Source organism: Novosphingobium sp. BAM6 (assembly GCF_057784955.1).
In genome coordinates, this window is record NZ_JBYNTR010000013.1 from 1 (window position 1) to 43,107 (window position 43,107).

The 43,107-nt window shown below is 60.2% G+C and carries 54 protein-coding genes; 32 read left to right on the forward strand and 22 right to left on the reverse strand.

Going from position 1 to position 43,107, the window contains the following annotated elements; translation table 11 throughout:
* From AC3EC3_RS18045 to AC3EC3_RS18075, 7 genes are all read right to left on the reverse strand, one after another.
* The coding region (locus AC3EC3_RS18045) for an ArdC family protein (RefSeq protein WP_488490984.1) at nt 1-1,384 on the reverse strand (1,384 nt) is incomplete at its 3' end.
* 15 nt (nt 1,385-1,399) lie between these two features.
* Nucleotides 1,400-1,651: a conjugal transfer protein gene (locus AC3EC3_RS18050; protein WP_488490985.1), complete on the reverse strand. Its 252-nt coding sequence runs from the start codon at nt 1,649-1,651 to the stop codon at nt 1,400-1,402.
* Nucleotides 1,648-3,828 carry a DNA topoisomerase 3 gene (locus tag AC3EC3_RS18055; RefSeq protein ID WP_488490986.1) on the reverse strand — a complete coding sequence of 727 codons (2,181 nt, stop codon included), beginning with the start codon at nt 3,826-3,828 and terminating at the stop codon, nt 1,648-1,650. Before AC3EC3_RS18055 ends, AC3EC3_RS18050 begins: the two co-directional genes overlap by 4 nt.
* A gap of 10 nt (nt 3,829-3,838) precedes the next feature.
* The gene (gene traF / locus AC3EC3_RS18060) at nt 3,839-4,372 is read right to left on the reverse strand and encodes a conjugative transfer signal peptidase TraF (protein WP_488490987.1); all 534 of its coding nucleotides are present in this window, start codon (nt 4,370-4,372) and stop codon (nt 3,839-3,841) included.
* Nucleotides 4,369-6,297 carry a type IV secretory system conjugative DNA transfer family protein gene (locus AC3EC3_RS18065; RefSeq protein ID WP_488490988.1) on the reverse strand — a complete coding sequence of 643 codons (1,929 nt, stop codon included), beginning with the start codon at nt 6,295-6,297 and terminating at the stop codon, nt 4,369-4,371. Before AC3EC3_RS18065 ends, traF begins: the two co-directional genes overlap by 4 nt.
* 28 nt (nt 6,298-6,325) lie before the next feature.
* Nucleotides 6,326-8,593 (reverse strand): TraI/MobA(P) family conjugative relaxase, encoded by a 2,268-nt coding sequence (gene traI / locus AC3EC3_RS18070; protein ID WP_488490989.1) that lies wholly within the window; start codon nt 8,591-8,593, stop codon nt 6,326-6,328.
* 14 nt (nt 8,594-8,607) lie between these two features.
* Nucleotides 8,608-8,994, reverse strand: a complete 387-nt coding sequence (locus tag AC3EC3_RS18075) for a plasmid mobilization protein (protein ID WP_488490990.1) — start codon at nt 8,992-8,994, stop codon at nt 8,608-8,610.
* 323 nt (nt 8,995-9,317) lie between these two features.
* Here AC3EC3_RS18075 and AC3EC3_RS18080 point away from each other — a divergent pair, with 323 nt between their 5' ends.
* Genes AC3EC3_RS18080 through AC3EC3_RS18090 form a run of 3 tightly spaced genes read left to right on the forward strand, consistent with a single transcriptional unit; the run spans nt 9,318 to nt 10,875 of the window.
* Nucleotides 9,318-9,716: a TraK family protein gene (locus tag AC3EC3_RS18080; protein ID WP_488490991.1), complete on the forward strand. Its 399-nt coding sequence runs from the start codon at nt 9,318-9,320 to the stop codon at nt 9,714-9,716.
* Nucleotides 9,713-10,435 carry a nucleotide-binding protein gene (locus tag AC3EC3_RS18085; RefSeq protein ID WP_488490992.1) on the forward strand — a complete coding sequence of 241 codons (723 nt, stop codon included), beginning with the start codon at nt 9,713-9,715 and terminating at the stop codon, nt 10,433-10,435. The genes AC3EC3_RS18080 and AC3EC3_RS18085 overlap by 4 nt, the downstream gene beginning before the upstream one ends.
* A complete protein-coding gene (locus AC3EC3_RS18090) occupies nt 10,435-10,875 on the forward strand; it encodes a conjugal transfer protein TraM (RefSeq protein WP_488490993.1) in 441 nt (146 codons plus the stop codon). The genes AC3EC3_RS18085 and AC3EC3_RS18090 overlap by 1 nt, the downstream gene beginning before the upstream one ends.
* Before the next feature lie 6 nt (nt 10,876-10,881).
* On the opposite strand, the gene AC3EC3_RS18095 is transcribed toward AC3EC3_RS18090, so the two are convergent.
* From AC3EC3_RS18095 to AC3EC3_RS18145, 11 genes are all read right to left on the reverse strand, one after another.
* Nucleotides 10,882-11,313, reverse strand: coding sequence for a hypothetical protein (locus AC3EC3_RS18095; RefSeq protein ID WP_488490994.1), 432 nt, complete (start codon nt 11,311-11,313; stop codon nt 10,882-10,884).
* A 21-nt stretch (nt 11,314-11,334) separates the two neighbouring features.
* Nucleotides 11,335-11,958: an IncP plasmid survival protein KfrC family protein gene (locus tag AC3EC3_RS18100; RefSeq protein WP_488490995.1), complete on the reverse strand. Its 624-nt coding sequence runs from the start codon at nt 11,956-11,958 to the stop codon at nt 11,335-11,337.
* Nucleotides 11,959-12,053: 95 nt separating this feature from the next.
* The gene (locus tag AC3EC3_RS18105; protein WP_488490996.1) at nt 12,054-13,079 is read right to left on the reverse strand and encodes a ParB/RepB/Spo0J family partition protein; all 1,026 of its coding nucleotides are present in this window, start codon (nt 13,077-13,079) and stop codon (nt 12,054-12,056) included.
* The gene (locus AC3EC3_RS18110) at nt 13,079-13,828 is read right to left on the reverse strand and encodes a ParA family protein (RefSeq protein WP_488490997.1); all 750 of its coding nucleotides are present in this window, start codon (nt 13,826-13,828) and stop codon (nt 13,079-13,081) included. Before AC3EC3_RS18110 ends, AC3EC3_RS18105 begins: the two co-directional genes overlap by 1 nt.
* On the reverse strand, nt 13,825-14,109 hold the full coding sequence (locus AC3EC3_RS18115; RefSeq protein ID WP_488490998.1) for a TrfB-related DNA-binding protein: 285 nt from the start codon (nt 14,107-14,109) through the stop codon (nt 13,825-13,827). Before AC3EC3_RS18115 ends, AC3EC3_RS18110 begins: the two co-directional genes overlap by 4 nt.
* A 4-nt stretch (nt 14,110-14,113) precedes the next feature.
* Nucleotides 14,114-14,467: a KleE stable inheritance protein gene (gene kleE / locus AC3EC3_RS18120; RefSeq protein ID WP_488490999.1), complete on the reverse strand. Its 354-nt coding sequence runs from the start codon at nt 14,465-14,467 to the stop codon at nt 14,114-14,116.
* Between the two features lie 593 nt (nt 14,468-15,060).
* The gene (locus AC3EC3_RS18125; protein ID WP_488491000.1) at nt 15,061-15,558 is read right to left on the reverse strand and encodes a DUF6884 domain-containing protein; all 498 of its coding nucleotides are present in this window, start codon (nt 15,556-15,558) and stop codon (nt 15,061-15,063) included.
* A gap of 55 nt (nt 15,559-15,613) precedes the next feature.
* A complete protein-coding gene (locus AC3EC3_RS18130) occupies nt 15,614-15,805 on the reverse strand; it encodes a hypothetical protein (protein ID WP_488491001.1) in 192 nt (63 codons plus the stop codon).
* A 50-nt stretch (nt 15,806-15,855) separates the two neighbouring features.
* Nucleotides 15,856-16,272, reverse strand: a complete 417-nt coding sequence (locus AC3EC3_RS18135; RefSeq protein ID WP_488491002.1) for an antirestriction protein — start codon at nt 16,270-16,272, stop codon at nt 15,856-15,858.
* A gap of 396 nt (nt 16,273-16,668) precedes the next feature.
* Nucleotides 16,669-17,442, reverse strand: coding sequence for a hypothetical protein (locus AC3EC3_RS18140; protein WP_488491003.1), 774 nt, complete (start codon nt 17,440-17,442; stop codon nt 16,669-16,671).
* Between the two features lie 186 nt (nt 17,443-17,628).
* A complete protein-coding gene (locus tag AC3EC3_RS18145) occupies nt 17,629-17,877 on the reverse strand; it encodes a hypothetical protein (RefSeq protein ID WP_488491004.1) in 249 nt (82 codons plus the stop codon).
* A 557-nt stretch (nt 17,878-18,434) separates the two neighbouring features.
* Here AC3EC3_RS18145 and AC3EC3_RS18150 point away from each other — a divergent pair.
* The 14 genes from AC3EC3_RS18150 (at nt 18,435) to AC3EC3_RS18215 (ending at nt 31,244) form a co-directional block, all read left to right on the forward strand.
* Nucleotides 18,435-18,815 carry a helix-turn-helix domain-containing protein gene (locus AC3EC3_RS18150; protein ID WP_488491005.1) on the forward strand — a complete coding sequence of 127 codons (381 nt, stop codon included), beginning with the start codon at nt 18,435-18,437 and terminating at the stop codon, nt 18,813-18,815.
* A 127-nt stretch (nt 18,816-18,942) separates the two neighbouring features.
* On the forward strand, nt 18,943-19,902 hold the full coding sequence (gene trbB / locus AC3EC3_RS18155; RefSeq protein WP_488491006.1) for a P-type conjugative transfer ATPase TrbB: 960 nt from the start codon (nt 18,943-18,945) through the stop codon (nt 19,900-19,902).
* An 11-nt stretch (nt 19,903-19,913) separates the two neighbouring features.
* Complete coding sequence (locus AC3EC3_RS18160; protein WP_488491007.1) at nt 19,914-20,300, forward strand: TrbC/VirB2 family protein; 387 nt, start codon at nt 19,914-19,916, stop codon at nt 20,298-20,300.
* A gap of 1 nt (nt 20,301) precedes the next feature.
* Nucleotides 20,302-20,634, forward strand: a complete 333-nt coding sequence (locus AC3EC3_RS18165) for a conjugal transfer protein TrbD (RefSeq protein ID WP_488491008.1) — start codon at nt 20,302-20,304, stop codon at nt 20,632-20,634.
* Complete coding sequence (locus AC3EC3_RS18170; RefSeq protein WP_488491009.1) at nt 20,631-23,165, forward strand: VirB4 family type IV secretion/conjugal transfer ATPase; 2,535 nt, start codon at nt 20,631-20,633, stop codon at nt 23,163-23,165. Before AC3EC3_RS18165 ends, AC3EC3_RS18170 begins: the two co-directional genes overlap by 4 nt.
* A gap of 5 nt (nt 23,166-23,170) precedes the next feature.
* On the forward strand, nt 23,171-23,881 hold the full coding sequence (locus AC3EC3_RS18175; RefSeq protein WP_488491034.1) for a VirB8/TrbF family protein: 711 nt from the start codon (nt 23,171-23,173) through the stop codon (nt 23,879-23,881).
* Nucleotides 23,882-23,897: 16 nt separating this feature from the next.
* The gene (trbG, locus tag AC3EC3_RS18180; protein ID WP_488491010.1) at nt 23,898-24,818 is read left to right on the forward strand and encodes a P-type conjugative transfer protein TrbG; all 921 of its coding nucleotides are present in this window, start codon (nt 23,898-23,900) and stop codon (nt 24,816-24,818) included.
* A 25-nt stretch (nt 24,819-24,843) separates the two neighbouring features.
* Nucleotides 24,844-25,707 carry an SPOR domain-containing protein gene (locus AC3EC3_RS18185; RefSeq protein ID WP_488491035.1) on the forward strand — a complete coding sequence of 288 codons (864 nt, stop codon included), beginning with the start codon at nt 24,844-24,846 and terminating at the stop codon, nt 25,705-25,707.
* Between the two features lie 106 nt (nt 25,708-25,813).
* Entirely contained in the window at nt 25,814-27,139 is a 1,326-nt protein-coding gene (locus AC3EC3_RS18190) for a TrbI/VirB10 family protein (RefSeq protein WP_488491011.1), read from the forward strand.
* A gap of 19 nt (nt 27,140-27,158) precedes the next feature.
* On the forward strand, nt 27,159-27,941 hold the full coding sequence (gene trbJ, locus AC3EC3_RS18195) for a P-type conjugative transfer protein TrbJ (RefSeq protein WP_488491012.1): 783 nt from the start codon (nt 27,159-27,161) through the stop codon (nt 27,939-27,941).
* A gap of 24 nt (nt 27,942-27,965) precedes the next feature.
* Nucleotides 27,966-28,178, forward strand: a complete 213-nt coding sequence (locus AC3EC3_RS18200; protein WP_488491013.1) for a hypothetical protein — start codon at nt 27,966-27,968, stop codon at nt 28,176-28,178.
* 129 nt (nt 28,179-28,307) lie between these two features.
* Nucleotides 28,308-30,104, forward strand: coding sequence for a P-type conjugative transfer protein TrbL (gene trbL, locus AC3EC3_RS18205; protein ID WP_488491036.1), 1,797 nt, complete (start codon nt 28,308-28,310; stop codon nt 30,102-30,104).
* Nucleotides 30,101-30,769, forward strand: coding sequence for a transglycosylase SLT domain-containing protein (locus AC3EC3_RS18210; protein WP_488491014.1), 669 nt, complete (start codon nt 30,101-30,103; stop codon nt 30,767-30,769). The genes trbL and AC3EC3_RS18210 overlap by 4 nt, the downstream gene beginning before the upstream one ends.
* A gap of 19 nt (nt 30,770-30,788) precedes the next feature.
* Nucleotides 30,789-31,244 (forward strand): SGNH/GDSL hydrolase family protein, encoded by a 456-nt coding sequence (locus AC3EC3_RS18215; RefSeq protein WP_488491015.1) that lies wholly within the window; start codon nt 30,789-30,791, stop codon nt 31,242-31,244.
* On the opposite strand, the gene AC3EC3_RS18220 is transcribed toward AC3EC3_RS18215, so the two are convergent.
* On the reverse strand, nt 31,241-31,441 hold the full coding sequence (locus AC3EC3_RS18220) for a hypothetical protein (protein WP_488491016.1): 201 nt from the start codon (nt 31,439-31,441) through the stop codon (nt 31,241-31,243). The genes AC3EC3_RS18215 and AC3EC3_RS18220 overlap by 4 nt on opposite strands.
* Nucleotides 31,442-31,795: 354 nt before the next feature.
* Between AC3EC3_RS18220 and AC3EC3_RS18225 the strand changes: the two genes are divergently transcribed.
* Complete coding sequence (locus AC3EC3_RS18225; RefSeq protein ID WP_488491017.1) at nt 31,796-32,314, forward strand: hypothetical protein; 519 nt, start codon at nt 31,796-31,798, stop codon at nt 32,312-32,314.
* A gap of 84 nt (nt 32,315-32,398) precedes the next feature.
* Here the strand turns inward: AC3EC3_RS18225 and AC3EC3_RS18230 are convergent, their stop codons facing one another.
* A complete protein-coding gene (locus AC3EC3_RS18230; protein ID WP_488491018.1) occupies nt 32,399-33,016 on the reverse strand; it encodes a hypothetical protein in 618 nt (205 codons plus the stop codon).
* 43 nt (nt 33,017-33,059) lie between these two features.
* On the opposite strand from AC3EC3_RS18230, the gene AC3EC3_RS18235 reads away from it, so the two are divergent.
* The 14 genes from AC3EC3_RS18235 (at nt 33,060) to AC3EC3_RS18300 (ending at nt 41,244) form a co-directional block, all read left to right on the forward strand.
* Complete coding sequence (locus AC3EC3_RS18235) at nt 33,060-33,257, forward strand: hypothetical protein (RefSeq protein ID WP_488491019.1); 198 nt, start codon at nt 33,060-33,062, stop codon at nt 33,255-33,257.
* A 141-nt stretch (nt 33,258-33,398) separates the two neighbouring features.
* Nucleotides 33,399-33,968 (forward strand): recombinase family protein, encoded by a 570-nt coding sequence (locus tag AC3EC3_RS18240; RefSeq protein ID WP_488491020.1) that lies wholly within the window; start codon nt 33,399-33,401, stop codon nt 33,966-33,968.
* 8 nt (nt 33,969-33,976) lie between these two features.
* Nucleotides 33,977-34,420: a hypothetical protein gene (locus tag AC3EC3_RS18245; RefSeq protein WP_488491037.1), complete on the forward strand. Its 444-nt coding sequence runs from the start codon at nt 33,977-33,979 to the stop codon at nt 34,418-34,420.
* Nucleotides 34,421-34,474: 54 nt separating this feature from the next.
* A complete protein-coding gene (locus AC3EC3_RS18250) occupies nt 34,475-35,800 on the forward strand; it encodes a KfrB domain-containing protein (RefSeq protein WP_488491021.1) in 1,326 nt (441 codons plus the stop codon).
* Entirely contained in the window at nt 35,797-36,174 is a 378-nt protein-coding gene (locus tag AC3EC3_RS18255) for a hypothetical protein (RefSeq protein WP_488491022.1), read from the forward strand. Before AC3EC3_RS18250 ends, AC3EC3_RS18255 begins: the two co-directional genes overlap by 4 nt.
* A gap of 69 nt (nt 36,175-36,243) precedes the next feature.
* Nucleotides 36,244-36,582 (forward strand): DUF7673 family protein, encoded by a 339-nt coding sequence (locus tag AC3EC3_RS18260; protein WP_488491023.1) that lies wholly within the window; start codon nt 36,244-36,246, stop codon nt 36,580-36,582.
* 135 nt (nt 36,583-36,717) lie between these two features.
* Complete coding sequence (locus AC3EC3_RS18265) at nt 36,718-36,870, forward strand: hypothetical protein (protein ID WP_488491024.1); 153 nt, start codon at nt 36,718-36,720, stop codon at nt 36,868-36,870.
* A gap of 103 nt (nt 36,871-36,973) precedes the next feature.
* Complete coding sequence (locus AC3EC3_RS18270; RefSeq protein WP_488491025.1) at nt 36,974-37,669, forward strand: DNA adenine methylase; 696 nt, start codon at nt 36,974-36,976, stop codon at nt 37,667-37,669.
* Nucleotides 37,666-38,511: a GIY-YIG nuclease family protein gene (locus AC3EC3_RS18275; protein WP_488491026.1), complete on the forward strand. Its 846-nt coding sequence runs from the start codon at nt 37,666-37,668 to the stop codon at nt 38,509-38,511. The genes AC3EC3_RS18270 and AC3EC3_RS18275 overlap by 4 nt, the downstream gene beginning before the upstream one ends.
* Before the next feature lie 2 nt (nt 38,512-38,513).
* Nucleotides 38,514-38,726 carry a hypothetical protein gene (locus tag AC3EC3_RS18280; protein ID WP_488491027.1) on the forward strand — a complete coding sequence of 71 codons (213 nt, stop codon included), beginning with the start codon at nt 38,514-38,516 and terminating at the stop codon, nt 38,724-38,726.
* An 89-nt stretch (nt 38,727-38,815) separates the two neighbouring features.
* Nucleotides 38,816-39,274 (forward strand): LexA family protein, encoded by a 459-nt coding sequence (locus tag AC3EC3_RS18285; protein WP_488491028.1) that lies wholly within the window; start codon nt 38,816-38,818, stop codon nt 39,272-39,274.
* A 6-nt stretch (nt 39,275-39,280) separates the two neighbouring features.
* Nucleotides 39,281-40,540 carry a Y-family DNA polymerase gene (locus AC3EC3_RS18290; protein ID WP_488491029.1) on the forward strand — a complete coding sequence of 420 codons (1,260 nt, stop codon included), beginning with the start codon at nt 39,281-39,283 and terminating at the stop codon, nt 40,538-40,540.
* A gap of 12 nt (nt 40,541-40,552) precedes the next feature.
* Nucleotides 40,553-40,846, forward strand: a complete 294-nt coding sequence (locus tag AC3EC3_RS18295; RefSeq protein ID WP_488491030.1) for a hypothetical protein — start codon at nt 40,553-40,555, stop codon at nt 40,844-40,846.
* A gap of 107 nt (nt 40,847-40,953) precedes the next feature.
* Nucleotides 40,954-41,244 carry a hypothetical protein gene (locus AC3EC3_RS18300; protein ID WP_488491031.1) on the forward strand — a complete coding sequence of 97 codons (291 nt, stop codon included), beginning with the start codon at nt 40,954-40,956 and terminating at the stop codon, nt 41,242-41,244.
* A gap of 15 nt (nt 41,245-41,259) precedes the next feature.
* Here AC3EC3_RS18300 and AC3EC3_RS18305 read toward each other — a convergent pair whose 3' ends face one another.
* The gene (locus tag AC3EC3_RS18305) at nt 41,260-41,403 is read right to left on the reverse strand and encodes a hypothetical protein (RefSeq protein ID WP_488491032.1); all 144 of its coding nucleotides are present in this window, start codon (nt 41,401-41,403) and stop codon (nt 41,260-41,262) included.
* A 96-nt stretch (nt 41,404-41,499) separates the two neighbouring features.
* Nucleotides 41,500-43,107 (reverse strand): DUF5710 domain-containing protein (locus AC3EC3_RS18310; protein ID WP_488491033.1); only part of this gene is annotated, 1,608 nt, incomplete at its 5' end.

Here is a 43,107-nt window from a genome sequence, read left to right on the forward strand (position 1 = left end):
AGACGTTGATAGGCGTCGGCACCTCGGCGATCTGGCCGCTGGTGACAGACGCCGGCTCAATCGCCGGGGCCGGGGACTGGATCAGGCGCTCGCCCGCCTCGGCGAACGCACCGGCCAACCCCTTCCGCTCAAGATAGGCATTGCTCATGGTTTCGTCGTCAACCGCGATCCCAAACACCGTGGAAAGGCGCTCTATCGCCGTTTCCAGCATCGCCCCATAATCGCGGCTCTGGTCGCCAACTATATCGCCGATCCGGCCCATGCCGGCTTTCGCAAGGGCCTCGTCCAAGCTGGCGAACGGCGCGCCAATGGTCGGATCGTAGCTGTGATTATAGCTGTGATAGTGGCTGAAATCATGGTCGGGGGCGTGCAGCACCGCCGCGATCGGCATCGCCATCGCAGCGCGCCGGTTCGCCTCGTCCTGATCGGCCGGGGCGTCGATCGACGCGGGCTCTACCGTCTGAACGGATTGCTCCTGAACCCGCTTCTGCTCGAATGCGAGCATATAGGTGTTAATTTTCTCCGCGTCGGCACAGGCGCGGACGATCTCCATTGGATCGTCTTCAAGCACTTTGATCCATGACCCAACATAGGCGACGTGCTGCTCGGGATCGTGCCCGATCTGTAGCTCGTCCCCTAAAATCATGCTGGCGATCTCGGCCCGAAGCTCCTCCTTGGCATACCCCTCAGACCCGAATGGGTGGGACAAATCGCGGTCAAGCCGGGTCGGGTGGCCGCTCCAATGGCCTGCCTCGTGAAGTGCCGTGGCGTAAAATCGGTCTGCGCTCTCGAACTGCGAGCGCTCCGGCACAACGATGGTGTCCAGCGCCGGGGAATAAAACGCGCGGTTGCCGGGGCGCTCCTGAATGTCGGCCCGCGAAGCGCGCAAGAGGGCGTCGGCCCGTTCGATCGGGTTCCATTCTGGGGGTTTGGGCGGTGTGCGCGGAGGAAGGCCATCGATCTGCTCGGCATTGAACACGACGGCGTAGAATGGGCGCGGTCGCTCAAGCTCCACGCGAACCGTCATCGTCTTGCCCTCGGCGTCTTTTACCGGGCGGCCTTGCTCGTCCTTTAGCGTCTGCTCGTCATCGAATTTCCAGTATTGGACCAGCGTTCCCTTCTCGCCTTTCCGCACCTGTGCGCCGGTTGCGGCGGCCTGCTTGTATGTCATCCAGCGGTTATCCTCGTGCCCTTCGGCCATGAGGTTCACGATGTTGACGCCGCGATAGCGCTTCCCGGTGGTCGGGTTCATCGGGAGGATCGAACCTCCTTCGCCCGCCTCGGCCGGGTTCCAAGGTCGCTGCCAAGGGGCTGTCCCCGCCTTTAGCTGGTCGATGATCTTCTCTGCGACGCGCTCGTGAAACGGCTTCTTTTCCTCGGCCATGCGTGCCTCCGGCGTTTAGTCGTTGCGGGCTGCGGCGAACAAGCTGAGCTTGCTGCGTTCGGGCTGCTGGGGCGCGGGAAGGTCCAAACCCTCCTCGGCCTCGCGTGCGTCGGCCTCGCTCAAGGCATCCTCGACAAATGCGCCGGCTCGGTCGGCCTCCTCGGGATCGAAATAGACGACGGCTCCCGGCACCTCGGCATCTAGGAGCTTGCGGCGGATAATCTCATCGGCGCTTACCGCCTCGATCGGCTTGATATCCTCGCTCATGCTGCGTTTCCTTTGCTGTAATCAGGCTTCCCATTGGCGTCGAAATAGGTCTGTTTGCAGTCGGGATATCCGCTGCAACTCCACCAAAAGCTGTTCTTCTTTTTGCGGGATGGACGGCGAACCAGCCCTTTGCCGCATGTCATGCACTTGTGCTTGACGGAGACGGTCGGCGGTTCGGCCTTGGTCAACACGGGCTTGCCAGCCTTATCGTTGGCCGTGAATTTACAGCCTTCGGCGTAGCCTGTGCAGGACCAAAAGTGCCCGTTTCTGCCCTTCATGCGGCGAAGGGGCCGGCTGCACGTCGGGCAAGGCGGGGCGTCGGTCTTGATCGCCAGCCCATGCTCTTTGACCGACGCAACCTCGCGCGCGACATATTCCGAAAGGGTTTGGACGAACGAAAGGGTGTCTTTCGTTCCTGCGGCAATGGCGCGCTGCTGCTCGTGCCAGATGGCCGTCATATCGGGGTATTTGGCTTGGTCTGGGAGGGCGTCGTAGAAGTCGCGCGCCTGTGGCGTGCTGATGACGTTCTTCCCCTTTTCGATCAAGAAACCCCGGTCGAACAAGGTTGCGATGATGCTATCCCGCGTTGCTGGGGTGCCGATCCCGCCATGCTCGCCGGCCTTTCCCTTGTCCTTCTCGATCAAGAGCTTCCGCAACCGATCGTCGCGGACATATTTCGCGACGCGCGTAAGGTCCGAAAGCAAGGTCGCCATGGTGTAGAGCGGCCTCGGTTTCGTCTCCTGCTGGTCGGCGCTGGCGCTGGCGCATGTGCCAGCCTGCCCGGTGCCGATCGCACGAAGGTCAAGCGCAAGCGCCTCCTCATCGTCGGCAAGGTCTTCGTTGCCGACGTCGTTCTTATAGAGGACGGTCCAGCCCGGTCGCGTTGTGATCTTGCCCTTGGCCGCGAACCGCCGCCCCTCGGCCTCCACTACAATTTCGGTCTGATCGTATTGGTGGCTCGGCCAGAACTGCGCGACGTAGGCGCGCGCGATCAAGAGATAGATTTTCTGCTCCGCGTCGGACAACGCCGAAAGGTCGGCCGTTGCCTCGGTCGGAATGATCGCGTGGTGGGCCGATACCTTGGCGCTGTTAAATGCTCGGCTCTTGATAGCCGGGTCGGCTCGCTGGACCGGAGCCGCCAGCACGGGGGCCGTCGCCCCGATCGCAGCGAGGACGCTGGCTGCATCCCCATGCTGCTCGTCGCTAAGATATTCGCTGTCGCTCCGGTTGTAGGTAATCAGCCGGTATTTCTCGCGAAGGGCCTGCGTAATGTCCTTCACCTGATCCGGCTTGAAACCGAATTTGCGGGACGCATCGGTTTGCAGCTTCAACAGATTATAGGGGAGCGGCGGGGCCGCCTCTTTGGCCGTCGTGGTGGCGCTGACAATCCGCGCCGGCTTGCCTGTCACCGCTGCGGCGATAGCGCGCGCGTGCGCCTCATCGGAAAGCCGGCCCTTGTCATCGACCGGATCGCCGTCAACGATCTGGTAGCGCGCTGGAAAGGCGTGTGCCCCAAACTCAAACTGGCCGGTGACGGTGTAATAATAGCCCTTGGTGTGAGCGGCGAACTCTCGGTCCCGGCGAACCACAAGGCCAAGGATCGGGGTTTGCACGCGCCCGACGCTAAGAACCCCCTGATAGCCCTTCGCCTGCGCTGCCAGCGTGTAAGCGCGGGTCATGTTCACGCCATAGAGAAGGTCGCCGACGCTGCGGGCCTCGGCCGCTGCGGACATTCCGGCGAACTCCCGGTTGTCCTTCATCGTAGCAAGCGCGCGCTGTACAATTTTCAAGTTGTAGTCGTTGACCAACAGCCGTTTGACCGGGAGCCGGCTACCGGCGTGCTCCAAAATCTCGTCAACGATAAGCTGGCCTTCGTCGTCGGGATCGCCGGCATGGATGACGCTGCGCGCTCCCTTCAACAGAGTGCGGATTACGCGAAGCTGGGCGGCCGTTTTTGGAACAGGCCGCTTCTCCCATGGGATGAAGCTGATCGGCAATCCCGCCATCGTCCACGGGTCTTCCGGGTCCACAAGCTCAAGCATGTGGCCGATCGCCCATGTGACGTAATGCTGTCCGCAATCAATGAAGCCGTCTTTGCGGCTTCCCCCTCCCAAACCCTCGGCGATGGCGCGGGCAAGCTCCGGCTTCTCGGCGATGACGACTATCTCTCCACTCATCGTCAGCCCCTCACCATGTCACAATCGGATGGATGACGGTGGTAATCTGCTCGCCCGCGATTGGCCCATAATAGCGGCTGTCGAATGAAACCGGGTTCTCCCCCAAAACGATGAAGCTGCCCGGCCTTACAAAACCGGATGCGACATAGCGGGGAAGCGGTCGGCCCGCTCCGTCCTTGGCTCGGGGCTTGCTGTCGGGGACTAAAACGCCATTGATGGAGACGCCTTTGGGGCCAATCTCAACCCGGTCATTTTTAGCCGCTAAAATCCGCTTCATCATCGGATAGCTGCCAACCGGGCAGTTGCCGGGGTCGATATAGCGGCGCTTCAAGGCGAGGCGGAAAACGTCCTTTTCGGGCGGGCAGAACATCACATAGGCCCCCTTGTGGATCGGTTCGCTACTCGTCCGGTAAATTCCAAGGGGAATGCTCGGCGTCATGTTGACGCGCACGCCCCCGGCGGCTCCCCCAACACTGACGATCGACGCTGCGAAGACGGTGATGGCCGCATAACGGCCCACGGTTTTGAAGCTGGGGCGCTTCACAGCTTCACCCGAACGGGCGCAAGCGGCTCGTCCCCTTCATCGTTTCCGGGGTTCGCGCTGGGCGCGCCCTTGCCGGTGCGGATCAGGTCGCTCTTGATCGGTGCCGGGACTTTAGCGCGGGCAAGGAAGGTCGGGTCTTTGAAGTAAAGCGGCTGCTTCCCATAGATCATCGGAAAACCGGCCATATAGAGGAGCATATCGCCGGGCTTCACAATGTTACCCTCGGCGTCCTTTTTCGGCCCCGGCATCCGCAAGCACTCGTCGGGGGTGAGAAGCGGTCTCTGGGTTTCCTGAACGGTTCGGGATTCCGAACCGGAAAACCAACCGCCCCCTCGGTTCTTGCTGGTCGTAATCTGCTCTTTGAGGATGGTGGTTTGCCCGGTCATCTTGGACAGGTGTTCGGCCGTCTCAAGCCGGTTCGGCGGATAGGCGTTCTGAACGTGGCAGTTGGACGTGACTAGCTCGTCATGCCCATAGCCGGTTTCGCGGCTGCGTAGCTGGTTGATGTCCTGACAAATGAGGTAGAATTTGAGGCCATAGCCTGCGGCGAACGCCAAGCTCTCCTGAATGATCTCTAGCTTCCCCAAGCTGGGAAACTCATCGATCATAAATAGCAGCCGGTGCTTGTAATTGGCCTTCACGCGCCCGTCCTCGAACTCCTGTTTGGGGGCGAGTACGCGGACCATCATATTCAGCATGAGGCGGACAAGGGGCCGGAGCCGGTTCTTATCGGTGGGCTGGGTGATGATATAGAGGCTGACCGGCGTGTCGTGATTCATCAGGTCGCGGATCGCGAAGTCTGACGCTGACGTGTTGGTCGCCACAACCGGATCGCGATAAAGCTCGATGTAGGATTTTGCGGTCGAGATTGTCGAGCCCGCCTCCTCCTCCGGCTTGGTCATAATATCCTGCGCGGACTGTGCGACGACATGATGCACCTTCCCGCCCGGTAAATGGCTAAAGCTCATCATCTCTTGCCAGAGGGCGCTAAGGGGCCGGCTCGGATCGGATAGCAGCCGGTCAACCTCGGCAAGCGTCGCCGCTGGGCCGCCTTGCTTCGCCTTGTAGATGGCATGAAGGATGACGCCGACTAGCAGGGCACGCGCCACCTTGGGCCAATGGCCTTCCAGCCCTTTGCCGTCTGGATCGACTATCAGGGTCGCAATGTTCTGAACGTCGCCAACCTCGTAATCGGTGCCGACGCGGATTTCGTCCAGCGGGTTCCAACGGGCGCTCCCCCGCGATGATGCGGGTTCAAACCGCATGACGATCTGATTGGCGTGTTGCTTCCGCCATCCTGCCGTCAGCGCCCATAACTCGCCTTTCAAATCGGCTACGACGGTGCTGTGTTTCCACGATAGCAGCGTGGGGATGACAAGCCCGACGCCCTTGCCCGATCTGGTCGGTGCGTAGGTTAAAACATGCTCTGGGCCGGCGTGGCGAAGGTAGGTGACGTTCCCACTCTTGTCCTCGTAGGCCCCGACATAGACGCCATCGTTTTCGATCAGGCTGGCCTCACGAATGTCTTTCATGTCGGCCCATCGTGCGGAGCCGTGTAGAAACTCGTTGCCCTTCCCTCGCTTGGACATGGCCGCTTTTGCGACCGCTGCCACGATCAGGCCAGAGACAGCCACCACCATCCCGATCCCGATGGACTTCCCGAAAGCCTGTTTGAGATTGGGAACAGCCTGCCAGCGCGTGAACCATGTGATGATCCGCCATGGCGCATAGATATGGTTCGTGTTCGGCCCCAAGGTTGCCTGATAGGCCATCGCGTGCGCGAAAATCTGTGTGGCCGTCCACAAGCCTCCGACAATAAACGCCACCACTATGAAGGCGAGCAGCGCCCTCCCCTGCGACTGTCCGCCTTTGCGCCCTCGGGTGCGGACCTGCGGGCCGACTGCATTGTTGCGCTTGCTCCTCATGCGGCCTTCTCCTGTCGGCGGGGGGTGGTCATCGGGTCCGTCCTCTGCGCTTCACGGTTCCATCTGTTGCGATTTCAATCTTGTCGCCGATCGCCAATCTGGCGGCTCGCGCCGCGCTGGTGGCATCGATCGGCTGAACCATGATTTCATCGCCGCGCCGTAGAAGGGCCAACTTCTGGCCCTCCACGTCTCTTGTTCCGGCATAGAATAGCGGATCGTTAGTCTGCTCGAAAGCCCGATGTTTCGGTATATCCATTCCGGCGAGGCGTTTGCCCTCTCTCTCCGCTATGTATTTCTCTGCGGGGCTGCTCGCCTTTGGCGTCATTCCTGACCCAGAAACATCCCATCGCAAGAGACGATCTCGCCCGGCTTCTCGGCCGTCCACGTCTGCACGAACATTACGCGGCAATAGCAGCGAAGGTCGTTCGGCGTGGCGAACCACACCGAGTTCGGACAAGTTCCGCACGCGATCTCGGGCCTCGGGCGGCGGGCTTCGTCCAACGCGACCAATGTTCGGCTTGCCACCTGTAGACCCTCGGGCTCCTCGGGTTCCTCGGCCTGCTCGGCGGCCGGGGACGGCTCCTCGGGTGTCGCCTCGGGCGATACCTGGCTGTCCAGTGCCGTCGCCGGCTGCGCTGGCGCTGGTGGCGGTTCGGGCGGCTCCTGCGTGCCGCTCCCGTCCACCAGACGCATTGCCTCCTCTATTTCCTCGTCCAACGTCTTCTCTGCCATGGTCGGCCTCCTGCGGTGCTGGGTTGGCAACAAGCGCCAAGCGACGGCGCTCAAGCTCGGGATCGTCAAACCGGATTGGGAGTGCGGCGCGCGCTGCGGCTTGTGCGACGCGCTCCTTAAATTCTGCGCTTCCGGCGATCGACAATTCTTCGCCGTAGCGCTCGCGCGCAATCCGAAGCGCGGCAGTGATGCCCTCCACCTCCGCGCCTCGTGAGACATGAAGGCTGTCGCCGTCATCGCGAACGGCTGCGCCGGGGGTGCGATAGATAATGGTCCCGCGCTTGGTGATGTGGTCGGCACGCTCGGTCGAGCTGATCCCATGCGAGACGCCCGCGCTTGCCTGCACGGCGTTAGCAGGCTTGTGCTTGCGCCCTTCTCGCGCGCGAAGGGCCGCCAGCGCCTCGACATTTCCGGCCTTGGCTTCAGCCTGCAACCATTCGTGCCAGCCCTTCCGCTCGTTCCGTTCGGCGATCTTCGCACGCTCTCGCTGGTAAGCGGTGCCGATCTTCTCAAACGCCTGCTTGGTGGCGCGCGAAGTCAAAGCATAGGACATGCGCCGCGTGAGGCCCGTTCCCCCGGCGAGCTTGATCGCGCTGCGTCTCAAGTCGCCGGAGCGCTTCACCGCCTCAAATGCGGCGGTGCGCTTTGCCGCTGCGGCTGCGAGTTCGGCGCTACGAATGTCGCGCCGTCTTGCCTGCTGTTCCTGATAGGCCGCGAATAGGGCCGCTGTATCGGCACGGGATGCCATTGGGCGGGCCTCATAGCGCCGTTCGGGCGTGTGGGCGGGTTGGGTGCCGTCTGCGGCGACAAATGCCCCTAGCCGGGTTTCCAGTGCCTTCTTGGACAGGTCGCGGGCGATTGAGCTTGCCTTAATCGCGGTCCCGTCGCCGGCTATCACTACAAGGCCGTTGCCACGGGCCTGCATGGACAGCCCGTTCGCGGCCAAGGTGGCATGAAGCGCCTGCCAGCTATCGGCCGCTTTCATCTGGTCGGCGCAAGTGCGCCGCACCCATCCAATCAGGCTCTCTATTCCTGCGATCTGCTCCATATCAGCGGCTCGGGTTTCACCTCCCCGCTTCCGGGCGGTATGATTGACGCGCTCAAGGCCATGCTCGATCTCTAACCGCTCGCAAATCTCGGCAAGCGTCCGATAGTCTCGCAACGGGGAATGGATCGTGTGCCGCTGCGGGTGAACCTTGTTGATCGCAATATGAATATGGGTGTGGTCGGTGTCGTGATGAACGGCGCTGACGCGCTGATGATCGCCATAGCCAAGCCCGGCGCAAATCCTCTCCTCTATGTCCCGCAACGTGGCCCCGTCAGGATGCTCCCCCGGCGGAAAGGAGACGATCAGGTGATAGGTTTTGTCCGCTGCGGATCGCTGGTTCGCGGACTGAACAAGCATGACCTCGTGCGCGGCGCGTTCGGGGTCGTTGGCGTGGCAATTGGTAAGGGTGATCTCGCCAACCCGCTCATCGCGACCTTGCGCGCTAGTGATGTAGCGGACCAAACCGGCGAAATCGCTTTTTCGCGTCACCTTCATGGGGCTGTGCTTGGCGATCATGCCGCGTCCAAATTTTAGCCGCTAAAATTCTGACGGGATCGCAGGACGGCTTTTATGATGCCGTCCATCTGCGCTTGGTTCGCCTCGATCCGCTTGAGAACGCCCCTGATGATAGCGGGGGTGTTTTCAGGCTTGAGCGCGTCCAACTTCGTGTCGTCGGTAAGCCATAGCTTCAACAACCCGCCAAGGCGGCCAAGGTCGCCGTTGACGCGAACAAGCTCCTGCGCCTGCTCAACGTCGATGATGCTTCGGGGTTGGTGCCCCATCCCCACAAGGCGAAGGTAGCTCGATGCGCTCATCCCGACTTCGCGAGCGAGCGTTTCGATCTGGGCTTTGTCCTCTTGGCTGCACCAGATTTTGACGTGGTGCCGCTCGCGGCGCTTTGGTGGCGTGGCGTCCAACTTCACCTCCCTTCGTCGCGGTAGCGACGGCCTCGCAGAGCAAGATTCCCGTTGAGCAGCCCCGCTGCGAATAAGGGACTGTGATGGTGGTGTCCGCGCTTGCGTGGATGCCTCCATCACCTATCTTGCCCCGTCTTCGACGTTTAGACGCCAGATATGAACCCGATAGGGACCGTTTACAACGACTTTATCCGCTGTTTAGCCTAGCAAGCGGAACCGATATGTGCGATCTTCGCTTCGGATAAAGGTTTTCGCGTCGGTTCCGCTTTGCAAAGAGCCGGTTCTGAAACGCTTCTGAAACTCTGGGTAAAGGCTGGCACCGGATGAAGGACACTCCCCCAAAGCCGTTCGTTGAGCGTCTTCGGGAGCGCGCGGCTCGATCAAGCGGAGGCGCTGGGGGACGCAACCGGGCCAAGTTCCTTGCGGTCAAATCTGACGTGACGGAAGCCATGGCCGAAGGGTGGCCCGTCACGCAGATTTGGGAGGCGCTGGTCGAGGAAGGCCGGATTGATTTCAGCTACCAGTGGTTCGCCAAGTATGTCCGCGACCTGATCCGCACGCCGGGCGCTTCCGCTGGTCCATTGGTTGCGACCCCAGAAGCTACCCCCATGACTCCGCCGCCCCCTGCCCCACTTAAGCCCGATGAGCCCGAGCCAGCGCCTCGGCCGAAACCCTCCCGGTTCTCTCATCCCGACTCCCCAAAGAAGGAAGACTACCTATGAGCAACGTCCATATCGTCCTTCAAGGTAAGGGCGGCGTAGGCAAGTCGCTTGCGGCTTCGTTCCTCGCCCAATTCCTGCTCTCGCGCGGGGAAACGCCTCTCTGCATCGACACGGACCCAACCAACGCCACGTTTGCCGGCTTCAAAGCGTTCAACGCGAAGAAGATCGCGCTGCTCGAAAATGGCGACATCAACTCACGGAATTTTGACGCGATGATGGAGCTGGTTGCGGGCACAAAGGATTCCGTTGTCATCGATAGCGGGGCCAGCACCTACACGCCGCTGTCGTCTTATATGTTTGACAATACCGTGCCAGCGGTGATCGCTGACCTCGGACATACGCTCGTGCTGCATGTTCTGGTGGTGGGGGGGCAATCGCTCGTTGATACCGTCGCCGGCTTCGCCTCGATCGCGGAAGCCTTCCCCGGTGTTGCGATTGTCGTTTGGCTCAACCCCTATCACGGCCCGATCGAACATGAGGGCAAGTCGTTCGAGCAAATGAAGGCATATCGCGAGTTGAAGGATCGCGTTGCAGCGATCGTCACGCTTCCCGATCTCAAGCGGGAAACCTTTGGCGCTGACATTCGCGATATGCTGGCCGATCGAAAGACCTTCGAGGAGGCGAAGGATGACGCGGCCCTCCCCCTTATGCAGCGTCATCGCCTCGGCCGGTTCCGGGATGCCGTTTTCGGCGAACTTACCAAGGCGGCGATCATCTAATGGCCGACCATGATCGCATCCGTGCTTTGATCGCTGAAATAGCAGCAAGGCACGGTGTCGCCCTCTCGCCAGATGATCCGCTAATCATCCTGCAAACGATCAACACCCTGTTGGCGGCTGAAAGCGCCGATAATCAAGAGGCGCAGCTTAAAGCGTTCAAGTCAGAGATTGAAGCCCTATCGAGCCGGTGGACGGTGGAAATCACCGACAAGGCCGAAGCGATCTTGAACGCGGCGCTCGAAGCGTCGGAACGCGCTATGAAGCAACGGATGACCGAAGCATCAAAGAAGCTGGTGACTGACGTAGCGGCCGAAGTTTCCAAGGGGCTCGGGAAGCCATTGGCAGATGGGCGAGCTATTGCGAACCGCAACCTCCTTGCTTCCTGCCTGACGATCGGCGCGGCGATCATCCTCGCCGTGGTGGCGATCCTGAAATTCTGAGGGTTGCTAGAACTTGGTGGCGCTGGCCGGGTCTTTCACGGCTTTACATTGAGCCGTGAACGTCACACTGCCACCATTAGTCGCTAGAAACTCCCGCTTCATGCGTCCTGTCACGCGATCGAACGCGAACGTGGTGGTGGAGCCCATCCCGGCGATGATTGGCCCACTGCTCGAATAGTGCGCCTCCGTCGCGCTCACCTCCAAAGCGTTACTCACGGTGTTGAAGCTCTGCGCTTGGTCGTTCCAAGTGTCAGCCGTCCGCGCAACTCCGTCGATCCGGTAAAACTCGCGCTTGCGCTCCTTCTCTTGATCCCCATTCGCCCCCTTTGCGACCTCTTCGCCGTCACACAGCAGCACCACTGGCCCTTTAGTAGGGTCTGACGGGATGCCGCATCCGGACAGGGCTAAGGCCCCCACAATCATCGCATAACGTCGCATGATGCCCCCCGGTGCGGCAAATTATTTTTCAACTCGGCCCAAGCTACGCGACAAGCTGAGCCCGGTCGATGGGGCCGCCTCATGTATTAGGCCTTGCCGCTCTTCCTGTTTCCTCCCCTGCTGCTGCCGCATATGGATTTCGTGCAGCCGGCGGGCTTCCTGTAGCTCGGCAAACTCCTCTGCGAGTTTTGGGTCGCGATATTCCAGCTTCTCGGCCGCGACGGCTTCGATTTTCGATCCGTGGACGGTCATACCGTCCCTGATCTCTCGCACTGTCTCAAGCCGGGCCTGTAGAAGCTGCACAGTCGCTTGCGCCTGTGCGACCTGCGCTTGCCATTTCGCGCGGGTCGAAGCGCTTGCCAAGATGCCCGGCGGATTGCCTTGAACCTGTTGGAGTCGGGCGCTTTGCGCCTCAATCATATTCTCAAGCCGATCCTCGATGTTATTGGCTTGATCCTGCTTTTCCTCAATGATCTGAGCGAGGGCAGTAGAATATTCCTCCGACGCCCCCGGGGCCGCAATCTCGGCCTCTTGCTGGTCTTCGATGTTGCGGGCGAGCCCTAACAGCCCATTAGCATCCGCGACCGGATCGCCGGACCCATTTGAAAGCGGCTGCCTGTTCCCCTCGGTCGAAACTGCGACCATCGACGCCTCCTCGGATTTTAGCGGCTAAAATTCCGGGTCGAGTATATGCGAAGTAACAAAAGAAAAAAGGCCCCGCTTTCGCGGGGCCTGTCGGCTCATCCTTCGATGATTGAAACTAGCCTCACATCGGCAAGCTCTGCCTCGAACTCGCTCCCGTCGTCGTCGTATTTCACCCACGACAAACCTTCACGACTTGGGCGTCGATTCAGCAACAAGCGGCCGGGCCGTCCATCATGCTCGACGGTGACGATCGCCTTTTTCAGCTTGTCGGGATCAACCTCTTTCTCTGGTTTTTCCTTGGTCGGAGCAGGCTCGGGTTGTCCACCCCCCTCCCCTTCGCCGCCTTCGTCGCCCGCACCCGAGTTAAGAAATTCTTTGAGCAAGCGAACCGTCCCGCGCGTGATCTCCTGCTCCGGGTCGTCCAACCATTCCTTAACGCCGTCCGGGTGCTTCTTGTGAAGGCCGACAAGCTCGTTGATAAGCGTTACGTCCCGGCACCGCTCAGACTGGAAAATCTCGCTGATCGGGTCGGGCAGGTCGAGCAAAGCGGCATGTTGGGTAACATACGCATTGGACTTGCCGATCGCCTTGGCAATGTCCTGCTTCTTCACCTTCTTGGCCAGTTCGCGGCCAATGAAATCAGCGATCTCGCGAGCCGTGAGCGCGTCGCGCTGTAGGTTCTCGATGACCTGATCCGCCTCGGTATAGTCGGCGTCCACGAATGCCGGGATCGTCGTCTTGCCCGCAAGGCCGGAGGCGCGGAAGCGCCGCGCCCCGTGGTTGATGATGAACCGGCCATCATGCTCCGGGTGAGGACGAACCGAGATAGGGGTTTTTACGCCACGCAGGGCAATCGTGCCGGCCATCTCCTCAAGCGATGCTTGATCGAAATGGGTGCGGGGCTGGTGAGGGTCTTCCTCGATCAACTCCATCGCGATCTCGGCCGCCTGCCCGCCGCTTCCAGTTTTGCCGTCAGAGGCGCTAGGATCAGCAAGGAGGCCCGAAAGGTCGCCTATGGCACCAAACCCACCCCCTGAACTCTGCAAGGCGTCATCGGGCATCCTGCGGGCAGGTTTGACGGGCTTAGCCGCCGGCTTCTTCTCGTCGGTCGGTTCAGCCATCACGCGATCTCCATCTTATCGTGAATATATTGGGTCATAGCGCGCACTTCCTTGGCAGCGGCGCGGGCTGACGTTTTGCGGATTTCCCAGACGGGGCAATGCGAGGCAAGGGCGTCTGCAATGCTACTCCGATAGCCGATCGGGGTCGGCATAATCAGCGCCGGATAGGCAGCAGTTAGCTCGGCGAGATGCCGGGTGTGGCGCGGGTTGCGCCCGTCCACTTTACTCGGAATCATGCCAAGAAATTGCAGCTTGGTATTGGCCTTGCGGATTGCCGCAATCGTCGCGTTCATCTTCTGGATGCCCTGCAAAGCGTAGGCTTCAAGCTCAATCGGCGAGGCGACAAAATCCGCCGCCAGCAGAGCCGACGCCATGGCGTTGCCAAGAGAAGGGGCTGTATCGATCAGGCAAACGTCAAAGCCCTGCGCTTCGATCGCGGCGACGCTACTACGGAAGGCGGTTGCGGCCTCCTGCAAGTCCAACTTCTCAAGATCGGCCAGACGCCCATCGGCGCCGATCAAGGCTATGTTGTCGATGGGAGCCAGGTCAAACTCTGCCGCCTTGGTGAACAAGCCGCTGGCGTCGATCCCGCTCTTATGAACGGCAAGGGTGAAGCTGGCATTACCCTGCGTGTCCAGATCGATTACGGCCACCTTTAGCCCCCGCTCAGCGAGGTCAAAGGCCAGATGAACAAGGGTAGAAGTCTTGCCAACGCCGCCCTTCTGGTTTGCGATAACAAGGGTTTTCATCGTGCGGCCTCCGTTTTGGGCGCGCGTTCGTGCCAGCCTTTGACGACTGACGCTTGATGCGACGGGAGAATGGCGATCACCCGCTCAAAACCGGCGGGGACAGCTTCATGCGCCGCACGCACGCGGCTGACCGCGAGAGAAACGGCATTGCGCGACACGCCAAGAGCACGGGCACAATCGGACTGGCTCTGACCATCAACTAGCACGGCTCGGGCCATAGCGGCGGGACGTTCTGCGATGGTGATTGCCTCGATTGCGCGTGTGAAATCATCGACAGACATGCGCTTATTTGCGGGCATTGCGGCCTCCCTTGGTCGGCTCCAAGCTCTGCAACGCCTTCGGACGATAGAACGCCACGAAGTAATAGAGGGCGGCATAGCCAACGAAATAGGCGATGAAATTCCAACCGGCGTGAACGTCGGGGGTGTTCCAGAACCAAAGCATACGAAGGAACTGCCAGAACACTACGAGCGGAATGATAAACCGCAGGAAGCCCCAGCAAAAAGCCGTGATGCTCCACACTACAGCGATGATCTTATCCATGGCGGATGCCTCAATGCTCGACAGGATTGCGAGCGGGGGAGGGTCGTCAATCCGATTGATCCTATGACGGATCGGGAAGGGGACAACATTGGTCATCGGAAACTCCGGTCTTGGACCATGGCAACATGCCCGGCCACATCTAATATATCGGTTGTGAAGCTGCTTTTGTCAAGTCGTGTCAAGCCCCTCTAGCGATTTTAGCCGCTAAAATCTTCTCCTGTTTGGCGCTCCCATATCCTGCGATATCCGGCCCTGTCGCATAGCAGCGCCCAAGCGGAAAACGGGATTTGATCTTCGCCGCCCGCCCATCGCCGGATCACCCGCGATCCCTTGCTACTGATCCCAAGGAACCGCGCTACCTCGCTGCCGGTCATCCCGGTTTGGTTGATGACAGTCCGCACCTCGGCGGCTGTTGGAGGTTCCCAACCATCATCGGCAGGGCATAGGCACTCCGGCCTAACGCTGCTTGCTTCCACGCAAATTCTCCATGGCGTCTTACTCCCCAGCGAATCCCTTGTGCGCGGCCCAAAGGCGCGCGGTTTCGCTTGTAAGATGATCTCGCACTTTTGTCCCGGCATCCCAGTGCCCATTAAGGATCGCATTTCGCGGAATTGATCCGGCTCCGTAACCTCGGGCCGCCAACAAGCGGGCTCTGCGTAGAGGGGGAGGGGTGATATCTCGCGTTTTCCTCATAACCTTTCCTCCTTTGTCTCGCGGTTGGCGTAATCGTGAAAATGATCGAGCTGGGACGCGCGGGCGCGCCGATCGCGTGCCCCGATGATCTCGCCAGCAAGCCATGCCTTTTGCTGGCCTATCCCCATGCCCGCCATAGGAACCGTTGCTCGCGATCCAAGCCATTCGCTTAGCGGGTCACGATACAACCGCCCCGCCAGAACGACGACGGGGGTTCGTAATCCAATCTTTTGGGAAAGCTGGCCGCTCACGCGCTGGCCCCACGCCCGCCGCTCACTGGCTGATAGATCGCCAAGGGTGACGTTATAGGGTTCAATTATTTGAGTGGGGCTGACGACACCATGAAGAGCGGAAAGTATGAACCACCTGCCGCCTTGCTCGGCGACATATGCGCGCGCCTTCCTGAACCAATCGGATCGATATAAGTCACGGGCGCGCGCAGGCTTGTCCAATTTTTGGCCGACGCAGGCAACAAGATAGACCGGCCGTATCATCGCTCAATCGGCTCCACGTCGCGCAGTTCAGGGGGCCGGTTGGCGTCCAAACGGATCATTGAAAGGAGTCCAGGTCGGCAAACGTGTCGCATACCGCCCATGCCCTAATCTGGCGTTCGGCTGCGCGGTTGAACGGCCGGCGTGCAACCTCATGGGTGACGGTCGGACCTCCGAAAAGATCGGGTTGATGACCAATGATTTTGGGGGTGGGAATGTAGCAGGGTTCCCGAACGGCATGGCGCGCCATCGCCTGCCTCCTTCGTCGAAGGAGCCGGGGACATGCCCCGGCTCTGATTATCAGTCTATCGCGGCAAGGATCTTCTGCGCTTCGGGGTGGCCGAGGGCAAAATCGCGAATTTGATGATATAGGTCTGCCATGGCGTTCGTCTGTTGCTCATAAACCATCTGGCCCACTGCGAAGAGGGTTGCGACGATCCCGGCGGCATCTGCGCTCATCGCGCCCCTGTACCCGTTCCCAATCCATTCGATCCGCATCGGAATGTCCATAGACGGGGCCATGTAGAATCCGCCGTTGGACAAGAGGTAGTATTCCCAATGGCCGCCAGTGTAGTCGATAGACAGCTTGCTCATGTAGCCGAAAACGACCGCCTCGGCTTGAAGCATCTGCCCGACGCCAAAGAAGCGAGGTAGCACGGACAAGCGCTTGTCCTCGATTACGCGCGTGGCGGTAATGGCATTGGTCGGGGTGTTCATCGGAGTTCTCCGGTTCGGACCATGGCATAATCGCCCGGCCACAACGGATATATCGGTTGTTGGCGCGAGTTTGTCAAGCTCTGTAAAGCCGTTTCGGGTAAATTACCTATTAAAATATGCAGCGCTGTCGGGAAGTTACAAACAATTGATCCACTTTTTTAGCGGCTAAAATCGGGGTCGCCGGCAATATAGACATTTACGTCTATGCCGCAGTTTGGAAGCACGGTTCATCGCTACGTCAACCGCAAGCGCTGCCGTTCGATCTGGGGAACCAAGGCCGACCCCCTTATGGCGTTTAAACAGTCTTCAAGTCGCGTTGCCCGACTAGGGCAACTCATCATCATCTATAGAATATAAGACTCAGGGGGAGTTTCAGTCGCATTATGAGACTCACGGCTACAACAAGGTTTCATCCTTGCGATCTATGCTCTCTCCAAGGCTGATGAGGACCGCCGCCAAAGCTTGATCCGATACCGTGGCGCGAACATAATCAGCACGCGGAAGCCTCGACAAAATGTAGGCATGATCCGCAAGCCGCTGGTGCTGCCGATAGGCTTCATCATCAGGAATGGGAGCAGGGCGGTGACGCTTCTCGATAAAATCACGAAGCATCTGGGGAAGCTGCATTCGATAGGCGTTCGAGGTTTGCTCTGAGCGTGCCCCTACCTTCTCATCCTTGGTGTAAATATATCGGCGTAGCCGCGCGAGCAGCCCAATCGCTTCAAGGGCCTCAAGCGCCCTGTGCGCAGTCGCCCGCGACACAACAGCCCAATCGGCAATCATTTCATAGGAGGGATAGACCCGGCCGCGAAACAGCTTCTCCATGCGGAGGAGGGCTTCATACACCCGAATCGCACCCCCGGTTATCCGGGTGCAAAGCGCCTCCAACTGAGTTAGCTCGCGGCCCTCGCGGCGCGCCGCGACCTTCGCCTTGCGCCCACGCTCAAACGCCTCATTGACCGCACGCCGGCAAGCCCGCCGGGTCGCCTCGTCCAACCTGACCATGAAAGCCTCCTCGTGGAAGCTCCCGGCCTCTTTGCTGCCGCCGTGCACCGGCGCGTTTGTGATGTGTAGCCCCCCCCGGCGGCGCACAGCGCCACGGGCTCGGCCGAGCAATTGCTCGGCGATTTCGCCGATCGTCGGCAACCGTCCATGTGTTTGCGTAAGCATGAAATTCGTCCCTCTTGGTGTGAAGGACCGTTCAGCAGGCAAAACTTATGCGTGGCGCGAAGCGCGCTCCCTTGAACCTAAGCTCAGAAACGGTTATATGGAGGGTGTCTCGATTGACCTGTCAGCGTTTGGCGACGCTGCCATATAACAATTTCAGGGTGCCCGGCCTTCGTGCCGGGCATTCGTTTATGTGCTCACGGTCAAAAACTCCTGTCGCATGAACATATCGTCGGCGATCCTCTCCAACATGGCATTCAAGGCGGCTTGGCGGGACGTATGCCCGCTCACTTCCATGAATCCCTCCAAGAGTCGGACAGCCTCCGGTGACAGGGCTAGCGTCACCCGCTTAAAGCCGGCAGCATCCTCCTGCTTGGCGCGCTTACGCATCGCCAACCGGGCACGAGCGGCCGAATCATGTGGGTTATTCTGTCCCATAATGGGCGGTGTATGCGAGATTCGCGCACTTAGCAAATTTCTTCGCTAAGTGCGCGAGATTGCTGCTTAGGTGATTTAAAGTAACGGTATGGATTTGAAGAAGCTGGATCAAGATTGCGACGATAATCGCGAGCTTCATTTCGGATTGTTCATGTGGTTGGCTATGCAGTGCGATTGAAAAGCCAACAGTGTTGTAGAACCTGATTTCTCAACAAGTGGCCGCAAACGCTTTGCCGGTTATGTCATCTTTCTTGTCGAAAGACACAACCTGACATTCCCCTGCAATTTCCTTCGGCATTCAAATTAGCAATCAGGAATTTCCGTGGGGCACCATCATTTCTCTCACCGTTAATAGCCAAATCGGCGTATATGTGGTTATCCATTCAAGATGGAATCCCTGCTCAATGGCAGAGGGTCGCGTGCACAATATTGGATAAGTTGGAAGCCCATGGTAGCTTACGGGTATGCGTCGGATATCAGCAACAATCTAGCAACAGTCGGCTTGCGAATTTTAGCCGCTAAAATTTTGGGGGCTCTTGGGGGGGAGGACGCTACTGGTGCATAAGAAAATTCTTTGCCTGAATATCATGCGATATCTGGCGCTCCGTGGACTCCAGAAGCAAGACCTTGCGGCCAAAGCTGGGCTCTCTATTTCATACATATCGGACGTAACGAACGCCAAGGGGAACCCGTCGCTTGAGACGATGGTTGCAATTGCCCAAGCTCTCGAAGTGCCCTTAACGGCACTTTTGGAAACTCCCCCTGTTGGCGTCGATGATTGGTCGGGCAATTTGACAGAATCGTTACTGCGCGACGATGCCAAGCTCGGCCTCCCCGCCGGATTTAGGCGTGTCTCGGCCATTGTAACCGACCATCAGGCGTTTCAAATCAGCAAATGGCACAAGGCCGCCCACGAGCGCCTGAACCACAAGCGATAAAGCCCTTCCGTTCCGCAAACGGAATTTTGAGAGTAATTCGCATATAATCGACGTTATGCGCTTGTCCCGCTGATTCTTCCGGTATATCCATTGCGCCACGCAGTAGTGTGGCGTGACAGGAGCGATAATGACCGGGGAAGCGGAAACCGCAACCGTCAAAGAGCGAGCCCGTGAGACGCTAAGGCGTGCCATGGGTTCGCTTATGATCGATGCTCTGGCCGATCCGAAGACGGTCGAGCTGATTTTGAACGCCGATGGTAAGCTCTGGCAGGAGCGGCTTGGCGAAAAAATGGTCTGCATTGGCACGGTGTCCGCCAACCGTGCAGAAACAATCGTTAAGGCGGTTGCCGGGTATCACGGCAAAGAAACAACCCGATTACAGCCCACACTAGAGGGCGAGTTTCCTATCGATGGCTCGCGCTTCGCCGGGCAGATGCCCCCGGTAGTGCCTGCTCCTACTTTCGCGATCCGTAAGCGTGCCGTCGCGATCTTCACGCTCGAACAATATGTCGCTGCCGGCATCATGTCGGCTGAACAATGCGCGCTGATAACCGACGCGATCGAGCGCCATCGCAACATCCTCGTCATTGGCGGCACGGGCTCCGGCAAAACCACGCTCGTCAACGCCATCATCAACGGCATGGTCCGCCTTGATCCAACTGAAAGGTTGGTCATCATCGAGGATACGGGCGAGATTCAATGCGCGGCTGAGAACTACGTTCAGTTTCACACATCGCCGCAAGTCACGATGACAGCGCTGCTTAAAACGACGCTGCGGATGCGACCCGACCGCATCCTTGTGGGCGAGGTCCGTGGACCCGAAGCCCTCGATCTTCTCATGGCGTGGAACACCGGCCATGAAGGCGGTGCGGCAACGCTGCACGCCAATAACGCGGAAGCCGGGCTTAGCCGGCTTGCCCTCCTCATCAGTATGCACCCGGACTCTCCTCGTCCCATCGAACCCCTGATTGGGGATGCGGTGCATCTGATCGTCCACATCGCCCGCACGCCGGAAGGGCGTCGGATCGAAAGCATCCTTGAAGTCGGGGGCTTTGTGGACGGCAAATACCGGCTTCGTTCACTGTAAGGAGAACTGACGTGCAGCTTTATTGGAACGATTTTTCAAGGCGGCGAGCCCATTTCGCTTTGCTCGCACTGGCACTCGTGGCGCTTCTCATGTGGCCCCACGCCGCATTTGCCTCCACCAGCGGCGGCGGCCTTCCCTATGAAAGCTATCTGACGAACATCCGCGAGTCCGCGACGGGTCCAATCGCTTACGCCTTCGCCGTTGTCGGCATCGTTGTGGCTGGTGGCGCGCTTGTCATGGGCGGCGATCTCAACGGTTTCGCCCGCGCCCTTCTGCTCCTCGTTCTTGTCGCTTCCCTCCTCGTCGGCGCCAATGCGGTGCTGTCCTCGATCTCGGGTGGTGGCGCCACGGTGGCCGCCCTCGATTCCTTGGGTGGCAGTGCCGTGGGGCTCGCCTGACATGCCCCTCCGGTCTGTCCCCATCCGCCGCTCCGGTGTCCGTCCGAATTTGTTCATGGGCGGGGACCGGGAGCTTGTCATGCTCGCGGGGGTGGCGTCGGCCGGCCTGATCGGGCCGGCGATCAACGAACCCAAAGCGTGGATCGCCGGCCTATTCATCTGGTTCGGAGCGCTCTGGGCCACGCGCCTGATGGCGAAGGCCGATCCCCTGCTTCGCGGGGTCTATCTGCGGCACCGTAGATATCGCCCCTACTATCCAGCCCGCTCCACGCCCTTCCGCACCAATCAGAGAAGTCAGCAGAAGCGCTACGGCGATCCGGGGAAGTCCAAATGATCCAGACAATCGCCATAATCATCGCGCTCTTGGGGGCGCTTCTGATCCTCACGCTGTTCCTGATGGTCACGAAAAACGCCAGCAAGAGCAAGCTGGACCGCCATCGCTCCAAAGACGCCGGCCTTGCCGATCTGCTCAATTATGCCGCGATGGTCGATGACGGCGTGATCGTCGGCAAAAACGGCTCCTTCATGGCCGCGTGGCTGTATTCTGGCGACGATAATGCCAGCAGCACCGATCAACAGCGCGAAATGGTGTCGTTTCGCATCAATCAGGCTCTCGCCGGTCTGGGCAATGGTTGGATGATCCATGTGGATGCGCCGCGACGGCCCGCACCAAACTATTCGGAACGGGGTCTGTCCCACTTTCCTGATCCTATCACCGAAATGATCGATGAAGAACGTCGCCAGCTTTTTGAAGGTCTGGGGACGATGTATGAAGGTTATTTCGTCATCACCGCTACGTTCTTCCCGCCCATGCTGGCGGAGCAGAAGTTCGTGGAACTGATGTTTGATGATGATCGCGCCGCTCCGTCGCAAAAGGCTCGGACGGCCGATCTCATCGAGAAGTTCAAACGCGATCTGGTCAGCTTTGAAAGCCGTATCGGCGCGGCATTGAAGCTCACGCGGCTCAAAGGCCATTCCGTGATGAACGAGGACGGGTCCAGCGTCACGCATTGCGACCTCCTGCGCTGGCTGCAATTCTGCGCCACTGGCGTCAATCAACCTGTCATCTTGCCCTCCAACCCGATGTATCTGGATTCCATCATCGGCGGCCAAGAAATGTGGACCGGCGTTATCCCGCGCATCGGCCGCAAGTTCGTGCAGACGGTTGCGATCGACGGATTTCCCATGGAAAGCACGCCCGGCGTGCTGTCTGCCCTGTCGGAGCTTCCGACAGAATATCGCTGGTCAACGCGGTTCATCTTCATGGACACGCACGAGGCGATCAAGCACCTCGAAAAATTCCGCAAAAAATGGAGGCAGCGGGTTCGCGGCTTCTTCGATCAGGTTTTCCAGACGAATAGCGGCAAGCTCGATCAGGACGCGCTCTCGATGGTCGCGGATGCTGATAACGCCATGGCGGAAGTCAACAGCGGCATGGTCGCGCAAGGCTACTATACCTCCGTGGTCGTGCTGATGGACGAAGATCGCGCCGTGGTTGAGAACGCCGCTCGCCAGTTGGAAAAGGCGATTATCGCGATCGGCTTCGGTGCCCGGATTGAGACGATCAACAATCTGGAAGCCTTCATGGGAAGCCTTCCCGGCCACGGGGTCGAGAATGTGCGCCGACCTATCATCAACACGATGAACCTTGCCGATCTCATGCCCACTAGCACGATATGGACGGGGCAGGATTTCGCCCCGTGCCCGATGTATCCGCCCCTGTCGCCTCCGTTGATGCAGGGCGTTACGAACGGCTCCACGCCGTTCCGCCTGAACCTCCATGTGCGAGACGTAGGCCATAGCTTCATGTTTGGCCCCACGGGCGCGGGTAAGTCCACTGCGCTCGGCCTCATCGCCGCCCAGCTACGTCGTTACCAAGGCATGTCCATTTTCGCCTTCGACAAGGGTATGTCGCTCTACCCGCTCGCAAAGGCGGTGGGTGGCAAGCACTTCACCGTCGCCGGGGATGAGGAAAAGCTGGCCTTCTGCCCGCTGGCCTTCCTTGAAACCAAAGGCGATCGGGCTTGGGCAATGGAGTGGATCGATACCATCCTCGCACTCAACGGCGTCATTACAACGCCCGCGCAGCGCAATGAGATTGGCAACGCCATAGTCAACATGCACGAAAGCGGCGGGCGCACGCTCTCCGAGTTCACGATCATCATTCAGGATGAAGCAATCCGCGACGCGATGCGCCAATACACAGTTGACGGCGCGATGGGGCATCTTCTCGACGCGGAACAGGACGGGCTCTCTCTGTCGGACTTCACGGTCTTTGAGATTGAGGAGCTTCTGAATCTCGGCGAGAAATACGCCCTGCCTGTCCTGCTCTATCTGTTCCGGCGGATCGAACGAGCGCTCCGGGGCCAACCGGCGGCGATCATTCTCGATGAGGCTTGGATCATGCTGGGTCACCCAGCATTCCGCGCCAAGATCAGGGAATGGCTCAAGGTGCTTCGTAAGGCCAACTGCCTCGTCTTCATGGCGACGCAAAGCCTCTCGGACGCGGCCAATTCCGGCATTCTGGACGTGATCGTTGAATCGACCGCCACGAAAATCTTTCTCCCGAATATCTATGCTCGGGACGAAGATACGTCGCTTCTCTATCGCCGCATGGGCCTCAATCAACGCCAGATTGAAATCCTCGCAACCGCGATCCCCAAGCGCCAATATTACTACGTCTCCGAAAACGGGCGGCGTCTGTTTGAATTGGCCCTCGGCCCCGTGGCGCTGGCATTCGTCGGCGCGACCGACAAGGAATCCATTGAGACGATCAAGGGGCTGGAAGCCCGCCTTGGCCCTCGGTGGGTCAATGAATGGCTCGCCATCCGTGGCGTCACCCCCCAACTTGGAGAAGCAGCGTGAGCTTCATGGACCTGTTCCGGCGTCGTGACGCCGCGCCCCGTCCGGTGGACGAAACTAACCCTTACCTCAATGCGCAACGCACATGGAACGACCACGTTGGCGGCCTCGCTGCCTCACGGCGCATGTGGCAGTTGGTAGCGATCCTCTCCCTGTTGATCGTCCTTACGGCGGTGGGCGGGATTATCTCGATCGGGAGCCAATCGAAGTTCATCCCCTATGTGGTGAAGGTCGATACGCTGGGGGACGCGGTTGCCGCCACCCGCGCCGATCGCGCTGCTCCTGTCGATGGTCGAGTGGTGCAGGCGCAACTTGGCTCCTTCATCCAAAGCGCGCGCATGGTTACATCGGATATCGCGCTACAGCGCCAAGCGATCTTCCGCGTCTATTCCATGCTCCTACCGAACGATCCGGCGACGGGCAAAATGAATGACTGGTTGAATGGGAACCCGGCAAGCACGCCCTTTGCCCGTGCAGCCGAGAAAACCGTCACTGTCGAGATTGCGTCCGTGATCCCCCAGACCAACCAAACGTGGCAGGTCGATTGGATCGAGACGGAGCGCGATCGGCAAGGCCAGCTTCTACAGCAGCCCATGAAGATGCGCGCTCTAGTGACAGTTCGTGTCACCCCGCCATCAACCGGAACCACTGAACAGCAAATCCACGACAATCCGCTTGGCGTCTATGTCAGCGATTATTCGTGGTCGCGCACGCTTTAAAGGAGGGATTAGCAACATGAAACGGAACCTCATTCTCGCCGGTATGCTCTGCTCGATCCCGGCCGTCGCTTCCGCACAATCGGAGGCACCCACTGTCTTCAATCCTAACAACCCGACCCTGACCGAAACGCAGCGGGAGGGGCTGGCGATCTCGCAGGATTGGCAGGCTCGCAGCGCTACGGGCATGAAGCCCGTGGCCGGCGCGGAAGGTGCGGTTGTCTTTCTGTTTGGCGCAACCCAGCCTTCGCTTGTGTGCGCGGTTCTGCAAATCTGCGACGTGCAGTTGCAGCCCGGCGAGCAAGTCAATTCGATCAACGTGGGCGATAGCGCCCGCTGGTTGATCGAACCGGCAGTGTCTGGGTCTGGCACGACAGAGACACAACACCTCATCATCAAGCCGATGGACGTGGGGCTCTCGACTTCGCTGGTCGTGACGACGGATCGGCGCACCTATTACATGCGGCTGATCTCGCACCGCACTGAGTTCATGGCTCACGTCGCATTCCAGTATCCCGACGACGTGACGGCCAAATGGGCGGCCCTCAAGGCGCACAATGAAGTCGTTCGCAATGAACAGACGATCGCCGGCTCGGGCGGCTCAGGCGGCGGCGGGAATGGCCGGCCTGCGGGCGAGTATCTGTCCAACCTGAACTTCAATTACGCCGTGAAGGGCAAAGCCAGGTGGAAGCCTGTCCGCGTCTATAACGACGGCACCAAGACGATTATCGAAATGCCCAAGGCGATGGCCCAGACCGAAGCGCCCTCGCTGCTGGTGGTCCGCGCTGGCGGCTCGGTCAAGCAGGCCAAGGATACCTCGATCGTCAATTACCGCCTCCAAGAGAACCGCTATGTGGTCGATCAAATTTTTGATGAGGCGGTGCTGATCGCGGGTGTCGGCAAGCGCCAAGATCGCGTCACGATCGTTCGGGAGAACTAAGGTGCGCGCGGTCCCGATCGCTGCCGTGGCGCTGGCCCTCACGGGCTGCGCCTATACGGCGTCACGCCATGGTAGCTATGCAATCGGAGTTGCGGCTCCCGACACGCAAGCGATGGCGGCCGATTCATTGGGCGAGCTGGTCAAGCTCTATCCGCCCGCGATCTCGCGCGTGTCGATTGATCCGTCATCGTCGGGTGACGTGTTCGGGCAGGCGCTTGCCGATGGCCTCCGCAAGCGCGGCTACGCGGTTGTAGAAGCCTCAAGGAAGGATAAGGCCGATCCGCTGGCGCTACCGCTTAGCTACGTCGTGGATCAGCCTATGCAGGGCTTCTACCGCGTGACAATCCATGTCGGACAACAGTCACTCACGCGCGGGTTTTCAGCGGGGCAGGGGGGCTTTGGCCCGACTGCCGGTTGGGCGCTGGACTTGTCGGGGGCGTCCCCGGCATTGGTCGAACGTGCTACCCGTCCCGATCTGCCCGAGGACGCCGAGCAGGTTCAAGCGGAAGTGGCAGCGGTCAATGCTGGCGTGGCTGGCTCCACGCCTGTCTCCATGGTGGATGACACGCCCCCCGCGCAATATCCTACCGCCGCCTCGTCACGGGTGTCAGTGGCTCTCCCTGCAAAGGTATCGCCTGCACACCGATCGGCGTCCGCCTCCACGGGCTGGCGCGTCCAGTTTGCCGCGTTCCGCACCGAAAAGGTGGCGCGCTCATACTGGCGCACGCTCGTCCAGAAAAAGCCGGCACTTGCGGGCCTGAACCCCCGCTTTCCCCGCTCCTCACATGGCCTGACGTTTGTGCAGGCCGGTCCCTATCGAACCGTGGCTTTCGCCAAGCGGGTGTGCGGCGGTCTGAATGCCAATGCCTGCATCGTGGTCAAAGCCTGACGGGCGGATTGGAGATAAATCAATGGCAACTTCTGATCCAATGTCGCCCGAGGCTTCGCCGGGTGGAGCTACAGCCGGGGGCCGCCTGATTACCGGCGTTCGCCGGGTGAACAACTGGCCGATCTTCATCGTCGGCGCGCTGATCGTTGTCTTCCTGCTCGTCGTCATCACGGTCGTTATCGAGCGCGGCAATCAACAGCGCGTCACAACCGACGAACTGCAAAAGCCCAAGCCCGGCAAATCCTCAATGGACATGGCGAGGCAAGTGGCAGGATCGGCTGAAGGGGGCGAAGTGCCTGCCGGGGCTGGCTCTCCCTCGACCGCGCCCACGCCTCCCACCGTGCCCGGCCCGGTGCCTGTGGACGCCAACGGCGTCCCGATCGCACCTGTGAACCCTGACGCCCCGCCGGTCCCTCCCGGCGGCTCTGCGGGCAACTCTGGGCCTCCCCCGGTATCGCCCGAGTTGCAGGCGCGCCGTCAGCGCGCGGAATCGATCCGCAACGCCCGCGATCAAATGTTTACTGACGCGGTTCGCGCTCCCACAAACGTCAAGATGGCGGCGGCGCGTAGCGCGGGCTCGCCATCAATGGGGGGCCAAAACGGCGATACCGCCTCCAAGCTCGAAGCACTGCGCCAACAAATCGCGGCGGCGGCCGGGGATGCCGGCAACGCCCAAAACCTCGCCCAGCTTGCGGCATTGCAAGGCCAGATGGCCGCCAATGCTGGCGGTGGGAACGCCACGGGGCAACAGGCTGCGGGACGCGATATCAATGAATTTGCGGGGAAGGGCGGCGATCGCTGGAAGCTGGACTCCCAGCCCGAGAAGCCGCGCTCGCCATATCAGCTTACCGCTGGCTTCGTCATTCCGGGAACGCTGATCTCTGGCATCAACTCGGAACTACCGGGCCAGATTGTCGCTCAGGTCGCGCAAAACGTCTATGATAGTGCGACGGGCAAATATCTGCTCATCCCTCAAGGGGCACGCCTCGTCGGTCAATATTCCGCCACTGTTCAATATGGCCAATCGCGGGTGCTGATTGCATGGCAGAGGATCGTTTTTCCTGACGGAAAGGCCATGGATATCGGCGCGATGCCGGGCTCGGACAGCGCCGGCTATGGCGGTTTCAAAGACCAAGTGAACAACCATTATCTCCGTATCTTCGGATCGGCTCTGTTCCTGTCTGGCGTGACTGCCGGTGCGACGCTGAGCCAACCTCAATCAAATTTCGATTATAATGGCAGCAGCCGTCAAAGCGCGGGCTCCGCCCTTAGCGAAGCTCTCGGGCAGCAGCTTGGACAGGCTACGGCCATGCTGATGCAAAAGAACCTCAATGTTTCGCCAACGCTGATGATCCGGCCGGGCTTTCGGTTCAACGTCGTGGTGACAAAAGACCTAGCATTTTCAAAGCCCTATCGTGCCTTTGACTACTAACGCCAAGGAGGACTGACCAATGCGAAAGGTAATTTTAGCCGCTAAAATTGGCCTCGGCCTTGTTGCGGCGGCGGCTCCGTTTGCCACCCCGGCCTACGCTCAATTCGCCGTTATCGACGTAGCGAGCGTAAAACAGAACACCATCACGGCTTTGCAGAGCGTCGCGCAGGTCGCAAAGCAGGTCCAGCAATACCAGACGCAGCTTCAGCAATATCAAAACATGCTGCAAAACACGTTGGCTCCGGCGGCCTATGTGTGGAGCCAAGCGCAGTCCACTATCAACGGCCTGCAAAACACATCGAACATGCTGACACAGCTAACCACCCAATCGGGCGGGATAGACAGGTATCTCAACCAATTCCAGAATCCGAACTACTACCGTAGCTCGCCCTGCTTTACCGCGACGGGTTGCTCGGCCACTGATCGAGCCGCGCTCCAAAGCGCACAAAACGCTAAGCAACAGCTTATGATGGCGTCCAACGATGCCACCATTCGCGGCATCGCTACGCAGCAGGCACAACTGCAAGCTGAAGCTGCCAAGCTCGAAACGATGCAGGCGAACGCCCAAGGGGCGAATGGGCAGGCTCAGTCCCTCGGCTATGCCAACCAGTTCGCGGCAAATCAGGCCAACCAACTCATCGCGCTTCGCCAACAGCTAATGGCGCAGCAGGCGGCCGAACTTGCCGTCCAGCAAGCAGCAGACGACGAAAAGGCGATGCGAACGGCGGCATCGCAGCAGGCCCGTTCCGGCACCTATGCGAAGGGCGCGAGCGGGACTTATGGCTACACGTCGCCGAATTGATCTGAGAGGAAGGAGGGTAACGGAATGTCCTATAAGCTCATTGCTCTATTGATCGCGGTGGTGGTTGCCCTCCTTGGTCTGACGATCGCGCTTCTTACCAATAAGCCGGCCCCAGCGCCGGCTCCTGTTACTGTGCAAGCGCCACCACCCGCACCCGAGCAGCCCAAGCCCAACCCACGGGGCGGCTATTACAAGAAATCCAAGCCGGGTTCCTACGGATACACAACGCCAAAGTAAGGCGCGGCGAGGACAGTGAGGGTCAGTAAAATGGTTGTAACACGCAATAGGCTGGCCCTCCTCGGGCTCTGTGCGCTCGTGACTCTAACGGTCGCTTCTCCGGCATTGGCTCAGACAGCCGGCGGGGGCATGTTTGACGATATCCAGAGCCGATATGCAGCGGCGGCCCGTGGCTGGTCCTCTGCGATGACAAGCGCTGCAACCGTCCTATTTATGGGTCTGGCAACGATCAGCCTCGTGTGGACGATGGGGCTTATGGCTCTACGTCGCGCCGATCTCGGGGAATTTTTCTCCGAGTTCATCCGTTTCGTTATCTTCTTCGGCTTCTTCCTGTTCCTGCTCCGCAACGGCCCCGTCATTGCTGATGCTATCATTCGATCGCTTCAACAGCTTGGTTCAAATGCGGCAAGCATCGGCAATGTCACACCGGGCAGTATCGTAGATATCGGCTTTGATATCGTCTCGACCACGGTAGATCAGTCCTCCGTTTGGGAGCCGGTTGACTCGGCAGTCGGTATCTTGATCGCGTGCGTGATCCTCGTCGTGCTGGCGCTCGTTGCCGTCAATATGCTGCTCCTGCTCGTCTCCGCGTGGATTCTGGCATACGGCGGCATCTTCTTCCTTGGCTTCGGCGGCTCCCGTTGGACCTCGGATATGGCGATCAACTACTTCAAGACAGTGCTGGGCGTCGCTGCCTCGCTTATGGCGATGGTGCTGCTGGTCGGCATCGGTAAGTCGTTTGTGGACCAATATCATAGCAGTATGCAGGCCACGACGACGATCAAGGATTTGGCCGGGATGATGGTCGCCTCGGTGATTCTGCTGGCGTTGGTCAATAAGATTCCCGGAATTGTGGCCGGCATCATTACCGGAGCAAGTGTCGGCGGCGCGGCAAATGTAGGGTCATTGGGCGCTGGCGCGGCTATGACGGCGGCCGGTATGGCCGCTGCGGCGGCTGCAACCGGCGGCGCTGCCATGGCGGCCGGGGCCGCCAATGCTGCGGGCGGTGCGAGCGCCATCAGCGCCGCTTTCAAATCGGCTCAAGACAATATGGCAAGCGGCGGCGGCATGTTCTCCGGCTCTGGGGGTGGCTCCTCCTCGGGTGGCGGCGAACTCGGCCCAGATGGCGGCGGCGGGGGGGGTGGCGGCGGCTCATCCGGTGGCGGCGGCTCCCCCTTGGCTTCCGCCATGGGCGATAGTGGCGGCGGGGGCAGTAGCTCGGCAAATGACAACAGCGGAGGAGGGCAAGGCGAAGTCGCTACGTCCGGCGCTGGGTCGCCCGCCGGCTCGCCCGGCGGCGACATTGCCGGAGCCGTTGGGGAACCGGACGGCGCTGCCGCTGGATCAGCGGAAGAAGTCGTTGCCGCTACTGCGGAAGCTGGATCGGTCGCTATGGCGACGGCGGGGCAGGACGGCGGTTCCAGTGCGGCAACGGGCTCCTCCTCGGGGGGCGGTTCTTCGACCGGGGCCGGAGGTCGCGGCGGTAGTTCTGGGCGCGGCATGGCAGCAACAGCCGGCCTCTTCGCTGCCGATATGGCCGCAAACCTTGGCGGTGGGATCGCCCGCACTGCCCAAAACAAGATGGCGAGTGTTGCGGACGCGGCGCGGGCGCGGGTTGCCTCAACGGTCGGTGGACAAATCGCGGCGGAAATTCGCAACCCCGGCTCCGGCTCTGCGAATAGGGGAGGGGGGGAAGCGCTCTCGCCTGCCACGGGAGCCGGGGGGGCAGGTGCCTCCTTTGCCGGCGGCGGCTCTGACGGCGGCGCGCTCGACGGCGATGGCGGACCTTCCGAAGCGCTGGGGGCCGACGCAGGCGGTTTCGGCGGGGACTCGATCTCCGGGAGCAAGCGAGGCGCGAACCCCTCTACAGGTGTGGACGCCAGTAGCGAGGTTTCTGAGTTCGTGAACAAGGGGACAGGCCAATGATCGCGGCCGACATTCCTCCTGCCATTCAGGAACGTGTTGTCTGCTCGATCGCCGCTGCGGCCAAATACGGGGTGCCAGCTAACATCATCCTCGCAGTGGCCCAGAAGGAAGGTGGCAAGCCCGGCCAATGGGTTCGCAATCGCAATGACACCTATGACGTGGGGGCCATGCAGTTCAACACGGCCTATATTCGCACCCTCGCCCGCTACGGCATTGGGACGGCGGACGTAGAGAAAGCTGGCTGTTATTCCTACGATCTCGCGGCTTGGCGGCTGCGCGGCCACATCAAAAAGGACCGTGGCGATATCTGGACTCGGGTAGCGAACTATCACTCGCACACGCCTGTCTATAATGCCCCCTATCGAGCGGCGATCATGATCTTTGCTCGCCAATGGGGAGATTGGCTGTCAGCGCGCTTCCACACTTACGAAACGCTGACGGTCACGCCTCGCATGATGGAGGCGGTCAACGCCTCTCCTGTCTCGCAAGCGCCTATTGCCGCACCGGCCCAATCAGCCGCTCCGGTGGTTGTCGCCAGCGCCGGGCCTCGGCCTGCCTATCGAGGCTCTGCAAAGGCTTCGCATCCGTCGCCATATACGGCTCCGATCCGGGTGGGCTTCCAGCCCCCTGCATACGTCCCTCGCGCTATCTCGGTGGACGAATGACGTTGCCGGGGCGTTTTAGATGATCCTTGCTGCGGTATGCCTGATCCTTGGCGATAGCCATGCACATGCCACCGCCAACGCGGTGCGCGCTGCTCTAGGCAATCGCTGCGCGGTAGAAGCGACGGATGGGATATCCTCATCCGTCATCCTTTCCCGCACGCCAAGGTCCGCATTTAGGGCCGCAATCATCTCGGCGGGCGCGAACGATGCTACCAACCCGCGCCTTGCCAGCAATCTCGACGCGATCCGGGCCAAGCTCCACGTCGGCAAGGTTGTGTGGTTGCTACCTTATAATCGACAGGCTGCGGGAGCCGTATCGGCCATCGCGCGACGCTGGGGTGATCTGGTCATTGATCTCTCATGGGCGCGCGCGCGAAGCGACGGAGTGCATTGCCAGTCATATACCTGGGTTGCGCGATCAATCGGCCGCGCCGGTTATGTCGGGCCTTCCAATGAATCGAATGAACGCCGTTAGCGTTGGCTGCATTTCAGGTCGATCGCCGCCATAGCCAGTTGTGAAGGTGAACCGCCTTCTCGGGCGATTTCATCGTCATAGCAACGCTCTTTTTGCGTGCGCGTGTCCTTAGGCTGGACCGGCACGACATAAGCACCGTTGGGATAGACAGGCGCATTGAAGACCTGTCCTTGGGGCCGTTGCGGTCGCTGCTGCATGGTCGCCGCCTGCGAAGGCGCGCGGGCTGCGGGTTGTCCCGAAGATGATTGGGCAGCAAGCGGCGAGGCAGCGAAGAGTGCCAATGTGGTCGCAAGTGCGGCGAGCGTCTTTGATGTTACATGCGCCATAGCATTCCCTACAATAGTGATCGAATGGCTTTGTTCAAGGTCTGGCCTTGCACCCCAAACCTTAACCATAGATAAACCATGCATTAGATGCAGACCTGCTATTACAAAAAAGTATAACTAGACTGCTGCACTTGGGTTATGATGTGTCTGTCGATGCAAGAGCATCGGCAAAGCGCCGGATCAATGCTTATCCGGCAAACTTTTCAACATCATAGGAGAAATGCCATGAAGATGGCCTTCATCACCCGCGTCGGTCTTGGTCTGGCTGCGGCACTCGTCTTGTCCAGCACCTCGTTCGCGGCGGGTATCTCACCCCCCAACTACTCGTTCCTCATCAGCGGTCCCGGCAACATCATCAAGAACGGAGGTTCCGACTCTTACGGTTGCACTTGGCAATTCAACATGGTGTCCGGTCCATCGATCGGCGGCAACCCGGAGCAGGCCGCCGGGGGCACGTTGACAGGCGGTAGTGCCTCAACCGGAAATTGCACCAATTTCTCGTTCCCCAGCACCACCTATTCCATCACGTCGAGCAACGCGACGGGCGGGACTGGCGTGATCCACGGCCTGCAATTCCTGCTGAGTGGCGGCAATTATTGCTCCACTCTCGCCGATGTGCCGTTCACGGTCATCAACAACGGGACTGCACCGTCCACCTTCCAGTTCAACTACCCGACGATCGGCAACAATTGCACCTTTGTTGCCAGCATGACGACGGGGGCTGATCTGAACGTCAATCCGTAACCGACAGGCGATCGGGGGGATAATCTCCCCGATCGTCACCGCATCAACGAGTTGATCCAGCTACCCGACACGACAAAATGAGTGTCATAAAATGACGTGATCTACGTCCAAAAATGCCATCCGCTCAAAATTCCATTTCCCCCCGGTTTGGTGCGGACCTACCCAACCTTTTTGCAACAGACTCTGAAGTTTGCGGCCGTATCGACGCATCAAATCGCAATACGCATTCCAAAGTTCCGGTGTGAACCACAGTTGGAGGTCAGTTTGATGAGCATTGAGGCCGCATGGGTAACGCGACCACGTTTCAATGCCTTGCTCAAAAACACTGATAATTGGTTCGCTTCTTTTCGGCATAGGTATTGTCGAAGATAGCCTCTTCAATGCAACTAGCCGATGTGAAGTGAGTTTGCGCGACAGCCTCCCATCACGTACAAAATCAGGATTTTCATAAACAAGGAATGCTTTTATTGCATTCTCTAGCGCAAATCCGCCAAGCAAAAACATCGATCTATCAACAACATCCCATCTAAAAGCCTTCCCCCGACTGTCGCCGAACTGCAAGTACCCCCGACCCTTCTGAGAGTTCAGGCGAACACATTGCTCAAATAAATTGTCGGCAGTCATCAGCCAGTTGTGCGGGTTTGCCATTTCGGCGAACCAACGCTGATCTGATTCACCGCTCGCGGGGGGATAAAGCTTCATGCAGTGCCCTGTAGTCGGCCGTCAGGCTCAAGGAGAAAAGATTATGATTGAAGCTCGTATCATTTCGCGCACGCTGCGCCATCCCTCAGGACACATCGCGAACTGGTTTGAAATTGAAACGGTCCATGGCGACATAACTCACCGTTCTAGCGATCACGCTTATCAGACTGAAAGTGAGGCCCGCGCCGCTGCTGCGGCGAAGTACGATCGGGTCGATCCTGAACTTTACATAGAAGATTGAGCCTTCTCAAAAGCGATCCTGTTGCGCGAAGCTCCGTCTGGCGTCGGCTCCGCCCGATTTCCGCGACAATCGCTTTCTCAAACAATGTTCTCAATATAGAATCTCACGAAGCGGACTCGCCCGTGGAGTTATGAGATTGAAATGCTGATTGGATACGCGCGGGTTTCGACCTCGGATCAGGATTTGACGATGCAGACCGATGCCCTGACGGCTGCGGGCTGCTCAGAGATATTTTCTGATAAGGCCAGCGGGGCGAAGGACGATCGGCCGGGGCTCGCCAATGCCGTAAGGCACGCCCGCGCCGGAGACTGCCTCGTAGTGTGGAAGCTCGATCGGCTCGGCCGCACGATGAAAGGGCTTGTTGATCTGCTCGGCGAGCTGGGCGCGCGCAAGATCGACTTCCGATCCATGACGGATGGAATCGACACAACAACCCCGGTCGGCCGCTTCGCTTTTCACATGATGGGCGCGGTCGCCGAAATGGAGCGCGAGCTTATCAAGGAACGAACCTCGGCCGCCCTCGCTGCGCGGCGTAAGCGGGGAGGGGGAGGGGGCCGCAAGTCGGTCCTGACGCCAAAGAAAGCGGATACCGCACGCAAGCTGCTCGCTGCCGGCGATCGGCCAAAGGATGTAGCGGAAGCGATCGGCGTGTCGGTTGCCACCTTTTACCGGCATTTCCCGGCGAGCGATCGTGAAGGCGAACCGGGTTGAGATTCGTGATGCGCCCACTGCTCAACGCCGACGCGCTGGCCGAATGGGCGAGGGGTGAAGGCTTTGACGGTCTGGTGCCTTCGGAATGGCATGTGACGGTCGCGCGATGCAACGGGGGATGCCCGCTCGACTTGACCCCTCTGACGCTCAAGGCCCATTCCTCCCGCGCGGTGGTTCGCATGGGCTATTATACTGCCCTGTCGTTCCGCTCGCTGGCGCTCTCGCGACGCCACGCCACATTTCGGGAAGCTGGCGGTAGCTGGGACTATACGATCTATCGCCCACATATCAGCTTTGCGCTTCGCGACCGTCGCGATCTGGGGAGCGTCAGACCCTTCGCTGGCCCGCTCCATTTCGGGGGCGAGATAAGGGGAGGGCCTGTTCCGAAAAACATGGACAACATAGACGCCCGCGTCTATGGTCGACTGCAAAAGGAGCGCTCCACCAGATGACACAATTCGACCAGGTGCTTGCCCATGGCGCTTGAACCAATCCGATCCGTCAACGTGGCCGAACCCGATCGCGCCGATGTGCAGCGTCGGGTGATTGCAGCCGTGCAAGCCGATCCCGAACGCTTCATCGACGCCTATGTGAAGCATCCTGAATCCTTCGGCGGCCGGTATGTCTGTGCCGATCTGATGAAGGAGGTTATCCCCGAATTTGCTGCCTCCAAAGAGGCGAGGGGACGATATAATGCTGTGGTCCATAATGCGGCTGCGGTGCTTGCGGCCGAGCAATTCCGCCGGGTGGTAGCCGATAACAGCAATCCGCACAGGGACCGCGCGTTGTTCGTTACCGGGATGCCCGGAGCCGGGAAAACATCGACGGTGCAGGCGACGGCGATGGGCGAGGGCGGCAAGCTCGGTGACGATGTGCGGGTTATCTTTGAAGGCCAGCTTGTGAACGTCGCCGCCAGCACCGAAAAGGTTGGACAAGCCCTCGATGCTGGTTGCCATGTGTCGGTCGCGGCGGTCCTCCCTAGAGCAGAGCAGGCCCTAGAGTTCTCGTTCAAGCGTTTCGAGGATTATGGGCGCGGTGCCGGCATCGGCGTGATGACGCAAATACAGGAGGGAACGCCAAGCGGTCTTTCCGCGCTTTTGGATCGATTTGGTGATAAGGTGCTGATTGGCGTCTATGACGTTCGTAATCGCGAGGAGCCGGCCCGATATGTCGGACAGGCCGGAATTGAAGTGTGGAATGAGGAGCTAAGCCATGGATCGGTTCGAGACAGACTCAATGCAGAGTTCGAGCGGCGACTCGCTGCCGGCCTCGTCAGCCCAGATTGCGGGCGCCAGTTCCAAGGGCTCCCGCCATACCCCGAGCTTTTCCAAGTTCGAGGACGGGATGCTGAACGCGGTTCGGAACCTCAACCGGAACCCGACTCTGCGGGAAGAAGTCGCACGCAAAATCTCTTAAACGCAGCGAGGGGTAGCACGTTGGCCGGTTTCGCGGCTGCGGTGCCCGCTGGCCGTTCGGTCCCTGAGGGGGCCGAACGGATTGTGGTGATGAACGGAAGCCGGCTCCACGAAAAGCGCTATAGTGACGAATGGGTGGTCCAGAAGACGGACCCTCAAGGCATGTTGTCCAGTGGCGTCTATCGCCTCGACACCGCGACGCCGGCCAAGGCCGAAAACGGCGCGACATATTCCGGCCCCATCCTCCATGTCAGCCCCAAGGGCGTTTATCAGATGTATGCCGATGGCGTAGCGCGCCATGACCCAGCGAGCTTTGAGCGGGTGCCGGCGATCGGCCAAACCCTCAAGGTCGTTTACGCCAATGGTCGTGCGACGACCCCCGACCGCCCCCCCCAATCTAAGGGCCGGAAGCTATGATCGGACACATTCTCAACGGCGACTTCCTTGATGCCGAAAACCCGTTCAGCGCTGCACGCGAATATGATCTGCGCTGTCGGTTCACCAAGGAAAACGATCGCCTGCATTATGCGTGGCACCGTGCGTCCACTACGTTGCCCGGCGCGATCATCGCCGTCTTGTTGATTAAGCCGATCTACAAGTTCGCGGGTATCGATAGCGCTCTGGTCGATAAGGTGGCGCTCTGGGCTATTGCGCTGCCGGTTGTGGTGGTCATCCTTGGCCTATGGTTTGGCGTGCCGGCATATCTCCGTCGCCGTCGCCTGCTCCGGATCGCAGCGGCCGGGCAGGGGAGCCGTGCCAATCTCAGGAATGTGACGGGTCCACTCGAATAGGCGTGGACAACATAGACATTGGCGTCTATGATCGACTGCATAGTCACTCGATCGGATGGGAACGCCACGATGACGGATACCACAGATAACAATGTTCGCGCCGCGATCGGCCGGCTCGTCCGCTTGGCAAAGTCGGATACCGGGCAGTCTGCCTGTTGCGCGAACTTCCTGCTGGCATGGTGGGACGGCTCCGCATGGGGCCATTTCCCGATCTCCGATCTGTTCGGGGTAGATTTGGAAATCGCGGCCGACATGGCGACGATCTTTTCCTACCTCGCCGCTTACCCCGGCGCGATCTACGCGGACGCATGGGGCTTCCGAGAGGATATGGCCGATTTGGTCGAACTATGGCGGCCGGAAGCGGCGACCAACAAAACCCCCGCGATCGGCGATCCTGCTGAAGCATAGACGCGGGTGTCTATGTCGGATCTGCACAGTCCCATAGCTGCGGATATCTATGCTGCAGCGCCTTGGCACGGTTTGACCTGGCTGTCGGCTATCGGGGTTTCACCCACCCTCTTTCATGGCGTTAGGAGAGTTCAAATGCCCCCTTCCTATGCAATAGCGCTGTTCGTGGCGAAGATGCTGATCGGGCCTTTTGCGTTCATGCAGTTGGCCCGCATCCTTGATCCGCTTGCTGTGCGGGCGGTGCATGTCGGGATCGCTCTTGGATGGCTTCCCCCGCTCGATCGCTGACCTTCGGGGGGCGTTACGGGGGGCTGGCCCCCTGTTGAGAGGGTAGAGCGAGCCGCCGATCGGCGGCTCGATCGTAGGGAGAGGCTTCTCCCCCACGCGGATTATGAAACTGGAACAGCGGTTGGCATACAAAGGCGCGAAATCGGGACAGGGCTCTTTTCAGGCGGTCATCGCCAACATGCCCCCCCATGATACCTACATCGAAACCCATCTTGGATCGGGTGTCATTATGCGTCGGAAGCCCCCAGCGCTGCGCTCGATCGGACTGGAAATTGACCCGGAAACCTTCGCTCAATTCGGTCAGATTGAGGACGTGGAAACCTACAACGTCGATTGCCTCGCCTTCCTGCGAAACTTTGATTTCGCCTCGGCCGGCCGGGTGCTGATCTATGCCGATCCGCCCTATGTGCTGGCGACGCGGGCACAACGCGGTCCCAAATATCGCTTCGATTATACGGACACGGACCACGAGGCCCTGATCGAAACGCTGGGCGATATGCCCGCCTCGGTGATGATCTCAGGCTACCCCTCGGACCTCTATCGCCGGCTTCTTCCTGAACCGAAATGGCGCTCGCTTGGCTATCAGGTGAAAACGCGGGGCGGGCCTCGAACCGAAATGCTCTGGATGAACTATCCGGCGAACGCCGCGCATTGGGCGGACCATGCCGGCATCGATTTCACCGATCGGCAACGCATCAAGCGGAAGGCGGCGCGCTGGCAACGCATGTATCGCGATCTCCCGGCCGGCGAGCGGATGGCTGTGCTGGCCGCGATGCTGGAAGTGGATGCGGACGCATGACGCCCGGCCCGCTGCAATTTGGCAATCTCCTCGATCTCGCGGAATTGCCCCGCGCCTCGGTTCGACTGCTGCGACATCAGGACGGGCGCTATCCGGGGTTTCCTTCTCCCTATGCCCTGTGGCGCGATTATCGCGCCCGTTTCGAGGCGTATCAGGAAACGCAAGGCTTCGGCGATGCCGCGAGGCTCAATGCGCCCTATTGGGCTTCCTTCGTCGGGCTACCCGGCTCGACCGACACGCTGTTCGTCGGTCTTTACGCGGCCGAGCTGGTCGGCCCACTGCCGGCCGATCGCGGTCATCCTGTTACTGGCAAAATCGAGCCGGCCGGTAGCTGCAACCTCTATCGCCTGACGCCGATCGCGCCGCTGAGCGAATATAGCGGTCGGCTCTGGATCGAATGGGGCACCGGCTATCGGTCGTGGATTCAGCGCGGCGATCGGGTGGCGAAACCGATCGTGGAGCTTCGCCGATCCTTTAGCGAGGACGCTTTCCCCGGCTTTGCCACCCTGATCCTCAATCTCGCTCAAATCGAGACGATTCCGGCTAGCTGGATGGCAGCGCTGAGCGCGACGCGGGGAATCTACCTCCTGACGTGCCCGCGCACGCGGGAGCAATATGTGGGCATGGCCTCAGGCGCTGGCGGCTTTCTTGCCCGATGGCGCGAGTATTTTGCGACCGGCCATGGGGGCAATGTCGCGCTCAAAGCGCGTGAGGCAAGCGACTATCGCGTCTCGATCCTCGAAACCGTAGGCTCGGCCGCGACGGAAGCGGAGCTACTGGCATTGGAAGCGCGCTGGAAGGACAAGCTGCAAAGCCGCGAAATGGGCCTCAACAGGAACTAGGGATGAAGCGCCGCGATATCCTGCGCGCCGCGCGTCAATCCGCTCAAAAGGCAAAGCCGGCGGCCAGCCCGCATCCGCTGGAAGCGGCGGCGCGAATTGTCGAGCAATTTAGCCGGGGTAAGGCCCCTCTCACTGCCGCGTTGTTGGAGCGCATTGCCCTGTGCATCCGTAGCCAGCCTCGATCGGAAAGCGGGGGCGGTGAGCCCGATCGGTAACGTCACAACCGTATTGTGCGGTGAGCCATGTTGAGGCGCACAATTTTATCTGTTCGCAATTTGTTCTCGTTCGGGTTAGACGGTGTGGAATGAACGCCCGTGCTGCCTTGTTTGTCGATCGTCCGATTCCTCTCGCCGAAATGCCTGCCGATCTGCGTTTGCAGATTGTCGGTTCGGCGGCCGGCGCTGGCTTTCCGTCGCCTGCGCAAGATTGGGCTGAGGAATCGATCGACCTCGTAGAATTGCTGCGCCTCGATCGCGCTGCGAGCTTCGTGTTCCGGGTTAGCGGTAGCTCGATGGTCGACGCCGGCCTGTTCGACAATGACGTGGTTGTGGTCGATCGCGACGCCAAGCCGGTCAACGGCCGGATCGTGATCGCGATCGTTGACGGCGGATTCGTCGTCCGCCAGTTCGTTGTTCGGCAGGGTGTGCCCTACCTAGAAGCGCGCAATGCCGGCATCGGCTATCCCCAGACCGTCGCCGATGGTGACATGGGCGTGGAGATTTGGGGCGTGGTGCGGGCCTGCGTCCGCAACCTACAGGCGTGATAGATCATGTGGGCCATATGCGACATTGAGAACAGCTACGTTAGCGCTGAGAGGCTGTTTGACCCCTCGCTCCGCAACGTGCCGGTCGTGGTCCTGTCGAACAATGACGGATGCGTGGTGGCGCGAAGCGCGGAAGCGAAGGCCCTGCATATCAAGATGGGCGCGCCCGTCTTCAAAATCCGCGATGTGATCCGCCGGCATGGGGTGGTGCTTCGCTCGTCCAATTACGAACTCTATTCGGACCTCAACCGCCGCTTCAACGCGGTGATCGCCGATCATAGCGATACCGTGGAAATTTACTCGATCGATGAAAGTTTCTTCCGGCTCCCGGTCCTCGCGAACGGCCGGGGCGACGTAGAAGCCGCACACCGGGTTCGCGAGGCTATCCAACTGTCGATCGGCCTTCCGACGCGGATCGGATTGGGTCCGACCCGCACGCTAAGCAAGGTCGCGAACGCGCTGGCGAAGGCGACGGAAAAAGTCTGGCGCGGGGTCATTGACCTTCACGACACGGAATTGCGCGCCCGGATGATGGCGGAGCTAGAGCTTGGCGAAGTGTGGGGCATAGGGCCGGCGCTGGCGGCCCGATTGCGCCCGCTGGGCGTGAGGACCGCGGCCGATCTCGCGGCGCTCCCCGCCGCGGTCGCTCGCGACGTGGGGACAGTCGTTCTCGAACGCCTCGTGCGGGAATTGAATGGGATAGAATGCTCTGATTTCGCACCGGAACCGGAGCCCCTGAAAGGGACGGCGGTAACGCGCTGCTTCGGAGAGCCTGTCGGCGATCGGGAAGCTCTCCGAGAGGCGATGGTGCGGCGCGCCGTGCGCGCGACGGAGAAAATTCGCGAGCAGGGTTTGGTTGCATCCCGGCTGATCGCTTTTGCGCATGGAAGCCGCTACAAACCGAACGCGCCCTCGGCATCGCGATCGGCGCGATTGTCGCCGGCAACGCATGATCCTCGAACAATCGCCGGGCTCGCCGGCCGTCTCATGGAATCCATGTTCGAGCCCGGCGCGATCTACACAAAATGCGGGGTCATGCTGGAAGGACTGCATCCGCAAGGTGAGGCGCAAACCGATCTGTTCGCGTCGATCGATCCGAAGGCAGCACCTCTGCTCGCCGCGATCGACGGGCTCAATGGGCGGTTTGGCCGTCATACGATCAGGCTGGCGGCCGAAGGACAGGGCGAGCGGGCCTATGACACAAAGCGGGAGCGCAAGAGCCCTGCTTGGACAACCCGGATCGGAGAGATTCCGATCGCACGCTAGGGAGCGATTTCGATGGACGAACCTACCGCGACCGTCACCGGCTTGGAGGAAATAGACGGATTCCCGTTTCATTTTTTTGTGACGAAGGAACAGGCACATGCGCTCTTAGAGGCTGCTCCAAATCAAGAGATCAGGCTCAACCGTCCGCGCGAGGTAGCCTATTTTTCGGATTATGGAGTGTTCGTCCATTCCTGCGGCGATCGCGATGACGGATCGAAGTCGGCCTTTGTCGATGCCGCGCAAGTGCGCCGCGCTTTGTCGGACCTAATCGACGAGGATCGATCGGACCCGGTGTGGATCTCATAGACATTCGCGACTATGCTCGAGCAGCGCCGTCCGCGCTCGGATCTCGTCGCGCTCTAGCTAAGTTGAGCGCGGGCCGATGCCCGCTCGGGCACTGATCGGCGCCGATAATGCCCACCAGCTTTACCCGTCTGGAAGATTTCCGCGTCCATTCCATGAACCTTGGCGCGGAATGCGGAAATTGCGGCCGTCGCGGCGTGGTGAGCGGCCCGAAGCTATGGCGATGGTTTCAAATCCATCGCTGGGATACCGCGATCGACAAGGTTGGGCAGCACATGCGTTGCAGCGTGTGCCGGCGTCGGCCAACTAACCTTGCACCGACGCCGGCTGATCCATCGCTCGATTTCGGCCCGAAAACCGAAGACGAATGGCAGGCGACTATCAAGCGCCTGCGCGGGTGAACCTGCCGCCGGGCTTCATATATCGAGGTTGCGCTTTTGGATTTCGGCGGCGAGGGCGTCGGTGCGTGCCGTATCCTCGCTGTCGCAATCAATGCAGTTCCATTCCGCAATTAGCTCTTGGTCGGTCATGCTGGCCGGGTCTTTATAATCATCTGCCATCTGTCTCTCCTCTTCCTGCAACAACGCTCGAAAAGGGGTGACGGCTATCGCCAAGGGCGGCGCGGGCGACGATCGCCGCCCGCGCTGCGCGGGAAGTCATAAGCGAACACTGCGCCGCTGGGCCGGCTCATCTCCGACTGCCGGCCCCGATCGCCGCTGTTGTGGGATTTCCTCATCAAGGCGGTGCTTCGGGGCAGGCAAATCCTGCTGCGCTGATTGCACAGCTGCTTTGACCTGGCGCTCGACGCCGGCAAGACCAAGGCTGCTGTTTTGAGCGATATCGTTGAAGTCGGTAAAGCGCTTTGGATCGGCCGCCTGCTCGCCGGGAGCGAAGATCGGATGCAGGGCCTTCCCTCCCACGGCCTGCGCTGCCTCGTTCGCCTTATCCCTGCCCGGGTTGTGCCCGTAACGCTCCTGAACGCGCTGATCGTCATCCGCGCAGATAAAAATCGGCTTGTCTGGGAAGCGTTCGTTAAGGGCCTTTGCAACGGCGGGCAGATTGCCGGCATCAAAACCGGCAACCGTCGCGTGATCGACCACGCCGCTTATGGTGGTCATCGTCGCATAGCCTTCGCCGATCATCAGCCTCGGGGCTTTTTCAAGGTCGGCCAGCGTTCCATTGACGACGTGGAAACAGCCTTCCTTGTGGCTGTCCTTAGCAAAGCGCTTCGTGCCGTCCTCTTGGATATATTGCGTCGTCCAGTGCTTCCCGGTCGCATCGATCGCGGGAAGGTGGATGGTGCCATCCTGACCGTCTGTCAGCGCGCCGATCGTCGGCCCGATGCCCTTCGCGACCATATAAGGGGTTGGGGCTGCGATCTGGGCAAGCCCTGCTGCACGCTGCTGAACGCGAAGGGCCGTTGCCTCATAGGTCGCCGCCTGCTCGCGCTCGCGCGCTTGAAGCTTGGTGGCCGCCTCAGCATTGAGCCGGGCCTTCTCTTCCTCGGAAAGTGCGGTGCCGGTGTATTTCCACTTCATATCGAGATTGGTGCGAAAATTCTCGATGTGGCCGGCCGGGTGCCCGTCCAGAAATGCGCGATAGGAGCCAGTCGTCTCATTGCCCTTGTCGCCCTCGGCGGGGACGCGATGCCTTTTGCCGTCCATCATCGGATGGCCGGGGGGGACTGTCAGCCCCATGGCCTTCATCGCATCGGCAAATTCTTTCTCCGGCGTCTCCGGCTGTGCCTGCCTCGGCCGGTTTTCCGGGTTCCAACGGCTTAGTTTCGCCGGATCGCTACCCTCCGGCGCATACCACGACTTAGCGGCTGCATCCCATTTCGCGCCGGCGGCCTTGGCGACGTTGCGCTCTCCGTAGGGCACTGCAAGATACTGGCGGGCGTGATTGGCACGGTCGGTCACATCATGGCCCTCCTCTTGGCCGCTGGGGGCCGCTGGGGCCTGCTCCGGGTTCTCACGTTCAGTAGGTGCCCTTGGGGCGCTTAGGCTGGCGACGGGCGGCTCAGCGGCCTCCTGCGCCCATTTAGCGAACGGAGCCATATCCACTCCTGCGGGGACATACCATGTCTTCCCGTCCTTATCCCACTTCGCCCCTAGTTCCTTCGCCGCGTTCTTTTCGCGATAGGAGACGTTGATAGGCGTCGGCACCTCGGCGATCTGGCCGCTGGTGACAGACGCCGGCTCAATCGCCGGGGCCGGGGACTGGATCAGGCGCTCGCCCGCCTCGGCGAACGCACCGGCCAACCC

What these genes read in the sequence shown, in the direction of transcription:
- AC3EC3_RS18130 (WP_488491001.1), bottom strand. Translation starts at nt 15,805, where the DNA reads ATGGCGCGCCATGCCGTTCGGGAACCCTGCTACATTCCCACCCCCAAA.
- AC3EC3_RS18080 (WP_488490991.1), top strand. Translation starts at nt 9,318, where the DNA reads ATGAAGGACACTCCCCCAAAGCCGTTCGTTGAGCGTCTTCGGGAGCGC.
- AC3EC3_RS18270 (WP_488491025.1), top strand. Translation starts at nt 36,974, where the DNA reads ATGAAACTGGAACAGCGGTTGGCATACAAAGGCGCGAAATCGGGACAG.
- AC3EC3_RS18280 (WP_488491027.1), top strand. Translation starts at nt 38,514, where the DNA reads ATGAAGCGCCGCGATATCCTGCGCGCCGCGCGTCAATCCGCTCAAAAG.
- AC3EC3_RS18110 (WP_488490997.1), bottom strand. Translation starts at nt 13,828, where the DNA reads ATGAAAACCCTTGTTATCGCAAACCAGAAGGGCGGCGTTGGCAAGACT.
- trbL (WP_488491036.1), top strand. Translation starts at nt 28,308, where the DNA reads ATGTTTGACGATATCCAGAGCCGATATGCAGCGGCGGCCCGTGGCTGG.
- AC3EC3_RS18105 (WP_488490996.1), bottom strand. Translation starts at nt 13,079, where the DNA reads ATGGCTGAACCGACCGACGAGAAGAAGCCGGCGGCTAAGCCCGTCAAA.
- AC3EC3_RS18295 (WP_488491030.1), top strand. Translation starts at nt 40,553, where the DNA reads ATGGACGAACCTACCGCGACCGTCACCGGCTTGGAGGAAATAGACGGA.
- AC3EC3_RS18240 (WP_488491020.1), top strand. Translation starts at nt 33,399, where the DNA reads ATGCTGATTGGATACGCGCGGGTTTCGACCTCGGATCAGGATTTGACG.
- AC3EC3_RS18115 (WP_488490998.1), bottom strand. Translation starts at nt 14,109, where the DNA reads ATGTCTGTCGATGATTTCACACGCGCAATCGAGGCAATCACCATCGCA.
- AC3EC3_RS18235 (WP_488491019.1), top strand. Translation starts at nt 33,060, where the DNA reads ATGATTGAAGCTCGTATCATTTCGCGCACGCTGCGCCATCCCTCAGGA.
- AC3EC3_RS18050 (WP_488490985.1), bottom strand. Translation starts at nt 1,651, where the DNA reads ATGAGCGAGGATATCAAGCCGATCGAGGCGGTAAGCGCCGATGAGATT.
- AC3EC3_RS18085 (WP_488490992.1), top strand. Translation starts at nt 9,713, where the DNA reads ATGAGCAACGTCCATATCGTCCTTCAAGGTAAGGGCGGCGTAGGCAAG.
- AC3EC3_RS18165 (WP_488491008.1), top strand. Translation starts at nt 20,302, where the DNA reads ATGCCCCTCCGGTCTGTCCCCATCCGCCGCTCCGGTGTCCGTCCGAAT.
- AC3EC3_RS18095 (WP_488490994.1), bottom strand. Translation starts at nt 11,313, where the DNA reads ATGCGACGTTATGCGATGATTGTGGGGGCCTTAGCCCTGTCCGGATGC.
- AC3EC3_RS18215 (WP_488491015.1), top strand. Translation starts at nt 30,789, where the DNA reads ATGATCCTTGCTGCGGTATGCCTGATCCTTGGCGATAGCCATGCACAT.
- AC3EC3_RS18275 (WP_488491026.1), top strand. Translation starts at nt 37,666, where the DNA reads ATGACGCCCGGCCCGCTGCAATTTGGCAATCTCCTCGATCTCGCGGAA.
- AC3EC3_RS18170 (WP_488491009.1), top strand. Translation starts at nt 20,631, where the DNA reads ATGATCCAGACAATCGCCATAATCATCGCGCTCTTGGGGGCGCTTCTG.
- kleE (WP_488490999.1), bottom strand. Translation starts at nt 14,467, where the DNA reads ATGACCAATGTTGTCCCCTTCCCGATCCGTCATAGGATCAATCGGATT.
- AC3EC3_RS18300 (WP_488491031.1), top strand. Translation starts at nt 40,954, where the DNA reads ATGCCCACCAGCTTTACCCGTCTGGAAGATTTCCGCGTCCATTCCATG.
- AC3EC3_RS18285 (WP_488491028.1), top strand. Translation starts at nt 38,816, where the DNA reads ATGAACGCCCGTGCTGCCTTGTTTGTCGATCGTCCGATTCCTCTCGCC.
- AC3EC3_RS18090 (WP_488490993.1), top strand. Translation starts at nt 10,435, where the DNA reads ATGGCCGACCATGATCGCATCCGTGCTTTGATCGCTGAAATAGCAGCA.
- traI (WP_488490989.1), bottom strand. Translation starts at nt 8,593, where the DNA reads ATGATCGCCAAGCACAGCCCCATGAAGGTGACGCGAAAAAGCGATTTC.
- AC3EC3_RS18225 (WP_488491017.1), top strand. Translation starts at nt 31,796, where the DNA reads ATGAAGATGGCCTTCATCACCCGCGTCGGTCTTGGTCTGGCTGCGGCA.
- AC3EC3_RS18145 (WP_488491004.1), bottom strand. Translation starts at nt 17,877, where the DNA reads ATGGGACAGAATAACCCACATGATTCGGCCGCTCGTGCCCGGTTGGCG.
- AC3EC3_RS18255 (WP_488491022.1), top strand. Translation starts at nt 35,797, where the DNA reads ATGATCGGACACATTCTCAACGGCGACTTCCTTGATGCCGAAAACCCG.
- trbB (WP_488491006.1), top strand. Translation starts at nt 18,943, where the DNA reads ATGACCGGGGAAGCGGAAACCGCAACCGTCAAAGAGCGAGCCCGTGAG.
- AC3EC3_RS18065 (WP_488490988.1), bottom strand. Translation starts at nt 6,297, where the DNA reads ATGAGGAGCAAGCGCAACAATGCAGTCGGCCCGCAGGTCCGCACCCGA.
- AC3EC3_RS18125 (WP_488491000.1), bottom strand. Translation starts at nt 15,558, where the DNA reads ATGATACGGCCGGTCTATCTTGTTGCCTGCGTCGGCCAAAAATTGGAC.
- AC3EC3_RS18220 (WP_488491016.1), bottom strand. Translation starts at nt 31,441, where the DNA reads ATGCAGCAGCGACCGCAACGGCCCCAAGGACAGGTCTTCAATGCGCCT.
- AC3EC3_RS18290 (WP_488491029.1), top strand. Translation starts at nt 39,281, where the DNA reads ATGTGGGCCATATGCGACATTGAGAACAGCTACGTTAGCGCTGAGAGG.
- AC3EC3_RS18135 (WP_488491002.1), bottom strand. Translation starts at nt 16,272, where the DNA reads ATGAACACCCCGACCAATGCCATTACCGCCACGCGCGTAATCGAGGAC.
- AC3EC3_RS18265 (WP_488491024.1), top strand. Translation starts at nt 36,718, where the DNA reads ATGCCCCCTTCCTATGCAATAGCGCTGTTCGTGGCGAAGATGCTGATC.
- AC3EC3_RS18245 (WP_488491037.1), top strand. Translation starts at nt 33,977, where the DNA reads ATGCGCCCACTGCTCAACGCCGACGCGCTGGCCGAATGGGCGAGGGGT.
- AC3EC3_RS18200 (WP_488491013.1), top strand. Translation starts at nt 27,966, where the DNA reads ATGTCCTATAAGCTCATTGCTCTATTGATCGCGGTGGTGGTTGCCCTC.
- trbG (WP_488491010.1), top strand. Translation starts at nt 23,898, where the DNA reads ATGAAACGGAACCTCATTCTCGCCGGTATGCTCTGCTCGATCCCGGCC.
- AC3EC3_RS18140 (WP_488491003.1), bottom strand. Translation starts at nt 17,442, where the DNA reads ATGCTTACGCAAACACATGGACGGTTGCCGACGATCGGCGAAATCGCC.
- AC3EC3_RS18100 (WP_488490995.1), bottom strand. Translation starts at nt 11,958, where the DNA reads ATGGTCGCAGTTTCGACCGAGGGGAACAGGCAGCCGCTTTCAAATGGG.
- AC3EC3_RS18230 (WP_488491018.1), bottom strand. Translation starts at nt 33,016, where the DNA reads ATGAAGCTTTATCCCCCCGCGAGCGGTGAATCAGATCAGCGTTGGTTC.
- AC3EC3_RS18210 (WP_488491014.1), top strand. Translation starts at nt 30,101, where the DNA reads ATGATCGCGGCCGACATTCCTCCTGCCATTCAGGAACGTGTTGTCTGC.
- AC3EC3_RS18175 (WP_488491034.1), top strand. Translation starts at nt 23,171, where the DNA reads ATGGACCTGTTCCGGCGTCGTGACGCCGCGCCCCGTCCGGTGGACGAA.
- AC3EC3_RS18260 (WP_488491023.1), top strand. Translation starts at nt 36,244, where the DNA reads ATGACGGATACCACAGATAACAATGTTCGCGCCGCGATCGGCCGGCTC.
- AC3EC3_RS18305 (WP_488491032.1), bottom strand. Translation starts at nt 41,403, where the DNA reads ATGGCAGATGATTATAAAGACCCGGCCAGCATGACCGACCAAGAGCTA.
- AC3EC3_RS18055 (WP_488490986.1), bottom strand. Translation starts at nt 3,828, where the DNA reads ATGAGTGGAGAGATAGTCGTCATCGCCGAGAAGCCGGAGCTTGCCCGC.
- trbJ (WP_488491012.1), top strand. Translation starts at nt 27,159, where the DNA reads ATGCGAAAGGTAATTTTAGCCGCTAAAATTGGCCTCGGCCTTGTTGCG.